Origin of the sequence: Pedobacter montanisoli (assembly GCF_022809115.1) — a bacterium.
GTDB classification, from domain to species: Bacteria; Bacteroidota; Bacteroidia; order Sphingobacteriales; family Sphingobacteriaceae; genus Pedobacter; species Pedobacter montanisoli.
This window is the reverse complement of the sequence record NZ_JALGBH010000002.1, coordinates 345,160-402,830: the sequence shown is the minus strand read 5'-3', so window position 1 is coordinate 402,830 and position 57,671 is coordinate 345,160. Positions and strand designations below refer to the sequence as shown.

General features: G+C 37.5%; 43 protein-coding genes and 2 tRNA genes (2 of these 45 only partly in view). 11 read left to right on the top strand and 34 right to left on the bottom strand.

Translation table 11 applies throughout. The features are described 5' to 3' along the window. From MMF97_RS09525 to MMF97_RS09495, 7 genes are all read right to left on the bottom strand, one after another. Positions 1-323: the 5' portion of a DUF3289 family protein gene (locus MMF97_RS09525; protein WP_243361871.1), read on the bottom strand. 1,699 nt of this gene lie to the left of the window's left edge; only the first 323 of its 2,022 coding nucleotides appear in the window; its start codon is at positions 321-323; its stop codon lies off the left edge, out of view. A 223-nt stretch (positions 324-546) separates the two neighbouring features. Then, positions 547-972 carry a DUF1801 domain-containing protein gene (locus MMF97_RS09520; RefSeq protein WP_243361869.1) on the bottom strand — a complete coding sequence of 142 codons (426 nt, stop codon included), beginning with the start codon at positions 970-972 and terminating at the stop codon, positions 547-549. A 6-nt stretch (positions 973-978) separates the two neighbouring features. Beyond that, positions 979-1,467, bottom strand: a complete 489-nt coding sequence (locus MMF97_RS09515; protein WP_243361866.1) for a GNAT family N-acetyltransferase — start codon at positions 1,465-1,467, stop codon at positions 979-981. A 130-nt stretch (positions 1,468-1,597) separates the two neighbouring features. Beyond that, positions 1,598-2,842: a Y-family DNA polymerase gene (locus MMF97_RS09510; RefSeq protein WP_243361864.1), complete on the bottom strand. Its 1,245-nt coding sequence runs from the start codon at positions 2,840-2,842 to the stop codon at positions 1,598-1,600. A 1-nt stretch (position 2,843) separates the two neighbouring features. Next, the gene (locus MMF97_RS09505) at positions 2,844-3,260 is read right to left on the bottom strand and encodes a LexA family protein (RefSeq protein ID WP_243361862.1); all 417 of its coding nucleotides are present in this window, start codon (positions 3,258-3,260) and stop codon (positions 2,844-2,846) included. 137 nt (positions 3,261-3,397) lie between these two features. Beyond that, positions 3,398-4,279: a tail fiber protein gene (locus MMF97_RS09500; protein ID WP_243361859.1), complete on the bottom strand. Its 882-nt coding sequence runs from the start codon at positions 4,277-4,279 to the stop codon at positions 3,398-3,400. 269 nt (positions 4,280-4,548) lie between these two features. Further along, positions 4,549-4,632: transfer RNA gene (locus MMF97_RS09495), tRNA-Leu, on the bottom strand. A gap of 707 nt (positions 4,633-5,339) precedes the next feature. Here MMF97_RS09495 and MMF97_RS09490 point away from each other — a divergent pair. After that, positions 5,340-5,987, top strand: a complete 648-nt coding sequence (locus MMF97_RS09490; RefSeq protein ID WP_243361857.1) for a DUF6266 family protein — start codon at positions 5,340-5,342, stop codon at positions 5,985-5,987. Positions 5,988-6,538: 551 nt separating this feature from the next. On the opposite strand, the gene MMF97_RS09485 is transcribed toward MMF97_RS09490, so the two are convergent. The 3 genes from MMF97_RS09485 to MMF97_RS09475 all read right to left on the bottom strand — a co-directional run bounded on the left by MMF97_RS09485 (position 6,539) and on the right by MMF97_RS09475 (position 10,836). Beyond that, positions 6,539-7,300: an MBL fold metallo-hydrolase gene (locus MMF97_RS09485; protein ID WP_243361855.1), complete on the bottom strand. Its 762-nt coding sequence runs from the start codon at positions 7,298-7,300 to the stop codon at positions 6,539-6,541. 261 nt (positions 7,301-7,561) lie between these two features. Further along, positions 7,562-8,215, bottom strand: coding sequence for a LolA family protein (locus tag MMF97_RS09480; protein WP_243361853.1), 654 nt, complete (start codon positions 8,213-8,215; stop codon positions 7,562-7,564). A gap of 23 nt (positions 8,216-8,238) precedes the next feature. Then, positions 8,239-10,836 (bottom strand): FtsK/SpoIIIE family DNA translocase, encoded by a 2,598-nt coding sequence (locus MMF97_RS09475; RefSeq protein WP_243361851.1) that lies wholly within the window; start codon positions 10,834-10,836, stop codon positions 8,239-8,241. Between the two features lie 589 nt (positions 10,837-11,425). On the opposite strand from MMF97_RS09475, the gene MMF97_RS09470 reads away from it, so the two are divergent. Then, the gene (locus MMF97_RS09470) at positions 11,426-12,082 is read left to right on the top strand and encodes an ankyrin repeat domain-containing protein (RefSeq protein WP_243361848.1); all 657 of its coding nucleotides are present in this window, start codon (positions 11,426-11,428) and stop codon (positions 12,080-12,082) included. A 490-nt stretch (positions 12,083-12,572) separates the two neighbouring features. On the opposite strand, the gene MMF97_RS09465 is transcribed toward MMF97_RS09470, so the two are convergent. The 4 genes from MMF97_RS09465 to pyrF are packed head-to-tail and all read right to left on the bottom strand — an operon-like array spanning position 12,573 to position 15,863. Further along, the gene (locus MMF97_RS09465) at positions 12,573-12,791 is read right to left on the bottom strand and encodes a PspC domain-containing protein (protein WP_243361847.1); all 219 of its coding nucleotides are present in this window, start codon (positions 12,789-12,791) and stop codon (positions 12,573-12,575) included. Position 12,792: 1 nt separating this feature from the next. Then, positions 12,793-14,073 carry a DUF2851 family protein gene (locus MMF97_RS09460; protein WP_243361845.1) on the bottom strand — a complete coding sequence of 427 codons (1,281 nt, stop codon included), beginning with the start codon at positions 14,071-14,073 and terminating at the stop codon, positions 12,793-12,795. A 51-nt stretch (positions 14,074-14,124) separates the two neighbouring features. After that, positions 14,125-15,036, bottom strand: coding sequence for a DMT family transporter (locus tag MMF97_RS09455; RefSeq protein WP_243361843.1), 912 nt, complete (start codon positions 15,034-15,036; stop codon positions 14,125-14,127). Then, positions 15,033-15,863 (bottom strand): orotidine-5'-phosphate decarboxylase, encoded by an 831-nt coding sequence (pyrF, locus tag MMF97_RS09450; RefSeq protein ID WP_243361841.1) that lies wholly within the window; start codon positions 15,861-15,863, stop codon positions 15,033-15,035. Before pyrF ends, MMF97_RS09455 begins: the two co-directional genes overlap by 4 nt. Positions 15,864-16,134: 271 nt before the next feature. On the opposite strand from pyrF, the gene rho reads away from it, so the two are divergent. Next, entirely contained in the window at positions 16,135-17,871 is a 1,737-nt protein-coding gene (rho, locus tag MMF97_RS09445) for a transcription termination factor Rho (protein WP_243361840.1), read from the top strand. A gap of 54 nt (positions 17,872-17,925) precedes the next feature. Further along, a complete protein-coding gene (pssA, locus tag MMF97_RS09440; RefSeq protein ID WP_243361838.1) occupies positions 17,926-18,609 on the top strand; it encodes a CDP-diacylglycerol--serine O-phosphatidyltransferase in 684 nt (227 codons plus the stop codon). A gap of 3 nt (positions 18,610-18,612) precedes the next feature. Here pssA and MMF97_RS09435 read toward each other — a convergent pair whose 3' ends face one another. Beyond that, positions 18,613-18,990, bottom strand: coding sequence for an Hpt domain-containing protein (locus tag MMF97_RS09435; protein WP_243361837.1), 378 nt, complete (start codon positions 18,988-18,990; stop codon positions 18,613-18,615). Between the two features lie 5 nt (positions 18,991-18,995). Continuing rightward, positions 18,996-19,487 (bottom strand): 2-amino-4-hydroxy-6-hydroxymethyldihydropteridine diphosphokinase, encoded by a 492-nt coding sequence (gene folK / locus MMF97_RS09430; protein ID WP_243361835.1) that lies wholly within the window; start codon positions 19,485-19,487, stop codon positions 18,996-18,998. Positions 19,488-19,606: 119 nt separating this feature from the next. Between folK and sppA the strand changes: the two genes are divergently transcribed. The 5 genes from sppA (at position 19,607) to MMF97_RS09405 (ending at position 25,332) form a co-directional block, all read left to right on the top strand. Further along, entirely contained in the window at positions 19,607-21,373 is a 1,767-nt protein-coding gene (gene sppA, locus MMF97_RS09425) for a signal peptide peptidase SppA (protein ID WP_243361833.1), read from the top strand. Positions 21,374-21,455: 82 nt separating this feature from the next. Further along, a complete protein-coding gene (locus MMF97_RS09420) occupies positions 21,456-23,132 on the top strand; it encodes a DNA polymerase/3'-5' exonuclease PolX (RefSeq protein WP_243361831.1) in 1,677 nt (558 codons plus the stop codon). 49 nt (positions 23,133-23,181) lie between these two features. Beyond that, positions 23,182-23,787 carry a DUF4254 domain-containing protein gene (locus tag MMF97_RS09415; protein ID WP_243361829.1) on the top strand — a complete coding sequence of 202 codons (606 nt, stop codon included), beginning with the start codon at positions 23,182-23,184 and terminating at the stop codon, positions 23,785-23,787. A gap of 20 nt (positions 23,788-23,807) precedes the next feature. Then, the gene (locus tag MMF97_RS09410) at positions 23,808-24,839 is read left to right on the top strand and encodes a glycosyltransferase family 9 protein (protein WP_243361827.1); all 1,032 of its coding nucleotides are present in this window, start codon (positions 23,808-23,810) and stop codon (positions 24,837-24,839) included. Next, positions 24,832-25,332: a SixA phosphatase family protein gene (locus tag MMF97_RS09405; RefSeq protein WP_243361825.1), complete on the top strand. Its 501-nt coding sequence runs from the start codon at positions 24,832-24,834 to the stop codon at positions 25,330-25,332. The genes MMF97_RS09410 and MMF97_RS09405 overlap by 8 nt, the downstream gene beginning before the upstream one ends. Positions 25,333-25,435: 103 nt before the next feature. Here the strand turns inward: MMF97_RS09405 and MMF97_RS09400 are convergent, their stop codons facing one another. From MMF97_RS09400 to MMF97_RS09320, 17 genes are all read right to left on the bottom strand, one after another. Then, positions 25,436-26,290: an AMP nucleosidase gene (locus MMF97_RS09400; RefSeq protein WP_243361823.1), complete on the bottom strand. Its 855-nt coding sequence runs from the start codon at positions 26,288-26,290 to the stop codon at positions 25,436-25,438. An 80-nt stretch (positions 26,291-26,370) separates the two neighbouring features. Further along, entirely contained in the window at positions 26,371-27,609 is a 1,239-nt protein-coding gene (gene clpX / locus MMF97_RS09395; RefSeq protein ID WP_243361821.1) for an ATP-dependent Clp protease ATP-binding subunit ClpX, read from the bottom strand. Positions 27,610-27,648: 39 nt separating this feature from the next. Then, a complete protein-coding gene (gene clpP / locus MMF97_RS09390) occupies positions 27,649-28,335 on the bottom strand; it encodes an ATP-dependent Clp endopeptidase proteolytic subunit ClpP (RefSeq protein ID WP_243361819.1) in 687 nt (228 codons plus the stop codon). A gap of 297 nt (positions 28,336-28,632) precedes the next feature. Continuing rightward, complete coding sequence (tig, locus tag MMF97_RS09385; RefSeq protein WP_243361817.1) at positions 28,633-29,979, bottom strand: trigger factor; 1,347 nt, start codon at positions 29,977-29,979, stop codon at positions 28,633-28,635. 141 nt (positions 29,980-30,120) lie between these two features. After that, positions 30,121-30,202, bottom strand: a tRNA-Leu gene (locus MMF97_RS09380). A 113-nt stretch (positions 30,203-30,315) separates the two neighbouring features. Then, complete coding sequence (locus MMF97_RS09375; protein WP_243361815.1) at positions 30,316-31,116, bottom strand: ABC transporter substrate-binding protein; 801 nt, start codon at positions 31,114-31,116, stop codon at positions 30,316-30,318. 336 nt (positions 31,117-31,452) lie between these two features. Then, positions 31,453-33,927: an ABC transporter permease gene (locus MMF97_RS09370; protein WP_243361813.1), complete on the bottom strand. Its 2,475-nt coding sequence runs from the start codon at positions 33,925-33,927 to the stop codon at positions 31,453-31,455. Between the two features lie 99 nt (positions 33,928-34,026). Further along, positions 34,027-36,444 (bottom strand): FtsX-like permease family protein, encoded by a 2,418-nt coding sequence (locus MMF97_RS09365; RefSeq protein ID WP_243361810.1) that lies wholly within the window; start codon positions 36,442-36,444, stop codon positions 34,027-34,029. Positions 36,445-36,515: 71 nt separating this feature from the next. After that, the gene (locus MMF97_RS09360) at positions 36,516-37,196 is read right to left on the bottom strand and encodes an ABC transporter ATP-binding protein (RefSeq protein WP_243361808.1); all 681 of its coding nucleotides are present in this window, start codon (positions 37,194-37,196) and stop codon (positions 36,516-36,518) included. Between the two features lie 113 nt (positions 37,197-37,309). Continuing rightward, positions 37,310-39,700 carry an ABC transporter permease gene (locus MMF97_RS09355; protein WP_243361806.1) on the bottom strand — a complete coding sequence of 797 codons (2,391 nt, stop codon included), beginning with the start codon at positions 39,698-39,700 and terminating at the stop codon, positions 37,310-37,312. Positions 39,701-39,787: 87 nt separating this feature from the next. After that, complete coding sequence (locus MMF97_RS09350) at positions 39,788-41,257, bottom strand: S41 family peptidase (protein WP_243361804.1); 1,470 nt, start codon at positions 41,255-41,257, stop codon at positions 39,788-39,790. 77 nt (positions 41,258-41,334) lie between these two features. Then, a complete protein-coding gene (locus MMF97_RS09345; RefSeq protein WP_243361802.1) occupies positions 41,335-43,704 on the bottom strand; it encodes an ABC transporter permease in 2,370 nt (789 codons plus the stop codon). A 103-nt stretch (positions 43,705-43,807) separates the two neighbouring features. Continuing rightward, a complete protein-coding gene (locus MMF97_RS09340) occupies positions 43,808-46,177 on the bottom strand; it encodes an ABC transporter permease (protein WP_243361800.1) in 2,370 nt (789 codons plus the stop codon). 148 nt (positions 46,178-46,325) lie between these two features. Continuing rightward, a complete protein-coding gene (locus tag MMF97_RS09335) occupies positions 46,326-48,689 on the bottom strand; it encodes an ABC transporter permease (protein ID WP_243361798.1) in 2,364 nt (787 codons plus the stop codon). A 169-nt stretch (positions 48,690-48,858) separates the two neighbouring features. Continuing rightward, positions 48,859-51,231, bottom strand: coding sequence for an ABC transporter permease (locus MMF97_RS09330; protein WP_243361795.1), 2,373 nt, complete (start codon positions 51,229-51,231; stop codon positions 48,859-48,861). Positions 51,232-51,309: 78 nt separating this feature from the next. Next, complete coding sequence (locus MMF97_RS09325; RefSeq protein WP_243361793.1) at positions 51,310-52,008, bottom strand: ABC transporter ATP-binding protein; 699 nt, start codon at positions 52,006-52,008, stop codon at positions 51,310-51,312. Between the two features lie 110 nt (positions 52,009-52,118). Then, positions 52,119-53,363 (bottom strand): efflux RND transporter periplasmic adaptor subunit, encoded by a 1,245-nt coding sequence (locus MMF97_RS09320; protein WP_243361792.1) that lies wholly within the window; start codon positions 53,361-53,363, stop codon positions 52,119-52,121. 162 nt (positions 53,364-53,525) lie between these two features. On the opposite strand from MMF97_RS09320, the gene MMF97_RS09315 reads away from it, so the two are divergent. Continuing rightward, entirely contained in the window at positions 53,526-54,896 is a 1,371-nt protein-coding gene (locus MMF97_RS09315) for a sigma-54-dependent transcriptional regulator (RefSeq protein ID WP_243361790.1), read from the top strand. Positions 54,897-54,951: 55 nt separating this feature from the next. Next, on the top strand, positions 54,952-56,310 hold the full coding sequence (locus MMF97_RS09310; protein ID WP_243361788.1) for a sensor histidine kinase: 1,359 nt from the start codon (positions 54,952-54,954) through the stop codon (positions 56,308-56,310). Positions 56,311-56,672: 362 nt separating this feature from the next. On the opposite strand, the gene MMF97_RS09305 is transcribed toward MMF97_RS09310, so the two are convergent. Continuing rightward, positions 56,673-57,671, bottom strand: partial view of a pyridoxal-phosphate dependent enzyme gene (locus MMF97_RS09305; protein WP_243361786.1) — the 3' portion only. The gene runs 363 nt beyond the window's last position; the window shows 999 of its 1,362 coding nt (coding positions 364-1,362); its start codon lies beyond the right edge, outside the window; its stop codon occupies positions 56,673-56,675.

Here is a 57,671-nt window from a genome sequence, read left to right as displayed (position 1 = left end):
CTGTCTGTATTGATCTGGAGGCCCTCATAAGTTTCGGGTGTATTGACGGCCATGGTTTTGGCCTTTGGGTTAGCTGTTGTGAGCATTTTGCCTACGCTGCCCAGAACATTAAGATCTGTTTTTGTTTTGAAAGCATTGAAGCTCACCTTCTCCATTTGCGGACCTTTCCGGTACTCCGCATTTCTTTTGACAAGTTCAGGATTACTGTGTTCTTTTCTGCTCTGGTCAAACAGGTCCTTTTTACAGGAGATGATGGCAAGTATTACAAGAAGGGCTAAAAAGAGGCTGCCTCTTTTTTGGCCCGAAAGCGTGAGTTTAGTCATTGAGGGTATTAGTTTAGTTTGGGTTACAACCTCAAGTTATCAATTAATCAAACTCCTACCAAATAAATCTTTTGTAGTTTTTACCCAAAAAATTGTAAAATATGCGAAATTTTAATGATTTGTATGTTTTTCGGGTCTTTTTTAGCCCAAAAAATAAGTGAATATGAGCGTAATTAAGACAGTTATGCTTTTTCAATAGAAAAAATAAGCATAAGAACAGATGTTAGGTGCTCTGCTTAACCCCATCAAGTATTGCCGCTTCAAGTACATCGATATGGATGTCTTTTAAGGTAGTGAACTTGATGCAATAGCTGGTTACACTCGCCTTACCTATGGTTTTACCGTAAGTTTCGGGTAAATACTTCTTATCATCAAGTCCCATTATATAAACTGATATTCCGGCTGTATTGCCACTCATACCTATTTGGTAAAACGCTTTGGTTTTTCCGTTAGCATATTTTACGGTTTGAAGCCCGTAGCCTATCTGTGGATTAGAAACCGTTTTGCCCTGATCATCTTTACCATCTAAAAACCAGAGCTTAGCTTTGGGCAATACCTGCAATATGCGTTGATGCAAGGTTTCTATTTCGGCTCGTTTGGGTTCGGGCTGACTGTTAATATAGGCTTTGATCTGTTCTTGTATATTCAATTGCTTCTAATGGTCAAGTTTGTAAATGAATTCTTCTATTTCTGTTTGCCTTGCATTTGCAAAACCTTTGTCTGAGCCAATCTTCACAAAACCACATTTTTCCAAGACTTTTTGCGAACCAAAATTGTCAAACGCAACCCGGCCAAAAATGGGTCTTGTGCTTTCAAGATCAAGAAATTTTTTAAGTGCCAGAGTTGCAATTCCCTGTCCCCAAAATTTCCTGTCCAGCCAATAAGTAATTTCCGTATCGCCCTCCATTACAAATTTTGCAATACTACCTACAATCGTATTGTCAAGCACAATGGTCTGATTGTTTACAGTTGGCTCGCTCAATAATTTCGTGTATTTTGTTAAATAAGCTGTTTTATCTGTAGGGTCTTTTGGCATAAAGGCCGCTAAAAAACCTGCTTCTTTATCAAGCTGAAACTGAAACAGCGTGTCCAGATCGGCAATTGTTGTTCTTCTCAATTTTAGGTTAGATGTGTTGGTTATCATTTTGTTTTGGTTACTGTTTTATTTTAAATAGCTCAATTAAAATTACAAAAAAACTTTCCTCAATAGGTAATGGCAGTACGTTTACATTTTATTTTCTAAGCTTTTCTACTGCACACGCGGTATTGTGTACTTAACCCACTTTTATAATCTCCTTCCAGTCGGTAGTATAATTAGGGCTTAGAAAATCCCTGCGCAGGTTCCATTTGGGGTTATGCCCTTCTGAGCATAGGCGCAATGCACCTGCTCCGTAATGGGTGTTCAACTTGTCCATCAGCGAACTGATGCGGTTGAGACGGTCGCCATCATAGGTATTGAATAAACTAAATTGCACTTCTTCTTCGGGAATTAGCCCAAAAGCCGATACTTCTACTTTTTGATAGCGATAGCCTTTAAGAAATATCTGCTCCAAGCCCCATAAAGTATGTTTAACCAGTTGGGGCGTATTATTGGCCGCTGTATGTACAGGAATGGTAATCTGCGGATAGACCTGTTTTTCCTTATCTGCAAAACGATTGGTAAGCAAGCGTACCGACAATACCGTACAGCATAGTTTTTCGCGACGGAGCTTTTGTGCCAACCGTGCGGTATAAGATGAGGTGGCTTCTTTCAGTTCTTCATAATCATCGGTTGTTCTGCCAAAACCCCTACTGGTGCTCAGTCCTTTTTTGGGGTCGCCTATCATCTTGATCGGTAAACAAGGTTGCCCCCATAACTCCCTCCACAGGCGTACGCCTACCACCGACATGTTTTTCTGTACCCAGTTAATGGGCAACTGCCTGAAATCTTTTGCCGTATTTACGCCTATTTTTTTGAGCCTCTGGGCATGCTTGTAACCTATGCCCCAAACTGCTTCTATAGGAAAGCCCGAAAGCGCTTTTTCAATTTGTTCAGGCCTTTGCAAAACCAGATGTCCCTGTGCTTTCTTGGCCAGTTTGTTGGCTACCTTTGCCAGTACCTTTGTGGGTCCTACCCCTATGGATATAGGAATGCCCGTGTTATGGATCACGGTATTGCGCAGGTTCTCGACATAGCCCTCAAGATGATCAAATCCTGTAAGACCTATAAAGCATTCATCAATGCTGTAAACTTCCATATTGGGCGAAAACCTGGCAATGTTGGTCATTACCCTTGCACTGATATCGCCATAGAGTTCATAGTGCGAACTAAAGACAGCCACCTTGTGGGCTTCAAGAAAAGGTTTCCATTGAAAATAAGGGGCGGTCATGGGTATGCCCAATTGTTTGGCCTCTTCGCTACGGGCAATTACACAGCCGTCGTTATTGCTCAGCACCACAATGGGCACCTGCCTGTACTGCGGTTTAAAAAGCCGCTCGCAGCTTGCATAAAAATTATTGCAATCAATTAACCCCACCATATCATCTTGTGGGCATGCAAACCCATGAAACAGTTCCAAAAATATCCAGCTGTCGGCCGCTCGTTTCAATACAGCTTTCAAAGCTGTTACTCATGCAAAGGTAGTTCCGTTCGTTGCGTCTGCACAGCTTCCTGATCAGCCACTCGCCATCCAAACAGCAAACGATAATTGAGCCGTGCATTACGGGCAGGGATTTATCTACCACGGCAATGGCTCCTTTTAAGATATGGAAAAAGCTCATCTGGTCATTATCTACCTTAAAGTAAAAAGTATTGGTAGGATCGCCAACAATCATATTGGCAACATGCAGCCTACGCTGTATATAATCTTCTGCCGGACTTACAAAGCCCGATGTTCTGCCCGGATCATCTAAGGTATCCAGTACCTCGTTGCGCAAAGGGTCTAAGGGTCTGATCATCTCTAAAAAATTAAGCTTCAAATTTGCTAAAAATATTAGCAATTCAAAATATTTTTTTATGAAAAAGACTAAAATGTTAGGTGCTGTAGAGCAGTATTCCTATAATGCACACGTGCACCAGCACGGATGATTTCCTATCAAAATTTTACTGCTGGCTGAGACTTATCCTTCTGAGCTTTCAATGCATTTAATTCCTCCTTAATCTCAATCAAGTAAAGGGTCAGCTCCTCGATTTTTTGAAGTAATTTTATATTCATTTCTCCCAATTCTAAGCCATTCCTTTTCATTTCATCGGCTGAAGCTATTTGCGGCAGGTGTTTGTTAGTTGAAATAAATGCTGCTACATCTGCAAGAGGAGTAAGTTTATAATCTTTTTGGAATACGAAATCTGCACCGGCAGCTATGCTTACTTTTACTTCTTGAGAGTGAATCTTACCAGCTACAGTAAGTTTTGAATCTGGCGTTGTTGTTCCTATACCTACGTTTCCATTCCCAGAATTATCAATTACAAATCTGACACTTCCATTTTGGGAGATAGAAAATCCTCCGTTATTCACATCTTTTATAAAAGGATTTATATCTATGTAGTTGCCCCCAGTAAATCCAGTATTAAGTCTAAATTGATTTACCCCTCCATCTGCTAGAAATATTTCCTGCTTAGCACCTGGAGTTGTCGTTCCAATACCCACATTCCCACTTGAACTAATAGTCATTTTCTTGGTATCTGCAGTCCAAAAATTTAATGCTGAACCATAATAATAGTTATCGCTTGTTAGAATCTTGTGTCCACTCAATCCTAATTCAAATGCATTATTTTCAGCCCAATTAGCTTTCATATAAGCCCAATAAAGGTTTGAGCTGGCGTTAGTTGATCTTATTTCTCCAACTACATCAAGTGCGCTTTGGGGATTTGTTGTCCCTATGCCAATATTCCCATTCTGTGGAAAAGGATATGTATTTTGTGCATATCCATAGATAGCAACCATCGTTGCCAGTGCTGTTGTAATAAGTTTTTTCATTGTGATATAATTAGGTTTATTATTCTTTCGTTGTTTTTCAAGTTTTTCAATACGTTTATTCTGTTGGTTGAAAAAGTTATGCTGTTTTGCAACAATATAAACTTAGCAGCAAGTTAAGATGATTTAAAACAAAAAAAAGAATGGTTGCCCGTCCTGAATTCTTAAAAGTGCCCCTCGCTGGCGTACGAGTGCCGCGTGTGCAAAACCATAGTGCTCAACAAAAAGTTGTAAAGCAACAAAGCCGAAGTTAAAATTAACTTCGGCTTTTGTACCCGGAAGCAGATTCGAACTGCCACGCTGTTGCCAGCGCCACCCCCTCAAGATGGTGCGTCTACCAATTTCGCCACCCGGGTATCTAATGCTGCAAAGATATCATTTGAATTGAAAAAATTGGTTTGTTAAATTATTTTTTCTATCAGTTTAGCTGCCATTTGAGGATAGTCCCTTAAATTCCTTAAGTAAATCTTGCTCTTCCTCTTAATATGCGCTCGCTGGCGCACGCGTGTCGCGTGTGCTTTTTTAGCTCAAGTCTTACAGCAACGGAATTAGTAAATACGATTTGGGCTTAGATAATAAATAAAATAAGTTTCCACAAACACAAGACTTGCACCAAATGAGGTTGTAGAAGATTATTTACGGTGGTTAAAAACTAAAATATGGTCTTTCGACAAGCTCAAGAAGACACCCATATTTTAGTTTTTCCCCTAACCCTCGATTGGTACACACAACTTGTGTGCAAAACCATAGCGCTCAACAAGAAGTTAGCAAACAAAACTGCAATATATAAATTAAGGTTAGCGCTCACAGTAAATCCTTAAATACCATCCAGCAAATTAAACGAAAGAAAATCTTCAAAAACATGCTGAACACAGCTTATCAGTGTTTTATATAAAAGTATGTATTGAGTTCGTTTTGACGGAGTTTAAACGAATTTATATCAGATTTTAGTCGGGCTTATGACAATTGTATCTGAATAAAACCCGTATAACAACTCTATTAAATAGCTTATTTACTTTTTAATCAGTAACTTAATATATGATAGGGGTAAAACACAAACATTATGGCTATTATCAAAAATGGAATAAATGGTGGGTTTACCGGAACGGTAGGTACGGTAAGCGGTTACTATCTGTATGGCAAATGGGTAATCAGGGCTAAGCGTACACCTTCTTTAAAGAACAAAATAGGCAGTGCCCGTCAAAACGTATGCAGATCTAAATTTAGCCTTATGCAACAGTTTCTTAAGCCTATTGTGGGTTTTGTGCAGATAGGTTTTAATATGGAATCTAAGAAGCGGATGATGAGTGCGCACAACGTAGCCAAATCTTACAACATGTTAAATGCGCAACAGGCCAATCGCGAAATAGATTATCCTAAAGTATGTTTAACCTATGGCAATTTGCCAGGCGCCATAGATGTGCAATTAATGGTAAACGATGTGGGTGTGCATTTTAGCTGGGCAAATAATATAGAAGGCAATTACGTAAGGGCGCATGATCAGGTTATGCTCATGCTTTATAATGTAGAGGATGGCATTGCCCGCTATGAAACCAGTGGAGCCAAAAGATCGAGGCAACAAGAAAGCGTTAAACTTACTGAATTAGATAAGGGAAAAACTTTTCATACCTGGATTTCTTTTATTGCTGAAGACAGACAAGCTATTGCCATGAGTACTTATTGTGGTAGTGTGGTTTTTAAACCTGAATAGATTAGATTATTCTGATGATTAACGTTATATTTTGCTGTCAAAGAAAGGGTTTCGACAATCCCGATCGCTATCGAGACAGCCTGACACCTAGGTACTTAAATCAATATTAACCACATTTCGACAAGCTCAATGTGACAAGGATAGTATCTAAATAGAGCTCATGCCAATTCCCCAACGTCATGCTAACCATGAAGAAGTAGCTACACCGAAATAGATAAGTAGCGCATATTAACCTATTTAATTGAGGTTTTAGATTTTTAGTTTTGCAACATGTCAAAGCCCTAGTAAAGCCCATTAAATTCACTCAAAAACCGACCTTGGTCTTTGCGGAGGTAGAACAATTGCGCTAGCATTAACTTTAAAGCAAAGAGCGCAGTCGGCGACTTTTCCTCCATTTTGGTCGTTCAAAAAAGCGAAGCGTTTCTTGAGAACCGTTGAAAAAATAGAAAAAACGAAAAAATGGAGTGCCTATGCTCGACATAGCTTATACCGATTTATCGGTAAGGGCAGAAAAGACTGAGGAATGTACCTATGGTATTGATTATCCATTTTTAACATTCAAAAGAAAGCCCGTCATAAGCCAATCTAATGTTGGCAGGGAGTTCTTTTTCTATTGCTGTGTGCAAACCCATGTTATGACTGATGTGCGTAAGATAGGTCATGTCTGCCCCTATTTTCTGGGCCATGCTTACGGCCTCATCCAGGGTAAAATGAGAGATATGCGAATCTTTCTGCAAAGCATTTAGTACGACTATTTTAGAGCCTTTGATCTTTTCGATCTCTGCATCTTCAATGGTTTTGGCATCGGTAATGTAAGTAAAGTCGCCTAACCTAAACCCTAATATCGGGAGCTTGTAATGCATCACCTCTATGGGAATAATTTTATTTACACCCACATAAAAAGGGTCTTTATCTATGGTATGCAGGTTAATTTGCGGGATACCGGGATAAATCGTATCTGAAAAGATATAAGAGAATTCTCTTTTTAAAGCCTGCTGTACCCGATGGGTAGCATAAACATCAATAACTTTTTTGCGCAGGTAATTGAACGGCCTGATGTCGTCTAGCCCTGCTACATGGTCTTTATGTTCATGCGTAAACAAAATCGCATCCAGATCGGTAACTTTGGCTCTGAGCATCTGGTACCTGAAATCAGGACCACTGTCAATAACCATACGCTTATCCTTAGTTTCAATCAGCACAGATACCCTTAGCCTTTTGTCTAATTTATTTTCAGACCTGCATATCTCACAATCGCACCCGATTACCGGAACGCCCTGTGATGTACCTGTGCCTAAAAAAGTAACTTTCAAAATGCTTATTTATCTAAATGAACCATAAAAAGGATTTCTACCAATATTGCTTTTTACCTGAAGCAAGCAACAATATTATAAAATTATAAACAAATAAAAAATGGAAGCCTCAAAAGTCTTGAAATTCATCATTCTGAACTTCCCGATTGAATTCGGGACAAGTTGTTTCAGAATCTGAAACATTTTGTAATACCTTTACAAGAAGACCCTGAAAATAAATTCAGGGTGACGACCTACTTTTAAGGCAGCTCTTTTCTTGTTTTATCGTAGATCAACTACTTCAACGCCTTTGTATTTTTTGGCATCGAAGGTAAACATATCATTTGATATGGGCTTGTTCAATTCAGATGAACTTACGTTATAGGTATAACGCACCCCGCTTTTCTCAAACATTTCTGCTTTTGCAATATCGTTGCTTTTTTTAATGTACAATTTGATCTTAAAGATCTTAGCATCATTTTTCTCTGGTGTTAGCTCAATGGTAGATAAATTACCTGATTTTGATTTGGTATCACCAGCATAAATGTACTTAAATCCTTTTTCGTAAATGGTAAACAATTTGGAAGGGTTAATCGCATCGCTGCTTGGATCAACATTTGAAACCTGAACCTCGTTAGATGATTTAATGTAAGTCCATTGTGTTTTACCATCGCTCATGATCTGCTGATCGCCCAGATCTACCTTAAATTTATTGGTACCCGGTATAGCATACAGCACACCGTTTTTTACATCCATTACTTTACCATTTGCCGCATTCAATGTTAAAGAGAAATTGGCTTTTATTGATTTTAGTGAACGGTATTTCTGACTAACCTTAGTTAAAATGGCATTTGCTGCCGGATCTTTTTGTGCAAAAACATTTATACTTAAGCAACTGATAGCTATAAAAGTAAGAGCAGTTATTATTCTTTTCATGTTGTGTTTTTTCGTGTTAAAAATTACTTATTGTTAAGGTTGTTCAAGAATTGTTCCAAAGCATACAGATCTGGGATTAAAACTTCCCTGGCTTTACTCCCTTCAAAAGGACCAACCACACCTGCAGCTTCTAGCTGATCTATGATTCTGCCCGCACGGTTGTAACCTAATTTCATTTTACGCTGTATCAAAGAAGTAGAGCCTTGCTGGTGGTTTACAATCAGTTGCGCCGCTTCTTCAAACAATGGATCCCGGTCATCAGGATCAAATTCTTTCATGGATCCTTCGCTGCTTTCGTCTATGTATTCAGGTAACAGATAGGCATCCGGATAACCTCTCTGCTGACCTATAAACTCAGAAATACGATCAACTTCTGGCGTGTCAACAAAAGCACATTGTAGCCTGATCAGGTCGCTACCGCTGGCGAGGAGCATATCTCCTCTTCCTATTAACTGATCTGCACCACCTGTATCTAAAATGGTACGCGAATCGATCTTACTCAATACCCTAAATGCCAGCCTGGCAGGGAAATTGGCCTTGATTGTACCCGTAATTACGTTTACAGAAGGTCTTTGTGTAGCCAGTACCAAATGGATACCGATAGCACGTGCCAACTGAGCTAAACGTGCAATAGGTGTTTCAACCTCTTTACCTGCAGTCATGATCAGATCGGCAAACTCATCTACCACTAAAACTATGTAAGGCAGAAAACGGTGTCCGTTATTAGGGTTTAGCTTACGCTTAATAAATTTATCATTATACTCTCTTAAATTTCTTACCTGTGCATCTTTTAACAGATCATAGCGCTGATCCATTTCTATACACAAAGAATTCAAGGTATTGATTACTTTTTTGGTATCGGTAATAATGGCATCGTCGCCGCCCGGTAGTTTTGCTAAAAAGTGGCGTTCTATTTTATTGAACAGAGTTAATTCTACTTTTTTAGGATCTACCAGTACAAATTTTAACTGCGAAGGGTGTTTTTTGTACAGTAAAGAAACCAGGATAGAGTTGATCCCCACCGATTTACCTTGTCCGGTTGCACCTGCTACCAGCAAATGGGGCATCTTAGCTAAATCGGCAATATAGACTTCATTGCTAATGGTTTTACCCAAAGCAATAGGCAAATCCATGTTATTCTGCTGAAATTTCTCTGTAGCCAATACGCTTCGCATCGCTACCATTTCAGGATGTGAATTGGGTACTTCTATACCAATGGTTCCTTTACCCGGCATAGGTGCTATAATACGGATACCTAAAGCAGCCAGACTAAGTGCAATGTCATCTTCCAGATTTTTAATCTTAGAAATACGCACACCGGGCGCCGGTATAATCTCATATAAAGTTACAGTAGGACCAATAGTTGCCTTAATCTTATCAATTTCAATATTGTAATGGTTAAGGGTTTCTACAATCTTGTTCTTATTGGCCTCCAGTTCGTCTGCATTTACAGAGATCTTATTGGATCCGTAGTTTTCTAACAGGTCTAAATGCGGATATTTATAGTTAGATAAATCTAAGGTAGGGTCATAATTGCCAAACTGCTCTACCAGTTCATTAGCCTTTACTTCTTCTTCTGTTTTTTCTACCGTAAAAGCTGGATCAGGATTAGGTTGCACCACCTCCATGTTTCCAACTTCTACTACCGGTTTAACGGGGGCTACCGAAGTTACATCTGGTGTTAAGATTACGTTAGCGGCCAAAGGTGTCGCTACCACAGGGGGCAGTTCTTCTGTTTCCTGTTTCTGATCAAAACGGTTTGGTGTTAAAACAATGTTCTGATCTTGTTTCTGCTTGTTCGCCCCATAACGATCGTTCAGGCTAAACTCAACAGGCTCAGATTTTTCTTCTTCAAATAAAGAGACATTTTCAGGTACCTCGGGTTCAAAACCAGGAGATAAAGGTTCTGGTTTAGGTTCTCTATGCGGTAATTTAAAGTCTATATTATAAGCAATAATGAGAATGGTAAGTCCTAAAAAGATCAACAAACCACCAACACCCGCCTGCCCTATCTGGGCTGTAAGCAATTTGTTAGACCAGTAGCCAAACTCTCCTTCTAAAAAATGTGGGGTTTTGGCAAAAAAAGCATGTCCGAAACCAAAAGCCAGCGAAATAAACAAGAGGAAAAAAAAGCTGTAACCCAATGTTTTTTCTACTGCAAAAATCTTTACTTTAAAAAGCAATCTGTATCCTATCACAAAGAAAACCAGCACAAACAGGAAAGAAGCCACACCAAACCATTTATAAATAAACTGGTGCGACAACAGGGCTCCTATTTTACCCAGCCAGTTTTGTACAATCGGATCGGTAACACCGCTGGTTTTTAATTCTTCTGCTGTTTTAAACAGATTGCTCCATCCGCCATTGGCATCTATTACATAGCTCTGGTCTTCCTGCCAGGTAAATAAATAGGATGTAAAAGCAATTAAAAAGTATAAAGAAATAATGATAAAAAGCAGGCCTATGATCTTTACAAACCTTCCATCGGCCAGATCAAAACGCGGCAAAATTTCGCCACGTGTTTTTGGCGCCTTGCCAGGTTTGCTTTTATCGCTGTTTTTAGGCGATTCGGAATTTTGCTTAAAAGAATTGGCTCTAAATTGATTTCCTCTTAACGACATCGTAAAGATTAAAAATTAATAATCAACAAATATAACAAAGATATGCTGGTTTGTTTATGCTGTTTTGCTAATTAAGATGAGTTCAGGTTATTACTGTTCTCAAATTTGTTTAAGTGATGAGCTCGCCACCACGGGCTCTTACTTTTTTACTTTCACGATAGCTCAAGCCTACGTAGAGCCTCTCCGTTCTGCTAAAACCGGCTTTGGCTGATGCGGATAGCAACATTTTGCTCTTTTACTGCCTTTAAAAGCATCAGGCGCAGCCGTGGCTTTTATTTATTAGTATATATTATTTTATCGGCATAAATGAGCTCACTTTGTTCGGTTTTCCATACTTTTCAGCTACAGGAAAAGTATGTCTGCGAAGCGACAGGAACAAGAGCATAACAATTCCTAAATCCATATTTTATCTTAAATCCACATTAATTAACCCATATATCTTATACCAACAAATTAATAAAAAATGAATGAAAATAGTTCATAAGCAAAAATCAATATGCCTGTTTTTTTGTTTTCACATCAATTTTGTTTTTAATATTCCTTTTTTATTTCGTTATTTTACTTTAGAACCAAAACCACGAACCAAGAAATGGGTACTTCTCCTCTGGAAAGCTTAATTGAAAACGGGCAAACCGAAGATATTATTGCGTTATTAAGCCAAACGCCAGAACTTGCAGTAAAGGAAACCTCTCATCATACTTCGCCCTTAATGCTGGCCTGCTATTACAAAAAAACAGATATAGCTTTAGTCATTGCAGAGTTTATGCCTCATTTAAGTTTGTTTGATGCTTGTGCCATCGGCAAGTTTGATGATGTTACGCTATTGGTATTTAAAAATCCTGAACTGATCAATGCTTATTCTGTAGATGGTTTTACACCGCTTGGTTTGGCCTGCTATTTTGACCACGAAGAAATCGCGAAATTCTTATTGCTTAAAGGTGCAGATGTAAATCTGGCCAGTAAAAATGGTTACCATGTTTTCCCTTTACACTCGGCCGTAAACAACAACAATTATGGCTTAGCTGCAGCTTTATTAAATGCAGGTGCTTATCCTAATGTATGCCAGAAATCGGGTATTGCGCCCTTACATTTTGCCGCACAGCATGGTAATATTGAAATGATTATTGCCTTATTGGAAAAAGGTGCAGAAGTGAGTCTGCGTACCGATGATGGTAAACTCCCCGCTGATCTGGCTGCCGAAAAAGGTTTTAAAGAGATTGCAGAGATTTTAATGGATGATGATTAGTTGAGAGTCCGGAAGACGGAAGTTGAGAGTCCGGAAGTCCGATGTCCGAAGTTGGAAGTCCAAAGTGGAAAGTTGGGAGTCCGAAGTCCGAAAGACGAAAAACCAATGACTAATGACCAATCAACTCATACCTTGCACCCAATGGCCTTATTGGATTCCGCCGCAGCGCATGGTAAAACTTTTGCACCACCCTACAAATCAACATAAAACAAGAAATTAGTCAGCCCCAGAGTAGGGCTTTGCGTAAAGGCGGGCATACTGATTTCGCCCTGAAGTTTTACCCCTGTGATGCAAGGAAGGCAATACAGCCTTGATTCTTTGGTACTTTCTCATCAAGGAGAAAGGACTAGCCCAACGGCAATGAGTGAAAAACATATTAATTATGAAGTTGGAGATTGAAAGAGAAGGTCAGAAGACCGAAGTCTGATGTCAGAAGACAAGAGCCCGAAGTCCGAAAGATGGTAAACCAACGATTAACCAACTAACCAATCTATTCCCAAATCTTCAACCTGATCCGTTTCATATAACGCCTGATATCCAATACAATGGCCGCCAGGATATAGAACAAAATAGGGAAACCGACAGCTAGAAAGGAAGAGTAAATAAAGAAAAGACGTACTTTAGCTGTACTCATATTCAATTTGCCGGCTAAGTATTCTGATACGCCAAAACTCCCTTTTTCAAAAAAAGTAACGATACGTTGGAACATTTTAATGCTTTAGTATTTTAATTCCGATACCACAATTTAAGCATTTTTTTTCATTGCAGTAATTTTTTTTCAATTGCAATATCGCTTGCGAATGGTACGCGTTCTTAACGTTCACTTTTGCATTTGCGTACAATTTAATCACCGCATTTTTTTCGGCACTTATATTTTCGAGCAGTTTCAATGCCCTGGTCTGGTAATTCTGCAATTGCATGGCCCTGCTATAAGCAAAAAGAAAAACGCTTACCGTGTTAATTAAAAGAATATGGATACTTTCTCTACCCAATTGCAGTTCTGCTTTTTGGGTCTCTTTATTAAAATGATAATGCGTGCTCCAGAATGGATTTACAGGCAAATTTTCAAAGAGCTCAATCAGTTCACGGTGATTTTTAGCAGCCAGCACCTTAGAGAACAAATGATTAGATTTAATCACCAAAGCAGCAAATTGTGCCAACCTTAAAGTTGGAAAATTTTGCGGGCGCATGCGCATAAACTTCCATACAGAGGGTTCTATAGGATTTAACTGGTACTTTTGCCTTAAATAATCATATTCTTTTTTTAAAGCATTTGGATATTCATCTTTAAACGATTGCTGTAAAAAACCTGCTTGTCCAAACAGCAAAGCCTCAATCTGAAAAGGTTGATTTTTATGTTTGGCAAAAATTTGCTGAGGCAAACTTTGTGCTAGCATTTCCATAGGTATGGCATTTACTTTAAAGCCAAAGTTCTTGGCAAGAAACTGATAAAAGGTTTCATCCCAGTTTCCTTTCAGGTTTTGCAGTTTATGAAATACCTCTTCTGATTTGGCAATTAAACGCTCAACTAAAGTTCTGGATAAAAAACCTTCTATTACATAAGAATCAATCTTGCCTATTTGTGGTTGACAAGGGAAATCGCTCATGTTTCCCAGCAAAGCCTCATACCTTAACAATAAGCCTGGCTCTATAAGTTGATGCAGTTCAAGTGTTGGGATCAGTGTACCATCTGTACGTTTTACGGGTTGATCATCAAAATAAACCACGTGCAAAATTACGTTGTCGTATGCCTTATCTAAATAATGCTTATGCTCGTACCAATCTGAAGATTTGATGTGAATTTCTATATTTCCCGCCCAGGTGGTTTCGCCAATGATCAATTTGGCATTGAGGAAATCGGGCCCGGCATTTTTATTAAGCGTACCACATTGCAGTATGCGCAAAGATTGTTTGCAGCAGGTTTGCAAGCTTTCGGTAGCGTATAGCCTAAATTGCCATACAAAGTGCAAAAAATCTTCTGAGAGCTTCATAGCTGAATTTAGCAAATATTTCTCGTTTCAAGAAGTTTTGCTAAAACTTGCTTAGTCAGTTGCTTTTAAAACTTCTCGTTTTTTGTAATTGACAATAAACACACCCAATATGATCAGCACCGTAGCAATCAGCAGATCAACAGTAATCTTTTCATCTAAGATCAGCCAACCCAAAAATATGGCAATAACTGTATTAAAATAAGAAAGAATAGACACCTGTATAGCACTTACTCTTTTTAGCGCATAGTTGTAGCAGAAATAGCCTACTATAGAACCAAAAACACCTAAATAGGCTACTGCTGCCATGCTTGCACCAGTCCATTTATGCGGTTCGATCTCTTTAGAAAATACAAAAGCAAAAATCAATTGTACCACTGCCGAAAACAGAAATTGGTAAAAAAGATCTAAATAGATGTTCTGACTTTTATGGGCATATTTCTTAGCATAAATGGTACCACAAGCCCAACCTAAAATAGCTAAGGCAAGAAAAAATATCCCTATTTTATAACTCGGCTCCAAGAGTGCGGTAAAGCCATCTCTAAAAATAAAGGCCACACCGCTAAAACCAACGCCAACACCTATAAAACCTTTTAAACTAGGTTTTTGCAAGCCTACAAGAATACTGCCCAAAAACACCACAATTGGCGATAAGGCATTGAGCAGAGAGGTTAAGCCACTGGGTATGGTTTGCTCCGCTACCGTTGTAAGCCCATTGGCCATTACAATCATTAAACTGGATAAAATAACCTGTCGGCCTAAATGCCCCCATCCTATCCATTTCAATTCCTTTTTATACAATAAAATGCTCAGCAATATACCCGAAGCCAATAATTGGCGTAAACCTGCCACAAACCAAGGTGGTATGGTATGTACGGCCACACGAATGCCCAGATAGGTAGTGCCCCACACTATAGCTACCGCAAAAAGCGCAACAATTAGTTTCAGATCTTTTCCTTCGCTCATATTAAATTGGCTGCTTTTAAGATCTGTTCCATTTCTTGTTGCAGTTCTAAAGCTGCAGCATGGGCTTTTTCGGCAAAATCTTCGCCGTTACTTGCATAAATAATATTTCTGGCCGAGTTTACCAGCAAGCCGCAATGCTTGTTCAAACCATATTCACAAACGGCACTTAAACTGCCGCCCTGTGCCCCAACACCCGGAACCAATAAGAAATGATCTGGGGCCAGACTGCGTATATGCTTAAATTCATCGGCTTTGGTTGCACCCACTACATACATCAATTGGTTAACATCTGCCCATTGTTGCGAGCTTAAGATCACCTGCTCGTATAGCTTTTTATCTTCAAGTTGTTTTACCTGAAAATCTTCACTACCCTGATTTGAAGTTAAAGCCAATAATATGACCCATTTATCGGGATGGTTTAAAAACGGTGATACCGAGTCTTTACCCATATAAGGTGCTACGGTAATGGAATCAAAGCTCATATCAGAGCTTTCGCAATTAAAAAAGGCCTCTGCATACATGGCCGATGTATTACCGATATCGCCTCTTTTTGCATCGGCAATGGTAAAGATATGTTCGGGGAAATGTTGCCAGGTCTTCACCAGCGTGTTCCATCCTTTTACACCTCGGCTTTCGTAGAAAGCCGTATTGGGTTTATAGGCAACACACAGATCATGCGTAGCATCAATAATCTGCTTATTGAACTCAAATACAGGATCTTCGTATTTTAACAAATGCTTAGGCAATTTATCCATTACCGGATCAAGCCCTATACATAAAAACGATTTCTTTTGTTGGATCTGTTCAAAAAGCTGTGCTATGTTCATGTGTATCTGCTTTAAAATTTGTGCAAAGATGCCAATTTTACAGCGGTTTTTTGTATCTTTAATGCATCATTAAATTTAATTTTTAAATATTTTTTATTTTTTTCTTGCAGTTTTTGTTACAATTGCATACAATTGTGCCATAATTCCTTAATGTTTATCTGAATATCTACAGAAAAATCTTATCAAAACTGTTTCTTGAAATGTTTTAAAATTCATTTTTCGGTTGTATAATTTTGATAAACCCTAAAAAAAATTTCTCTACAAAATATAAATGTTTAATAAAACAGAACTATCAGAAAAACTTATCGCCGAGTTGCGTGAGTTAGCAAAGTTAAGTGGTATTGAAAACGCAGGAGACTTGCGTAAAAACGAGCTCATAGAAGAAATCCTTAAAAAACAGGAATCTGCTCCTGAACCAGCTCAAAGTGCCCCTGTTACACCAGTTGCCATAGAAGATAAACCGGTTAAAAAAAGGGCAAGAATATCAAAAGACACTAAAGAAGCCAAAGAAACTGAGGCCGAACAAAAAACAGATACTAAAGCTAAAAGACCTACTCTTTTTGACGAAGATCAGCTAAGCCATGCTGAACCTGTTACTGAATTTGATCCGATTACACTTGCAATGGGCGAAAATCCTGAAAAACTGGAAAGCATTGCTGATAAATTGAACAAATCAAAAAGAGAGCGCATACCGGCTGATAAAAATATCGTCAGACAGCATAATGAAGAAATCATTATCCTTGATGAAAACGTGGTTAAAGAAAACAAGCCGCAGCATAGCGAAAAAAGAGAAGAAGCCAAATCTAACAAAAGCAATAACCCAAATCAGAGTGGTAATGCCAACAGCAGTGCTAATCATAAACATAATGAGAACAGTTATTCTAACTTAGATTTTGAAAATACCATTACCAATGAAGGGGTTTTAGAAATTATGCCCGATGGTTATGGCTTTCTTCGTTCTGCCGATTACAATTACCTGTCTTCTCCGGATGATATTTATGTATCGCAATCGCAGATCAAACTTTTTGGTTTAAAAACTGGTGATACGGTAAATGGAAGCATACGCCCACCAAAAGAAGGCGAAAAGTATTTTCCTTTGGTAAAAGTGATCAGCATTAACGGAAGAGTTCCTGCTGATGTTCGCGATCGCGTTCCTTTTGATTACCTTACCCCTCTTTTCCCAACAGAAAAGTTGAACTTGTTTACTGATTTCAATAATTATTCTACCCGTATTATGGATCTTTTTACCCCTATTGGTAAAGGTCAGCGTGGTTTAATTGTTGCACAGCCTAAAACAGGTAAAACCAATTTACTGAAAGAAGTAGCAAACGCTATTGCGAAAAACCATCCTGAGGTTTATCTGATCATCCTTTTAATTGATGAGCGACCTGAAGAGGTAACAGATATGGCCCGTAGCGTAAGAGCAGAGGTAATTTCTTCTACTTTTGATGAGCCTGCAGAGCGCCATGTAAAAATTGCCAATATTGTACTTGAAAAATCTAAACGCTTGGTTGAATGCGGACATGATGTAGTCATCTTGTTAGATTCAATTACCCGTTTAGCACGTGCTTATAATACAACTGCTCCGGCATCAGGTAAAATCTTATCAGGTGGTGTTGATGCCAACGCTTTACATAAGCCTAAACGATTTTTTGGAGCTGCACGTAACATAGAAAAAGGCGGATCTTTAACCATCTTAGCTACAGCCTTAACCGAAACCGGTTCTAAAATGGATGAGGTTATTTTTGAAGAGTTTAAAGGTACCGGTAACATGGAGCTTCAGTTAGATAGAAAACTTTCTAACAAACGTATATTCCCTGCTATTGATATTACCGCATCGAGTACACGTAGAGATGATCTGTTACTGGATAGAGAAACCTTGCAACGTACATGGGTACTGCGCAATCACCTGGCCGATATGAACAGTCAGGAAGCTATGGAACTTGTACAAGCCCAGATCAAAGGCACCAAAACCAACGAAGAGTTTTTATTGGGCATGAATGGTTAAAAATTTTATGGTTGATGCTTTTGCATCACATAGAATTTAAAGCAAACAGCATAAATGAAAAAACATATTCCAAACGCCATCACCTGTGCAAACCTTTTTTCGGGATGCATAGGTGTGGTTTTTGCTTTTAACGGCGATTTTAAAACCGCCACCCTTTTTGTAATCCTATCGGGTATTTTTGATTTTTTTGACGGAATGAGCGCCAGGGCGTTAAACGTTAAAAGTACCATTGGTAAAGAGCTTGATTCTTTGGCCGATATGGTGAGCTTTGGTTTCTTACCCGGCGTAATCATGTTTCAGTTACTCAAATTAAGCGATGCACCCCATGCTTACCTACCCTATTTAGGTTTTTTAATTACGGTATTCTCTGCCCTACGTTTAGCTAAGTTCAATATTGATGAAAGACAAACGGTAGATTTTATAGGCCTAAATACACCTATGAATACCCTGTTTATCGTTTCATTGCCATACGTAGCACAACAGTTTCCACAGCTCATTAGCAACTGGCTTGTGCTAACCGCCATTACATTGGTATGCAGCTACCTGTTGGTAAGCGAAATCAGGATATTTTCTTTAAAATTTAATGGCTTAAGCTGGGCTGAAAACAAGATCAAGTTTATTTTTCTGATCATTTCGGCTGCTTTATTGGTGTGCTTGCAGTTTGCAGCCTTCCCGTTAATATTGGTAATTTATATCGGTTTATCTTTTGTACACTTTAAAGGTAAAGCTATACAATAGGCATTAAATACGCTGTTTTAACTGTTCTTTGGCCTTATCTACCTGGTTAAACAATTGTTTCATTTCGTCAAAAACCTCATTAGCTAAATTGGGTAAGGTATCTATTTCCTTTAATTCTTTAGCATTACGTTCAATCAGCTGCATACAATCTCTCAGGTCTTCCCTACCCACATAAAAAAAGGTAGGTTTAATTTTATGTGCAAAATTAGAAACGGCAGTCCAGTTTTGTGCATCAAGAGCAGCTCTTAGTTCTGCCATATATTGTGGTATTTGTAGTTCTAATGTATCTAACATTTCTAACATGAAATCGGGGCTGTCTCCTGAAAGTTCTTTCAGATAAGACAAATCCAGATCATTTTGACTTTTAGATAGATCGATCATACGGTTTATTTCTTTTTTACTTCTAAGGAATCTGTAGTTTGAGCTAATATAGTGCAAATGTTTGATTTTAAAACAGGATGCATAAAATTTTCTGCAATTTCATTGAGGGGCATCAGCACAAACTTACGCTTCTGCATTTCGGGGTGCGGTATTTTAAGATCCGCTTCATTAACAATCAGATCGCCATAAAATATAATGTCTATATCTATGCTGCGCTCGCCCCATTTCTCCTTTCTTATCCTTCCCAATTCTTTCTCTATCTCCAGGATCTGTTGCAATGTTTGGGCAGGTGATAATTTTGTGTTCACCTTTACCGCCTGATTGTAAAAATCAGGCTGATCTTCTTTACCCCAGGCCTGTGTTTCATAAATGCCCGATATGGCCTTTACAGCACCCACACGTTCTTTAATGAGCTGTATGGCCTTGTTTAAATTTTCTGCTTTGTTACCTAAATTGGTTCCCAATAATAAATACACTTCTGTTGTGTCTGCACGCATTTTTGTAGCCTGTATATAAAAAAATATGTACCTTATAAAAATTTACTTTATCGGCCTGCTTAACCTTAGCATAACACAAAGCATTTTATATCTTTACAAAATAAATATTTACAGAGCACATGAAAGAATTTTTCAAATATGTTTTCGCAACCGTAGTAGGGATTATTATCTCTTCGGTGGTTTTATTTGTGTTGTTTTTTGTTGTAATTGTAGGCTTTCTGGCCTCTTTAGGAACAGAAAAAGTAAAAACCGTAAAAGCCAATTCTGTACTGGTGCTCAATTTAGACCAGCCTATTACAGAGCGCACCAAGGATAACAGCCTTTCGGGACTTCCTTTTGTGGGCGACGGAGAACGCACCATTGGCTTTGCCGATGTGATCAGGGCTTTGAAAAAGGCCAAGACCGATGACAATATTGATGCCGTTTATATTAATGTAAGCTCTCCTAATGCAGGTATGGCTTCTATGCTTGAGGTAAGAAACGCCATCATCGATTTTAAGGAAAGTGAAAAACCGGTTATCGCCTATAGCGAGGTTTATACACAAGGTGCTTATTATTTAGCTTCGGTAGCCAATAAAGTGTATTTAAACCCACAAGGTTCTTTAGAATTTAAAGGTTTCAGCTCGCAGATTACCTTCATTAAAGGTGCATTGGAAAAATTAGGTATAGAAGCACAAATTATAAGAGTTGGTAATTATAAAAGTGCTGTTGAACCGCTTATTAACGATAAAATGAGCGACTACAACCGTCAACAGGTTACCGCTTATGTAAATGGTTTATACCAGACTTATTTATCAGGCATAGCCGAAAGCAGAAAAATTAGTGTAGACAGCTTATCTGATATAGCCAATAATTACAAGATCAGATTGGCAGATGATGCTGTAAAATATAAAATGGTTGATGCTTTAAAATATAAGGATGAAGTTATAACCGAGCTAAAAGCAATAACCAGTAAAGGTAAAAAGGAAGATATTTCGACCATTTCAATTAACGATTATATCAGAAACCTGACCACTTCAAACATTACTTCTGACAAGCGCATAGCCATCATTTATGCCAACGGTGATATTGTAGATGGCGAAGGCAGTGCAGATCAGATCGGTTCAGAGCGTATCTCAAGAGCCATTAGAAAAGCCCGTTTAGACGATAAAGTAAAAGCTATTGTTTTGCGTGTAAATTCAGGTGGTGGTAGCGCTTTAGCTTCTGAGGTAATCTGGCGTGAGGTAGAACTCAGCAAAAAAGTAAAACCGGTTATTTCATCATTTGGCGATGTGGCCGCATCTGGAGGCTATTATATTGGTTGTGCCGCCGATAGTATTTTTGTACAACCGAATACTTTAACAGGCTCTATCGGGGTTTTTGGTGTAATTCCTAACTTTCAAAACCTGCTGAACAATAAACTGGGAATTACCTTTGATGGCGTTAAAACCGGGGAATATGCCGATATCATGAGTACCAACAGACCCATGACCGCAGGCGAAAGGTTCATTATACAAAATGGTGTTAACCACGTTTACGATACTTTTATTACCCGTGTAGCTAATGGAAGAAAGAAAACCAAGGCACAGGTTGACAGCATTGGCGGTGGCCATGTTTGGGTTGGAACCGATGCCGTTAAAATAGGTTTGGCCGATCGTTTGGCCGGATTTAAAGAAGCGATTGCCGCAGCCGCTAAAAAAGCTAAAATAAGTGATTACAAATTGGTTGAATATCCCGAAAAAACAGATCCTTTAAAAGAGCTGATACAAAACGCCAAAGACAATGTAAGCACTTACTACGCGAAAAAGGAATTCGGGGATAACTATATGCTTTACCAACAGATGAAAAAAGCTGTACAGATGAACGGCATTCAAACTAAAATAGATTACGACATCAACATCAGATAGTTTAAAAATGATGAGTGTTTAAAAACATGACAGAAACTTTGTTTCCTGCCATATTTTTTCATTCTCATTCAATTGATAAAACATGGAAAACAAAGCCATAGCACGTGCTCTACGGTTATTATCGCAATTAATGGAATTGCATGATGAAAATCCGTTTAAAGTTAAATCTGTAGCCAATGCGGCATTTAAAGTAGATAAATTACCCTTTGCCATTGCAGGCAAAAGCGCCGCAGAAATTGAAAAGATTGACGGCATAGGTAAAAGTACAGCTGCCAAGATCATGGAACTGTTAGCGGCACAGACCATGCAGGAACTTGAAAGCCTGTTGGCACAAACACCTGTTGGCATTGTTGAAATGCTAGGCATCAAAGGTATAGGGCCAAAAAAGATAGGTATTATATGGCATGAGCTGGGCATAGAAAATATAGGTGAGCTTTATTATGCCTGCAATGAAAACCGTTTGATAGAAGCCAAGGGTTTTGGCCTTAAAACTCAGGAAGAGATCAAGAAGATCATTGAGTTTAAAATGGCTGCCAATGGCAAATTCCTGTATGCACAGGTTGAAAGTTATGCCGATCAGCTTTTTGAAAATCTGGCTTTATGGCTAAAAGATATAGATCATGATTCTTTATTGGGTTTGGCTGGCGATTTCAGGCGTAAATGTGAGATTATTGAAAAACTTGAACTGATCATTGGCAGTGCGCATATCAAAACCATCTTTGATAACATAGCCAGTTTTGAAGCACTATCTTTTAATCCGGATCAAGACAAGTTTATTACCCAAACTGAAAGCGGCCTGCGTATAGAACTAACCGTAGTTGAAAAACAGGATTTCTATCTGGAGTATTTTAAACTTACGGGAAATGAAAAGCACGTTGCCGATGTTTTAAAATTAGCTGGCGAAGCTAGCTATACAAGCGAAACTGAAATCTACCAAAAAGCAGGTTTAGCCTTTGTAGAGCCCGAATTACGCGAAGGACTTGATGAGATCGAACTGGCTAAAATTAACCAATTGCCTCAACTGATCAACTATGAGGATCTAAAAGGCAGTTTACACAACCACTCCACCTGGAGCGATGGCGTACACACATTAGAAGAAATGGCTGTTTTCGGCAAAGAACAGCTTAACCTGCAATATTTAGGCATTTGCGACCACTCAAGATCGGCATTTTATGCCAACGGTTTAAGTGAGCAACGGGTAATGGAACAACACCTGCAAATTGATCAGCTTAACCAGAAATTAGCACCCTTTAAGATATTTAAAGGCATAGAGAGCGATATTTTATATGATGGCTCTTTAGATTACAGTGATGATATTTTAAAAACTTTTGATTTTGTGGTAGCCTCTGTACACAGCCAGTTAAAAATGGATGAGCAAAAAGCCACACAACGATTGATCACAGCTATTGAAAATCCTTATACTACTATTTTAGGGCACCCTACCGGACGCTTACTGCTTAGTAGAAAAGGCTATGATGTAGATTTTAAAAAAGTGATAGATGCCTGTGCAGCAAATAATGTAGTGATTGAGATCAATGCCAATCCTTTACGCTTGGATTTAGACTGGCGTTGGCACCGTTATGCATTGGAAAAAGGCGTGCTGCTTTCTGTTAATCCTGATGCGCACCGTAAAGAAGGTTTCAATGATATGCATTTTGGTATTTATGTAGCCCGAAAAGGAGGCTTAATGGCTGCAAAATGTTTAAATGCCTTTACGCTTGAAGAAATCAGCGATTTCTTTCATAAAAAGCACCCTTAATCTATAAAATGTTTATCCTGCTTACCAAAAATAAAAATACCTTTGTTACATGATTAGTGAATTAGCCAATAAGGTTTTTAACCAAGCCATTACAGATTACCACCAATTTGACGAGATTGATCATCCTGTTGAAAACCCTTATACAAAAGACAGTTTAGAGCATCTTTTTTATGCCAAGAACTGGATTGATACTGCACAGTGGCACATGGAAGATGTCGTAAGAAATCCAGATATAGAACCTAGCGAAGGCCTGTACTGGAAAAGAAGGATTGATGCGCAAAATCAGTTGAGAACGGATATGGTAGAATATATAGACAGCTATTTTTTACATAAATACCAGCATATACAACCTTCAGCAGATGCAACAGTAAATACAGAAAGTCCGGCCTGGGCTTTAGACCGCTTATCTATATTGGCTTTAAAAATCTATCATATGCAGGAAGAAGTGAACAGACCCACTGCAGATGAAGCACACAAAATTCAATGTCAATTAAAATTAGATGTGTTATTGGCACAGCGCACAGACCTATCTAATAGTATAAATGAGCTTTTAACAGATATTGAAGCAGGAAAGAAATACATGAAGGTTTACAAGCAAATGAAAATGTACAATGACCCTACTTTAAACCCTGTGCTGTATAATAAAAATTCTTAAGTAACCGTATTGGACTAAACATGCCGACAAAAAAAATCATCGTTCTGCGTTTTTCGGCTATGGGCGATGTGGCCATGGTAGCTTCGGTATTGAAAGAACTGGTTGAACAGAACGCGGATATCGAAATTGTGATGGTTAGCAGAAAAGCCTTTGCGCCTTTTTTCAATACGATTGATCGCTTAAGTTTCCATACCATAGATCCTAAAGGGGAGCACAAAGGTTTTTGGGGTCTTTACAAGCTGTTTAAAGCGCTTAGACATTACCAACCTTATGCAATAGCAGATTTACATGATAACATCAGAAGTCGCGTTATATCTGCTTTTTTTAGGTTATCAGGAACTAAAATCAAACGCATAGATAAAGGCCGGGCAGAAAAAAAGGCTTTAACCCGTAAGCACCACAAACAATTGGTACAGTTAAAACCAACTGTAGAGCGTTATGCCTATGTTTTTAGGGCGTTGCACTTTAAGATCAAGCTAAGCCATCAATTACAAAGACAGCAAACGCCTATTCCTGCAAATGCCAAACCTTGGTTTGATGCACCGGGAGTTAAACGAATAGGTATTGCCCCTTTTGCACAACATATTTACAAGGTTTATCCCTTAGTGCAAATGGAAGAAGTAATTGCAGGCTTAAACAAGCTTGGGTATGAAATCTTCATTTTTGGAGGTGGCAAAAAAGAAGCAGAAACTGCTTTGCAATGGGAACAGAAATTTGAGCAGGTGCACAATACCATCGGCTTATTTTCGCTAACAGAAGAATTAAACCTGATTGCACATCTAGATGTGATGCTGAGTATGGATTCTTCAGGTATGCACATGGCTTCGTTAATGGGCATTCCCGTTGTTTCAATATGGGGTCCTACTCACCCTTATGCAGGCTTTTTAGGCTATGGACAATCTATTAACGACTGCATACAGATAGACCATCCAAACCGACCAAATTCTATTTATGGAAACAAACCCTGCCTGTGTGGCGTTAAAGCATGTATAGACCTGATTGAACCAGAAGTTGTTATTCAGAAAATTAAAAGCAAATTAGAAAATGGCTAAACAACTTTTTATCATAAGACATGGCAAATCTGATTGGGGAAACCATGGCCTTAAAGATTTTGACCGTCCGTTAAATGCACGAGGGCACAGAAACGCACCTGAAATGGTACAAAGACTGGTTTCCAAATCAATTGTAGCTCAGTTGGTGGTAAGCAGTCCGGCATTAAGAGCATTAACTACCGCTAAATATTTTGCTGCTGGCTGGAATATAGTGCCAGATCAGTTGCAAACTAATCTTTCTATTTACGAAGCGCAAACAAAAACCCTATTAAAGATCATTAACGGATTTGACAATCAATATGATCGCATTGCCCTATTTGGTCATAATCCGGGTTTTACAGATCTGCTCAATTATCTTACCAATATGCATATTGGCAATATACCAACCTGTGGGGTGGCAGTTATCGAGTTTCCTTTTGATGAATGGGAATTGGTAAGCGGCGGAACAGGAAAGCTCCTGTTATTTGATTATCCTAAAAGTAATCAGGATTAGTATTCCCGAGTTTTGGAAAAACCTAAGTTCATAACCTTACAGTTAAAACTTAGATTCTTCGCTCTCTTTATATTTTATAAAGTACACTCAGAAAACATTAACACTAGAACTTTAAGTGTTTAACGGTTAAACCGTCATTGATGAGTTGCATTAAAGAATCTATACCTATTCTTAAATGCGTTTCTACATAGTTTGCAGTTACCGAAGTATCGCTTTCAGCAGTTTTTACACCTTCTGGTATCATGGGTTGGTCTGAAACCAAAAGCAAAGCACCTGTAGGGATTTTATTTGCAAATCCTGTGGTAAAAATAGTTGCTGTTTCCATATCTACAGCCATAGCACGTAAGCTCTTTAAGTATTTTTTAAAGTCTTTATCATGCTCCCATACCCTGCGGTTAGTGGTGTAACATGTTCCTGTCCAGTAATCGCGAGAATGATCTCTGATGGTAGTTGAAATTGCTTTTTGCAAAGCGAAAGCCGGTAGAGCCGGAACCTCAGCAGGTAAATAGTCATTAGAAGTACCTTCGCCTCTTATGGCTGCAATCGGTAAGATCAGGTCTCCTATCTGGTTCTTTTTCTTTAAACCTCCGCATTTACCTAAAAACAATACTGCTTTTGGATGTATAGCGGTTAGAAGATCCATCATTGTTGCAGCCAGTGGGCTTCCCATACCAAAATTGATAATGGTTATACCATTAGCAGTAACACTCTGCATCGGTTTATCTAATCCGTAAATAGGTGCGTTATCATGCCACTCAGAGAACAATGAAACGTATTTGCTGAAATTGGTCAGCAAGATATAGTTACCAAATTCTTCGAGCGTTCTGCCTGTGTAACGAGGCAGCCAGTTACGTACAATTTCTTCTTTAGATTTTAAACCTTTCTTTACCGGAGTTTCTACTTCATGTGTTGCTTTGTTGTCTTTGTTTTGTTTCTTTACGTCTTTTTCTTCGTTCATGTTTTAATACTCCTTTCTTTAAAGTTAATATAAATTGTTCAATACAAAAAATCCCGATCAGGTCGGGATTTTCTTTATTTTTATGCGGCTTTAAGTTTCTTGAAATCTGCTTTTTCAAATTTCTCTTTTGCATAAGCCAAGCTAATCTCCAGATCTTTCACATCGCCTTCTGATGGCACTTCAAACATGGCATCTAACATAATGGCCTCACATATTGATCGTAAACCACGGGCGCCAAGTTTATATTCCATCGCTTTATCTACAATGAAATCTAAAACTTCTTCATCAAAGCTCAGTTTCACGCCTTCGTAATCAAACAGCTTTACATACTGGCGTATCAATGAATTTTTAGGTTCTGTAAGGATATTGCGCAATGCTGTTTTATCCAAAGGATTTAAGTGAGTTAATACGGGCACACGTCCAATCAACTCTGGAATTAATCCAAAAGATTTTAAATCCTGAGGTGTAATGTATTTGTACAGGTTTTTAAGGTCCAGATCTTTATCGTCTTTTTTAACCTTATAACCTACGGCTGTTGTACGTAAACGGTTGGCAATTTTACGTTCTATCCCATCAAAAGCTCCACCACAGATAAATAAAATATTATTGGTGTTTACCGCAATCATTTTCTGATCCGGGTGTTTACGACCGCCCTGTGGTGGTACATTCACAATGGTTCCTTCTAATATTTTAAGTAAGGCCTGCTGAACGCCTTCCCCGCTTACATCTCTCGTAATAGACGGGTTATCTGTTTTGCGGGCTACTTTATCTACCTCATCTATGTAAACAATGCCTCGCTCTGCCGATACCACATCGTAATCTGCAGCTTGTAATAAACGGGTAAGGATACTTTCAACGTCTTCACCCACATATCCGGCTTCTGTTAAAACCGTTGCATCCACAATACAGAATGGCACATGTAGAATTTTAGCAATGGTTTTAGCCAAAAGGGTTTTTCCTGTTCCGGTTTCGCCCACCAGCATGATATTAGATTTTTCTATCTCTATACCATCTTTATCTACTTTTTGGCCTAGTCTTTTAAAGTGATTGTAAACCGCAACCGAAAGTACTTTTTTCGCATCGTCTTGACCAATTACATACTGATCTAAATGAGCTTTGATTTCTGCAGGTTTTAACAACACCATTGGTGAGTCGTAACCTTTTCCTTTTTTATTACCTAATTCCTGCGCCAATAAAATACTGGCCTGGCCTACGCATTTATCACATATAAAAGCATCTAAACCTTCTATTAGCATTAATGTCTCGTTCTTTGGGGTATTGCAAAAAGAACAATGTGAATCTCTTCCCTGTCTGGCCATATGATTATTTTAACTATATAACGCTTTTATTCAGCATTCTTATTTATTCGATCCTAAAACTTCATCTATCATACCAAACGTTTTGGCTTCTTCAGATGTCATCCAGTAATCGCGGTCTGATGATTTCTCTACCCAGTCGTAATTTTGTCCTGAGTGCTGAGCAATGATATCATACAATTCTTTTTTCAGTTTCAACATCTCACGTAAGTTGATTTCCATATCTGATGCTACACCCTGTGCACCTCCAGATGGCTGGTGAATCATTACTCTTGAGTGTTGTAATGCTGCACGTTTACCCTTTGCACCTGCTACCAACAGCACTGCTCCCATTGATGCGGCCATACCTGTACAGATGGTTGCCACATCTGGTGAAATGTATTGCATAGTATCATAAATACCTAAACCGGCATATACTGAACCACCTGGTGAGTTGATGTAGATTTGTATATCGCGATGTGCATCTACCGATTGCAGGAACAGCAATTGTGCCTGTATGATATTTGCATTCTGGTCATATACGGCATCTCCTAAGAAAATAATGCGATCCATCATTAAACGTGAGAAAACGTCCATCTGTGCAACGTTTAACTGGCGTTCTTCTATGATATATGGTGTCATTGACTTAGGTGAATTATTGGTAGCACCAATAAATCTGTCAACGTTTAATCCGTTTATGCGGTGATGCTTAACAGCATATTTTCTAAATTCGTCTTTGTTAATTTCCATTGTGCTTGCATTTAGATTTTAGACGCGATGATACGTCATTTACAATTTTAATAAATACTTTTCTAGCTTTCGTAATTTCTATGCCAATTTATCCAAATATTTATAATTAAAGTTATTTTGACATTTGAATTAAATCATTGCAAGCCCTAAAGCGTGTGCTTTTATATTTTATACGCTAAGAGCAGCCTTTTGAGCTGCTCTTAACATTTATTTTATTTTTCTGACAAAGGGTCAGGGTGAAACTAACATATTGTCTGAAACTATTCTCTAAAATCAACTGTGTTGAACTTTTTCGGATTAATTCAATTCAGCAAATTTTTTGAAGGTAATTTCTTTATCGTTTAAAGTAATCACAGATTTAATGTGGTCAAAAACTTTAGCAGCTTTAACTTCTTCAAAAATTCTGTTTACATTATCTTTTTCCTGTAAGAAATTGGTGGTGTATTGCGCCAACTGATCTTCAGGTAAAGCTTGCGGGCTGTACATTCTAAACTGTGCATCTAAGCGTTGTTTAGCAGTTTCAAAAACGTCTTTGTACTCTATTTTGATATCGTTGTCTTTAACGATTTTATTTTCGATCAAAGTCCATTTTAAGTTCTTAGCAAAGTCATTGTAACCTTCTGCTAGTTCTGCATCAGATAATTTTTCGTTGGTAGCTTTTAACCATTTACGTAAAAACTCATCTGGTAACTGCATTTTTGTTTGCTCAGAATATTGTGTGTAAATGTCATTTTGCAATTTACGCTCAGCATCTTGTTTAAACATGGCCTCGATCTCTTCTTTGATCTTGGTTTTAAAGCCTTCTTCATCAGTTACCACTCCAGCTCCAAACAATTTATCAAAAAACTCCTGGTTAAGGTCTGCTTCTTCTAAACGGTTAACATTTTTAACAGTAACTTTAAATTTAGATTTTACTGCTGCTGCCTGCTCATCGGTAATGTTTAATAATTTAGCAATTGCTGCTGCATCATTACCATAAGCTTTTTGTACATCTAATTCAATTACATCGTCTTTTTTAGCGCCGATTAATGATTTTAAAATCTTTTTATCACTTACAAGGTCTGTACGAACAGAACCTGTGCTTGTAATACCACCTTCTAATACAGAACCGTCTTCTGCCAGCTCAGCTAAATCAGCATAAAGTACATCTCCTTCTGCAGCTACATCAGGGTTAGTCATTTTACCATAGCTTTTGCGGATGTTTGTGATACGTTCTGCTAAAGTTTCTTCGTCTGCCGTTACATTATACTGTGTAAATTTATCTTTTGAGGTAATATCGATATCTACTGCAGGTGCAAGTCCTATTTCGTATGCAAATTCAAAAGTATCGTTACCATCCCAGTTAAAATCTTTCTCATCTTCTACTTTTGGCAGCGGCTGACCTAAGATTTCAACGTTGTTATCTGTTAAATATTTACCGATATTTTCATTTAACATGTTGTTGATTTCTTCAACAAGAATGCTTTTTCCATACATTCTTTTAATGTGACCTACTGGTACCATTCCTTTACGGAAACCTGGTAGGTTAGCTTTTTTTGCCTGCTCTTTTAAAGCTTTATCTACTCTTGGCGTGTAATCTTCAGGTGCGATAGCAATTTTTACTACTGCATTTAAATCATCAATTTTCTCCTGTGTGATGTTCATTTTATTCAATTAGAGTTGAGTATTGAGATATGAGATTTGAGGTGATAAAGTTAAGCCCAAACGCACATCGATATAAATTATTTAAAATGTCTTTTTAAAATAAAACCGTCCCGACATAAAATCGGGACGGTTTACCTTTTGTGCGGAAGAAGGGACTCGAACCCCCACGCCGTGAAGCGCCAGATCCTAAGTCTGGTGCGGCTACCAATTACGCCACTTCCGCAGTTAGGATTTATTTCGGATTGCAAAGATAGTGTTTTGCTTTAATTTTCAAAAATAAATTGAAATTATTTTCACCCTAAATTCCTTCTTTTTTGAGCTTATATCTGCAAAGCGCTAATTCTTAATCTCTTGCAAAAAATCAAAAAAATACTGCACCGATTTTACCAGTCTGCTACCATACCATGAAAACATCTCTCCATCTACCAGTATGACCTTTGTATGGGGTAATTCTACGGCAAGTTCATCAATATGTTGTTGTTTGAAAGGATAAGGTTCTGATGACAAAAAAATCATTTGTGGCGCAAGAGTTTTGATCTCATCTATACTCAGCTCAGGGTAACGTTGTTCTTTAACAGCATTTATAAGACCGATTTTAGTTAATATATCATCAATAAAGGTATGCTTACCGGCAGCCATATAAGGATTTCTCCAGATAAGATAAAGCGTATTTAAAGAAATAGCATATTGAGCCGCCAGACCTTGCAGATCTGTAAATCCATTTTTGATGAGATAGTTTAAATAAGATGCTTCGGGTTGACGATTTACCAACTCTCCTATTTCGGTAATTGTAGTTAAGGCATCTTCAAGTGTATAGATATCACTCATCCATACCGGAAATTCATGCATTAACTGTTCTATATCTTCTCTGGTATTTTCTTCTTTATTCCCTATGATCAAATCGGGTTTTAATGCCCTGATTTCATCTATTTTAAGCTTTTTGGTTCCGCCTACTTTTGGTGTGGAGGCAAATTTTTCAATAGGATGGATACAGAATTTGGTAATCCCCACAACTTCATCATTTAATCCCAGATCGAATAAGAGCTCTGTTTGCGAAGGTACCAGAGAAACAATACGTTTGGGTGGATAGTTAATGTTTATGGCATGACCCAGCTGATCTGTAAAGCTCTTTTGCATATACAAAAATAGGCATTATATTGCTTTTAGCTATCCAAACCACATAGAAACATAGATTTTATACATTTATAACATTTTGTACTTTGTTTCTATGTGGTTTTAATTAATCATATTTCGACAAGCTCAATATGACAAGGACAAGCTCAATATGACAAGGACAAGTTCAATATGACAAGGACAGGCTCAGGATGAACATGGAGAAAGCGGCGTCACGCAAATAAAAGACTATGGTACTTTTAAGGCTCAAATGTCAGGCTGAGCTTGTCGAAGCCTATTACATTTCGACAACTTGTCCCGATGCTTCGACAAGCTCAATGGGACAATTATTACTAACTATTACTCGTACTTAAGCATCTTAACCGGATCGGCTTTTACAGCTCTGATACTTTGCATACTCACAATAGCGATAGCCAATAAGACCGAAACCAGATTTACACTCAGGAAAAGCATAAAAGGCATTTCAATGCGATACACAAAAATCCTGAACCAGCTATCCATATAGATATAAGCGAGCACATCGGCAATGATATTAGCCATGAGAACGAGCTTTACCAAATCTTTATTCAGTAATTTGAGTAACGAGCCTGTAGAGGCGCCCAATACTCTTCTTACGGCGATTTCTTTAAGCCTTATTTTTGCGCTGTAAGCAGCGATGCTCAATAAACCGAACAGCGATACCAACAGCGTTAAAGAACCAAATAAAAAGATCAGTCTGCCCGATACTTCATAGCTTAAATTCATTTTCGCCGCTACTTCATCTATAAAATTGATATTTGGTTCATCTCCTGGTTCTATTTGTCTCCAAGTTTTCTTGATATCGCTAATGGTTTCAGTTATGTTATGACCGTTTATTCTGATAAGAACATTCTGACGCCAATGAAATTTAAAATCATTGGCCATATAAATAGTAGGATTGATTTTACTTTCGAAACCATACACCTGTATATCTTTTACCACGCCTATTACATTAAACTGTTTAAGCTCATCATTCACGTAAATTCCGAGCTGCTGGTCCAAACGATCAGATAAGCTCAATTTATTGTAAAGCGTTTGGTTAATGATTACACTATTGAGGGTATCTGTACTCATTTTTTGAGCTGAAAAATCTCTTCCGGCTATAATTTTTCCTTTTACAACCGATAAATAGTTAGGATCTGTGTATTTAGCATCTACTTTCTGTTTAATGCCTTTAAATTCGATATCATCTTCAAAGCCTGAATCGTTAATCGGCATGTCAACAGACCTTGAAACGTCTTCCACGCCTTTAATGGTCAACAATCTTTGCTTGATGCTTTCAAATTCATTAGGATTAAGATTTCTATGCTTGAAATCTGCAATACCTAGATTTACCAAGAGTTTGGGTTCTATACCTAAATCCTTATTTTTCATGTATTGCAATTGGGCATAAACCACCAAAAAACTAATGGCCAACGATGCGGCAATAGCAAACTGCGAAACGATCAGCACTTTTCTGAAAGCGCCAATTTTTTTGGATGTACTAAGATTGCCTTTAAGCACTTTAACCGGTGCATAACCAGATAAAATTAACGCAGGATATAAACCGGCTATAATAATTACACCTGCTAACAGCAATAAAGACTGCTGCAATACTTTTAAGGTATTGTAACCATCAAAAAATTTGAGGTTATCATTAATCATCAGGTTTACAGATGGCATAAAGAGTTCTACCAACATCAATGCAATTAAAAACGCACCTATACATTGAACTGCCGTTTCTAATAGAAACTGTTTGGTGAGGTCTGCCCTGAAACATCCTAAAACCTTTTTAACACCCACTTCTTTAGCCCTGCTCTGGGCTAAAACCAAAGCCATGTTGGTATAGTTTACGCACGAAATAAAAATTAGAAATCCGGCTAAGGTTGCCAGTATATAAATACTCTTTTGCTTTGGATTGTCTGATGAATAATATGAAGTAAGGTTGATATCAGGAACGGATTCTATAATTACTTTATGATTGGTAATACCCTCTTCTTTCTTTAAGATTTCTTTAGCTTCTTCTATACTCGGATTAAATGCAGCACTGCTGTTCTTACTTGCCAGTTTGGCTCTTTCTATAAGGTATTGATTATTTATTTTTTCAAATAACTGTTTATGATCTGCATTTTTGCGTAAAGTAAATAAGGTAGAAAATGAGGTTCCCAACAACTGATCGCCATATACTTTCTCATCTAACTTTGTAATGACATCAAATTTAAAGACCGATGGTTGCTTTTGGTCATCCCACACCGCTTTAACCACCAGATTTTCATCCTTAAAATTAAATCCTCCTTTTCTTATCAAAGTTTTACCTATGGGATCTTCATCGCCGAAATACTTTTTGGCACAACTTAAGCTTATGGCAACTGCATTAGGGGCTGTATTAAATCCAATTATGCTTCCTTTTACAGGTGTAAGCGGATAAACTTTCAAAAAATTACTATCTACCGTTACGGTTACTGACCTTTCGGCAGGCTTTGAGATATCTTCTGTTCCGTATAAATATCGTCTGCTTTCTAAATGGCCTACAGATACGTTTTCTACTTCGTGAAACTGTTCATTCAGCATTTTAGCAAACAACCTTTTGATTTTTGGCCCTTTGCTTTCAGCTCCATTCTGAACTTCTTCCCTGCCTACCCTGTAAGTGCGGTACAGTTTTTCGTTCCATTTATCATAACTCGTTTCCCTGTTTACATAGGTTAAAATCATCATAAAGCCCGCCAAACCTAATGATAGCCCTAATATATTTATGGCTGTATAAGCCTTATTTTTCCATAGGTTGCGTAACGCTATTTTTAAATTTAGTTTAAACATAATTATTGGCTGGTGGTCTATTGGTCATTAATTTGATTAGACATTATTTACATTTAGACAAGCTCAATGTAACATGATAATAGATCTTTTTGATAACTCTTACTCATATTTTAAGGCATTAACCGGATTATTAACTGCTGCCTTACGTGCCTGCATACTCGTAGTTAAGATAGCCACCAATACAGATGAAACCGTTGCGATAACAAAAGGCCATATTGGCATATCAATACGATAAGCGAAGCCTGTCAACCATTGCCTGGTTAAAATATAAGCTACAGGCCAGCTGATTACATTTGCGGTTATAACCAGAATAAGGAAAGAACGGTTTAGCATATTGATGAGCTGCAGATCTGAAGCGCCCAATATTTTTCTGATGGCAATTTCTTTGGTACGTCTTTGCGCCATAAATGCAGATAAAGCAAATAAGCCCAGTAATGAAAGCGCAACCGATATAACACTAAACAATAGCATAATCTGCATAATACGTTCTCCACTTTGCAGCTCTTTTTTAAAGGCAGCTTCAAGACTGGTGTATTGCATCGGGAAATTAGGATACAATTTACTCCATTCTTTCTCTATAGCCTGTATTACAGCTTTATTCTGCGAAGTATTGAATTTAACCAAAAGATTATTGGTGCTTGATGTGCCTCCTAACTCAGTTACTTTATAAACGGTTGGTAATACGGCTTTGTCAAAACTCTCATTGTTGTAATCTTTAATTACTCCTACAATCTGAAAAGTATTTTGAAATTCATCTTTTCCGCTCTTATAAAATTTACCAACCACATCATTACCCAGCAGTTTTGCAGCAGCCTCGTTTAAAACTGCCGTATTTACAGTATCTTGTTTGTATTGAGAACCAAAGATCCTCCCCTTTACAACTTCTACACCCAAAGCAGGCAAGGTTTCCATGCTTACGGTAACCGTATTCAAATTATATTCCTGGTTATTGTATTTTATTTCATGTGGCACATTAAAGCTATTACCCATAACCTGTGTGGTTGTGCCCACATATTGTACGCCTGGTATATGCTTAATCCTTTCTACAAAGTTATCTTCATAATTGGTTGCAATATTAATCAGTTTGCTACGATCAAAACCTAAATCTTTATGGGCAATGTATTCATTTTGAAGATGTATAACTCCTATACCAATTATGAATGTAACGGCAATTACAAATTGAAGGATCACCAGCGCATTTCTTAACGCAATACCTTTAAAACTGGTTTCATAATTGCCTTTAAGTACCTTTACAGGATTGAAGCCAGAAATAATCCAGGCCGGATAAAAGCCTGCCAAAAGCGTAATGAGCAAGAACAGTCCAAACAACTGGAGCAACAAAGTACCCAAATGATTGTTATACCAGAAAGACAGATTGATATCGAACTGGCGGTTAAAAGATGGCAAAAGTATCTCTACCAGAACTACCGCAATAAGTGTAGCGACGAAACTCTGTATAGCCGCTTCATTTAAAAACTGACGAACAAGCTGCTGCTTATACACACCTAAGACTTTTTTTACGCCTACTTCTTTAGCTCTCTGTACAGACTGGGCTGTTGAAAGGTTTACAAAGTTGATGATAGAAATGAGCAACAAAAACAGGGATATTGCGATAAGTGGTTTGATTTTTTCGAGCCAGGTAGAATTAACCGTAGGGTTAATATGCACCTCTGTCATAGGAACCGCTTTTAGCCCAGGGTTGTAACCGTTTTTATAAAAATCTTCGAATTTAATTTCACGCTTTGCAAAATTGGCTTTCTTAAATGTGATATAAGTACTTAACAGCGTCTTGTTTAAATTAGTGGTATCTAACTTTTGGGTTGCCAATGCATAAACCTGACAATAATTGGTAGATTGCGGCCGATCAGGATCTACCTCTCTCCTTCCAGTATGTGTCATGGCATTAAAGGCTACAGTTTCAGGAGTTTCTGTATCCTTTACAACACCTGTAATGGTCATCGGTTTTGCTTCATCTCCTCTCCAGGCCAACACGCTGATTTGTTTGCCCAAAACCTGGTCTGTACCAAATAACTTTTTAGCGAAACTTTGTTTTACTACTACTGTAAACGGTTTGCTCAATGCTGTTTTTTCGTCTCCATACAAAAATTCATAAGGAAAAACCTTAAAGAACATTGAATCGGCATTTTTGATGTCACTTACAAGAATAGGCTCTTTATTCTCTATTTTAATAGAATAAGAATTGCCCCAACCGTTATCAATTTTTGTAACAGCCGAGAACTGAGGTATTTTTTCTTTGAGCAGATTACCTATCCTCGAATCGGTTATATGCTGCCATCTAGGTTTATTATCAGGCGTGAAGAAATCATGCCTTTCACGGATCTGGTAAACCTGTTTAAGCTGTGGATCCCAGGTATCGTAACTTTTTTCATTATTGATAAAAAGAAGCAATAAAATAAATGCCGTTAAGCCTAAAGCCAAACCGCCAATATTAATGGCTGTATAGGTTTTATTTTTCCATAGATTGCGTAGGGCTATTTTCAGGTTTATCTTAAACATATGCTTGTTTGGTTATGGGTTAACAGAAAGGTCATTTAATGTTTTTTAGTTCTCAAATTGCTTCACGTCAATTATCCGATTTTCAAATCTTCTTTGATCACTCCGTCTTCAATAGTTATGATTCTGTTTCCATATCCTGCATTTTTCTCAGAATGGGTAACCTGTACTATTGTTATACCGTCTTCTCTATTCAATTTTTTAAAGAGTTCCATAATCTCCTCTGCCTGCACAGACTGCAAATTGCCTGTAGGTTCATCTGCCAGTATAATGGCCGGCTGTGCTGCCAAAGCTCTGGCTATACCTACTAACTGTTGTTGTCCGCCCGAAAGTTGATTAGGAAACAGATCTTTCTTAGCCACGATATTAAATCTATCTAAAAGATCGGCTATGCGGCTTTTACGTTCTCCACTGCTCACGTTCTTATACAGCAAGGGTGCTTCGATATTTTCATACACCGTCATCTCATCTATAAGGTGATAAGCCTGAAAAACAAAGCCTATATGGTTACGGTATAATTCTATTTTCTTACGCTCGCCCAAATGGGTCACATCTTCTTCATTAAAAAAATAACTGCCGTATGTGGGTTCTTCCAACATACCCATGATATTCAATAAGGTAGATTTTCCTGCTCCTGATGGCCCCATAATGGATACAAATTCTCCTTTATTGATCTGGGTGGTAACGTGTCGCAAAACATAGTTTTTAACTCCTTTGTTAGCGTAGTATTTTTCTATATTTTCCAGTTTTATCATATTGTTATTGTTATTCGTTGATTGGTTGATTGGTTGTTGGTTTGTTGGTTAGGCTTGTTTGATGCTTATCTTTCGGTCTTTCGACTCTTAACTCTCTACTTCTGAATTCATTATTATTCATATTTAAGGGCATCAATGGCATTGGCTTTAGCTGCTCTTAACGAGCGCATCGATACTGTAATCAAAGTGATGATTAAAGAAATGCACATGGCAATAACAAAAGGCCATATACTCACATTGATACGATAGGTAAAGCCATTGAGCCATTTCGACACAAATACATAAGCCAAAGGCCAGGCCACCAGATTTGCAATGAAAACCATAAGCAGAAATGAACCATTTAGCATTTTAACCAGCTCAAATGTAGAAGCACCTAACACTCTCCTAATAGCCACTTCTTTGGTTCGTTGTGCAGCCACAAAAGAAATCAACCCAAATAAACCTATGAATGAGATGAAAATAATTACCCCTGCAAACACTTTAAATAAAGTACCCATAATTTTTTCGCTCTCGTAATAACTGTTAATCTCATCATCCATAAATGAAGAACTATATACATATTCAGGAAATACATTATTCCATATTTTCTGGATATCTGCCATACCCTGCATAATCTGCTTACTATCAAGCTTAACAGCCATGGTATAATAGCCTTTTTTATAGGTACTGATGGCTATTGGTGAAATACCATCGCGCAGGCTATTATTATTAAAATCTTTAACCACACCCACAATTTGTCCTGATCTGCCGCTAATGTTCAGCTTTTTACCTACAGCTTCCTGCGGGTTAGGTACATTTAATCGTTTCAGTAAGGTTTCATTTACCACATATTCTCTTATGGTATCACTTTTACTGAAAGCTCTGCCGGCTACAAAATCCAGCCCAAATGTTTTAAAGTAATTTTCGTCGCCAACTTTAGTATTAACCTGGAAATCGGCATCTTTTGAGCTGTTATAAGAGAAATTGCTTTCATTATTATTAGATGATGAAGGTGCAGACATACACAAAGTCAGATTTTTTACTCCCGGCACTTGCATAATACGCGATTTTAATACGTCAAATCTTGTTCTGCTGATACTATCATTAGGAATATCTACCAACGCAATGGCCGAAGGATTAAAGCCTATAGGCCGCTCTCTGATGTATTTCATCTGATTGATGATAAACAAAGTGCCGATAATAAGTACCACAGTAAGGGCAAACTGTACCACCACAAGCACTTTTCTCAGTCCTAAACCACCCGTATTGGCTTTTACTTTGTTTTTAATAGCTAAAGCCGGGCTAAAACCCGACATCACCAATGCAGGATAAAAACCAGACAAACAAGCTACCACAACCGTTAAGGCTACCATAAATAAAAAGATAGACGGATATTGAAAGATATTGAAAGCCATATCGATGTTGAACAGGTTGCGCATGCCCGGTAAAGCAGCTTCTGTTAACACACAGGCAAATAGCAAAGCAATAAGGGTTAAAGAAAAAGTTTCTGTAAGGAATTGCACGATCAATTGCTTGCGCATACTTCCCATTACCTTTCTTACGCCTATTTCTTTTGAACGACTGATCGATTGAGCTGTAGCCAGATTGATAAAGTTGATACAAGCTGTAAGCATAAGAAACGCTCCTATTACCATTAGGCCATATATTTCTTTCATAGGCATGGTATTACCTGCAAAATTTCCATATTCAGGATCGTAATGGATCTGGCTTAAAGCCTGAAAATGATGTCCCTCTTTACCCGGGCCCTTATCTGTATAATATTTATTTACAAACTGAGCCATTGGGGCGCTTAGGCTATTGATATCTACACCTTTCTTTAGCAAAACATAACATTCTGAAGATGAAGAGCAAGAACCCCATCTATCCATATTTTTGTTCTTATAATTTTTATACGAAAGAACAATTCTTATAGGGAATGAGCTGTTTTTAGGTAGGTCGTCAATTACCCCAATTACCTTGTAGTTTTCATTATTCTGGTAGTTAAATGATTTGCCAACTGCGTTTTTCCAGTCACCAAAAAATCGGGTAGCTGTTTCTTTAGTTAGAATGGTTGTATTTGGATTTTTCAGTTCATCTGCCTGCCCGGCTAACCACTTGAAATCGAAAATATCAAAAAACTCTGGCTCTATATAAAATGTACGCTCTTGTGTTTTTAATTTTTCATTGCCTTTAGCATCATTTATTTTGACAATACCAAATGCCTGCTGTATAGCTGAAACCTTTTCGAGTTGTGCCGAAAAATCATTGCGCAAAGCAGGTGCTAATGGCAGTGGGACACCCTGTGAAGAAAAATTATTACCATCAGCATAATTCCAGGTAGAAACTACACGATAAATCTGGTCTTCATTTTTGTAGCCTTTATCATAGCTCATCTGGTAATTGATAAACATGAAAATGAGGATACAACAGGCCATTCCTATAGAAAGACCCAAAATATTAATAATGGTATAGGTCTTGTTTTTCCAAAGATTGCGTAAGGCTATTTTTAAGTTCAGTTTAAACATTTTTGGTCTGGTTTTGTTGGTTCGTTGGTCGTTGGTTCGTTGGTTCGTTGGTCGTTCAATCCAACTAGGTCTTATCTCAAATGAGTACTATTTATTATTCAGTACCCCGCTTACAAATTCTACCCATTTGTATTTAGGAATAGATTCATCTATATAAAAATCGGGCTGTATGCCTATTTCATCTATCGGGAAATCAGGTATTCTTTTGCTTCTGCTTAACGAATAACCCAGTTCAAATTCTTTGCATGGTGAGGGTACAAAATACATGTTTGAGATATCGAGCACGCCGTGAGTTGTGGTACCAAAAAGTTTTACTTTTTTACTTTGTTTGGCTGCTAACAGAAACTGTTCATCTGTGCTTCCATTATTTTTATTGATAATGATGCCTACATTTTTAGGGTATTCATGTATAGTATCCAGCTTTTCTTCTGAAACGGGATATTTATTTAAGGACATAAAGGTTCCTAAGTGTTTTTCAAGTGTATCGTATGCTTTTTTTGCCCATTTTTTATCATCTTCATCAAAACCATACTCAGGTTTACTGATAAAATCGAGCATACGTTGGTTATTCAGTTTTGTTGAGTAATATTCTACTCCTACTGTTCTTATGGGGTTGGTGTAAATAAAAGGAATGATTTCTCCAAAACTCGAATCGCTACCGCCTGTACCGTAACGGATATCCAGTATCAGATTTTCTGTTTTTAAAATGGTTGCTCTGTGTAAGTTCAATACACTGTCTATATCTTTTTTACTGCTTACGTTAAACGACGGGATTCTGATATAAACGGTCTTATCATCCAGTTTCTCCATAAAAGGTTTTCTGGCCTCTATTATTCTCGAATAGGCTTTAATATCTTTATCCTCTTCTAACTTGGGATATACTCTTTTTAAGGCAGTATTTCCCAATTGCAATGTATTCTTACCAAAAGGTTCAACCTTATCTGATTCTACCGCACTATGATCACGCATATAAAAAGTAGAGTAAAGCTTATTGTTCTTATGGGTAACTTTAAGTTTTACTTGATCTTTTTTCCATGTATCAGCACCTGATTCGATGATAAATCCGATATAATCATTCTTTACTTTCTTGATTCCTATTTTATAAGGTTCGGTAACCCATATGCCTTCCAGATCCTGTTCTTTTTTATTAGCCAGATATTTTTCAAATTCAGGCAGATTAACCTTCAGCGTTTCCCAATTATCATAATTTGCCGAGCTGGTTGCAACTGCAGTTGTATTGGTATTATTATTTGAATTTTGGTTTGTTAACCTAATGGCAATATGCCCCGAACGGAAAAACTCCAACCATTCATAAAGTATAGGTGCACATTCGTTCAGCGTTTTAGCTGTTTTAATCTTCTCTAAAATTCTTTTGTTATGATCTTCGTATGCCTGTTTGCCTTTAACACTTAAAGCATACTTAAACCCGGCATCGTTCTCTTCAAACGTTTTCTTTACCCAATTGAAATTTTCTTCACAGTTACAGCTTTGCGCATAACCGTTAAAAAATCCCAATCCAATCATCAGTAAGGTTAGTATTAAAAATTTATGTTTCATTGTCTGTTCGTTTGTTATTGTTCGTTTGTCGTTTGTTTTAGGCTTCGGACTTCCGTCTTCAGACTTCACATCTTTATCTATTCATATTTCAAGGCGTCAACCGGTTTAGCTTTCACACTTTTTGAAGCTTGTATGCTCACAGTAAGCAAAGACAAACCCATAGTAATCAAAGCACTCAATACAAATGGAGTTACAGGCATATCTGCTCTGTAAGCAAAGGTTTCGAGCCATTTTTTGGTTAGCAAATAAGCTAAAGGCCAGCCCAGTAAATTGGCGATAAGCACAATAACAAAGAATGAGCTGTTTAACAGTTTTAAAATCTGTAAATCGGTAGCACCTAAAACTTTACGTACCGCAATTTCTTTATTGCGTGCATTGGTTACATATTTAGCAAAGGCAAACAAACCCAATACAGCTATAAATACGGTAAGCATAGCGGCTACAAAAAATATGGCCTGCAATTGTTCTTGTTTTTTAAACAAACGACCATACAATTCATCCAAAAACTGGTAACGGAAATGATCTCCATCTAACTTGTTAATAGACGACCATTGTCTTTTTAAGCCTTCTAATGCAGCAGACATCTGCTGGGCTTCTATCTTAATCAGGATTTCGAGTTTAGCATTACCGCAAGGATTGTTTAAGCTATAAATAGTAGGTTCTACCGCATTTTCAAATCCTTCTGATTTAAAATCTTTGATTACGCCTACAATCTTATAATCCATACTGCAACCTCTTATGGTTTTACCAATCGGATTTACCAAACCATATTTAGCAACGGCACTTTCGTTAAGAATAGCTGAGTTTACAGTATCTGATTTAAATGCCCTGTTAAAAAATCTGCCTTCTTTTAACGAAATACCTAAAGTTTCAAAGTAATCAAAATCAACATCCAAGAAACCAAGTGTTTCTTTCTTACCTTCGGCTGTATAACCATTCTTGCCCAACTTTGAACCATCAGGAATGGCATTTGCAACAGTTACCGATTTTACACCTGGTATTTGCATGATCTTTTCGCGAACGGGTTCAAAAACCTTAGGATCTGTGAAAAATGCCATGTTTTTTACAGCTACCACTTGCTCGGCTTTAAATCCTACATCTTGCGTTCGCATATATTTAAGCTGCGAATTAATAATAAACAGACCTACAATAAAGATAACTGCTACCGCAAACTGAAATACGAGCAAGCTGTTTTTAAGCCAGTAACTTTGTCTGCTGGTCTGAAAGTTACCTTTTAATACCAGAGCTGGTCTGAAACCCGAGAGAACCAACGCAGGATAGATACCGGCAATAAGAGTAATACCCATAATTATAGCTGGTAATTGCCAGAAAATAGCGGTATTGTTATGCCATATGTTAAGGTTGATTTCAAATAAGCTGTTAAATGCCGGCAGGATCAGTTCGGCCAATATAAGTGCCACCCCTCCGGCCACAATACATTGTATCAGTATTTCTGTGATGAACTGAAATACAAGCTGGTAACGGAAAACGCCCATTACTTTTTTTACACCTACTTCTTTAGCTCTTTTAGCTGCCTGTGCAATACTTAGGTTGGTAAAATTGATACAGGCTATAACTAACATCAATAAGCCCAGTACCGATATGGCCAGCACTACTTTATAGTTTGTATCTGTACCAGCTGTAGGTCTTAAATGCAAATTTTTCAAAGGATCAAGAAAAACATTAACGCTATTGATCTCTTTCCAATCTGGTTCGCCAAAAGCCTTTGCCGTATTGGCACGATACATTTTCTCTATTTTTTTAGTGAGTAAGGCAATATCTGTCCCAGGTTTTACCTGTATATAAGTGAAGTAATTGTTGTAACCATAATTTTCGCCTTTGCCCAGTTCTTTAACAACTGTCAGTACATCAAAATCTATATTTGAATGTGCATCTGTTTGGATAACACCGCTTATTTTTCCGGTATGTCCTGCAGATTTGCTTCCGAGCGAAACCATTTCAGGCTTATCATCTTTTTTACCCGGAAACAAGGTTTCCATATAAGGTTTATTGAGGTAAAAAATAAACTCATCGCCAGCCGGTTGCGTAAGACCATGTTCAGGTTTTATATTCAGGATCTTAGCTGCTTCGTACTCTATAAAAATGTGTTTCTTAGCAAATACGGTATTGGCATCTTTATTTATCGCAAATTCAAAGAAATTGTGCTTAATGGTTCCGGCCGCTTCAACTTCCGGAAAATTTGCTTTGATCTCTTTGCTTAATGATGGCGGAGTAAAATTTGTCTGGAAAGCAGATGATTTACGTCCAACTAAATAAATATGATTATAATTGGGATTGTCCTTATCAAAAGTAGTTTCATAAGTAACATAAATCATAAGGATCAGGAAAGCAGCCAATGCAATGGCAAGGCCTCCAATATTTATGGCAGTAATACTTTTGTTTCTCCAAAGATTACGTAATGCTATTTTTAAATTGAGTTTAAACATTTTTTTTGTGGTTTATGGTGTTTTACTCGATGTTTATTATTCGTCTTTCATTGGTCATTATTCGTTTTTTGTTTGTTTTAGGCTTTAGACTTCCGTCTTCAGGCTATTCATATTTCAGAGCATCAACAGGTTTAGCTTTCACAGCTTTATTGGTTTGTATGCTTACCGTAATAATGGTTAATAAAACAGTTACCACTGCACTTAACATAAAAGGCAAAACGGGCATATCAATTCGATAAGCAAAAGTTGAAAGCCATTTTTTGGTTAAAACATAGGCAAGTGGCCAGGATATTAAATTGGCAATTAATACCATAACAAAGAATGAAGAATTAATTAATTTCATAATCTGAAAGTTACTTGCACCTAATATTTTGCGAAGTGCTATTTCTTTGATTCTAACATTAGTGATATATTTTACGAAGGCAAAGAGTCCTAAAATGGCAATAAAAATAGTTAGCAGCGCTGCCGCAAAAAAGACCGTTTGCAATTGCTCTTGCTTTTTAAAAAGCTTACCATACATTTCATCCAGAAACAGATATCTGAAATCTTCACCATCTTGCTTATTAATATCAGACCATTGTGCTTTCAATGTAGCTAATGCACCAGCCATCATCTTCTGTTCAATTTTTAGCATGATTTGCATTTTGTTCCCTCCGCATGGTTCTTTAATGGTATAAATAGTAGGTTGAACAATATTTTCAAAACCTTGTGTTTTAAAATCTTTAACAACCCCAACAATTTTATAATCTATATTGCAACCTCTTATAGTTTGTCCGATTGGATTTTTTATACCATATTTAACCATGGCGCTTTCATTTATTACAGCAGAGTTTGCAGTATCTGTTTTAAATTCACGAGAAAAAAAACGCCCTTTTTTTAGCTTAATATCCAAAGTCTCGAAGTAATCAAAATCTACGCCCACAAAATCAATATTGGCTTTTATACCATTGGCCACGTAACTATTTACTCCATTTTGACCACTTGGTACAAAAGTGGCTACGGTTGCTGATTTTATACCCGGAATTTTTAGAATTTTTTCTCTAACTGGTTCAAATTTTAAAGGATCGTTAAAAATGGAAATGTTTTTAATATAAACCACTTCATCTGCTGTAAAACCTAAATCCTGACTTCGCATATACTTTAATTGCGAATTGATAATAAGTAAACTTATCATGAAAACAACAGCAATACTGAACTGAAAAACTATCAAACTATTACGCAACACATAACTTTGTTTGCTAGTAGAAAAATTACCTTTTAAAACCAATATAGGTTTAAACCCAGATAAAATTATTGCCGGATAAATACCTGCAATAAGTGTAATTACAGATAAAATTAGTGGTAGTTGCCAAAACAAATCGTTACCCAAATGCCAAATCGATAATTGTACTTGAAACAGTGTATTGAAGCTTGGTAACACCAATTCTGCTAAAATTAAAGCCAAAATGATAGCAGCAAAACATTGCATAAAAATCTCAATAAGAAATTGTGTGATCAATTGGAAACGAAAAGCTCCCATAACTTTTTTAACACCAACTTCTTTGGCACGCTTAGTGGCTTGTGCAATACTCAGGTTAGTAAAATTAATGCAGGCTATTAGCAAAATCAACAAGCCCAAAACTGAAATCGCAATGAGTATTTTATATGGAGTGTTATTACCAGCTTTTGGCTTTAAATGCAAACTCGATAGTGGATCTAAAAATGTAGAAATGCCTTTTAGTTCATCCTTACTTCCCCCTACTTTATTTTTTAGTAATTCTGCTCTATAGAGATCAGTGATTTTTCGTTCTAAACTTAATACATTAACGCCAGGTTTTAGCTGTAGATAAATGGTATAATCGTTCATGTCATAGTTATCACGATTACCTAATTTATTGCTAATAGAAACACCATCGAAATTAAAGTTAGAATGAGGATCATTTTTTATTGACCCAGCTATTATTCCGGTTATCCCTAAATTACTTGCTCCAAATCCAACTATCTCCGGTTTATTATCCTTTTTATCAGGAAAGAGTATTTTCATGCTTTCATTACTTAAATAATTAAGTCTTTCTGCATCTCCAGATGGTTTTACAAGACCGCCACTGGGGTTGATGTTGAGAATTTTGGCCGCATTGCAATCAACAGTGAGAATTTTACTCGTAAAAAGTGTATTTCCCCCATTTTTAATTGTCAACTCAAAAGAGCTACCCTTAACAAGGCCAACTCTATCTACTTCAGGAAAATTTTGTTTGATAGCTACTGCAAATGGCGCAGGGGCATAATCAGTTTTAAATTCTGGATAATTTATTCCAACAATATAAACATGATCATAATTCGGATTTTCCTTATCAAAACTAGTTTCATAAGTAAAATATAACATGACCAAAACAAAGGCTGCCAAAGCAATAGCTAATCCACCAATATTTATGGCTGTAATCCCTTTATTTTTCCAAAGGTTACGCAAGGCTATTTTTAAATTGAGTTTAAACATTTTTGTGGTTATGTGTTTTTTACTCGTTTTTTATCGGTCGTTTTTCGTCTTTCGTTGATTGTTATTCGCTTATCGTTGGTTGTCTTTTCGGACTCCCGACCTTTAATTTTTGGCTTCGGACTTCCGTCTCCAGACTTTACATCTTTATCTATTCATATTTTAGCGCATCTACCGGATTTGATTTAGCCACTTTTACCGACTGGATACTTACCGTAAGGATGGCCACAAGAATAGAAAGACTGATGGCGATCAGGAAAGGAATAACCGATAAACTAACATGGTACTCAAAACCGATAAGCCATTTATTAATAATGATATAGGCCAGTGGAAAAGCCACCGCATTAGCAATAATTACCAGAACAATAAACTCCTTATTTAACAAAGTAAGAATGTTGCCTGTACTTGCGCCCAGTACTTTACGGATACTGATTTCTTTTTTACGCTGTGTAGCCATATACAGAGCCAGACCTAATAAACCTAAACAAGAGATAAATATGGCCAAGCCGCCAAACCAGTTGGCCAGTGTTCCTAACAGTTTCTCATCATTCAGTTTACTCTCAAATTTTTCGCTCACAAACTTGATTTCAGCTGGATATGCTGGATTAACTTCTTTAATGATGTTTTTTATTTTTTCTACCGAGTTTGTAGCATTATTTTCAGGGTTAAGTCTTACAATAATTGTATTAGCCGCACTTGGGTTTTGCATTACGACTAAGGGCATAGGTTTTTTATACGGGCTGCCCATTACATAATCGTTAAGTACCCCTATTATTTTGTATTTGTCATCGCCCCAAGAAACGATTTGCCCAACAGGTTTTTCCATTCCCATTGTTTTAACCATGGCTTCGTTTACCATAACACTTGCCGTATCTTTAAATTCTTTGGCAAAGTCTCTACCTTGCAAAAGGCTCATGCCTGTGGTTTTGGTAAAATCTAAATTGGTAAACCTAAAATTTACCAACACAATGTCTTTTTCATTTTTGCCAGGCCAGCTAAAACCATAGGTATTGTTACCCGATCCGGTTAAAGAAGTGCTGTATTCTGTAAAATCGGTTATTGCGCCCGATTTAATCAACAAGTCTTTTAAAACCTTGCGCTTGCCCTCATTGTCTAACTCTCCCTCTGCTTTTATTTCTAGCAAGTTTACGCTGTTATAACCTATAGGTTTGTTTTTGATATAAGTTAACTGCTGGTAAATTACCACCGTACATATAATTAAACAGGCAGAAAAAGCAAACTGAAACACCACCAAAAACTTACGTACAGAGAGTGATCCGCTACCGCCAAGCTTAAAACCTTTAAGTACTTTAACAGGTTCAAAAGACGATAAATAAAATGCTGGATAGCTTCCTGAAACTATTCCGGTAATTAATGCCAAGCCTATAAAAACTGTCCAGAAATAAACATCTGTATAATTGATTTTAAGTGTAATGCCCAACAAATTGTTAAAATAAGGTAAGCTGACTTCTATCAACACAAATGCTACCAATGTACTGAACAGGGCAATTAGAACCGATTCTAACATAAACTGCCCAACAAGATTTCCCCTAGTAGATCCTATGGCCTTGCGCACCCCAACTTCTCTCGCTCTTTTCTCTGATTTTGCCGTTGAAAGATTCATAAAATTGATACAGGCGATCAGCAAGATGCTAAATGCCAAGATCAGGAATATTCTAAGGTTATCTATTTTACCACCAACAGAAACTCCGTTTTCAAATTTGCTGTACAGATGCCATTTTTTTAAAGGGAACATCATGGCTTCGTTGTTCGTTTCTGGATTACTGGCCTTTATCATTCCTTTTAGATGATTATTAGCCGTATTAAAGAACTTATTATCCTTTAATTGGATAAACAACATGCAATAATTATTGCCCCATCCGCTGTTTTTTACCCATGGATTTATTTTTTCGTACAATGCCCACGAAGTGATCATATCGGCACTGATGGATGAGTTTTTAGGTAAATCTTGGATAACTGCTTCTACTTTAAGAGGTTCTTTATTATCGTATTTGATCACTTTACCAATAGGATCTTCTGTATTAAAAAGAATTTTGGCAAGCGTTTCGGTAAGAACAACTCCATCAGGGTTTTTTAACAGATCTTTTGGATTGCCTTTAAGTACCTTATAATCAAAGATCTTTAAAAAGTCTGGATCGGCAGAAACAACTTCTTTCTTAATATTGTTGTTATTATATGAAAGAAGAGTTTCTTCTGGATAGGCTACACGGGTAACCGCAGCTACGCCGTTAACTTTTTCTCTAACTTCTTTTTCCATTACTCCTGAAACGGCCACAAAACTAAACGTTTGCGTAGGCGTTTTCTGGTTGTTATAGACTACATAGGTCTTGTCGTAATTGGTAAATTGCTTGTCATAGCTCCATTCATAAGCTACATAAAGCAGCAATATCATACAACTGGCTAAACCAATGGCCAAACCGCCAATATTGATCAGTGAAAAACCTTTATTTTTCCAAAGGTTACGTAAAGCTATTTTTAAATTCAGTTTAAACATGTGTGTGTTTGTTTATTCGTTTTTCCGTTGTTCGTTTGTCGTTTATTTCGTTGTTCGCTTGTCGTTGTTTGCTTGTCATTTATTTGTTCGTTGGTCGTCTTTCAGTCTTCTGACTTCTGACTTCTGACTTCTGTCTCCGGACTTCTGTCTCCGGACTTCCGTCTTCAAACTACTCGTATTTCAAAGCATCAACCGGGTTGGCCTTGGCCGATTTAAAAGCCTGAAAACTAATAGTGATCAATGCTAAAGACAGGGTTCCGAATGCAGCAACCGGTACAATCCACCAACTGATTTCTGTATGGAACTCAAACTGGCTTAACCATTTGTTCATGGCGTAGTAACTCAATGGTACGGCTATAACCACAGCAACCAAAATCATTTTTACAAACGAAACGGATAAAAGCTGCATCAGGTTAGCTACTGATGCACCCAGTACTTTACGCACTCCAAACTCTTTGGTACGTTGTTCTGCGCTGTAAGCCACCAGACCAAATAAACCTAAACAGGAAACGAAAATGGCCAGTCCGCCAAAAAGGTTAGCCAAAATGCCTAAGGTTTTTTCGGCATTGTATTTTTCTGCATATACATTGTTAAGGAAATTGATCTCAACCGGATAGGCAGGATTTAGTGATTTTGCGATCTGACTAATGGTATTGATGTTATCGGCCAAAGTACGTGTTTCGTTTAAACGCATCGTAATAGTGCCTCTACGGTTTGGATCTAAAAACACAACCATTGGGTTATTGGCTTTATAAGGCGAATCCCATACGTAGTCATCAAAAACCCCTATAATATTAAGTTTACTACCAAAAACGGTAATCGTTTTACCCAGCGGATCTTTGTAACCAAATGTTTTCACTGCTGAAGCACTTACCAGAACACCCAGCGAATCTGAAGCGAACTGTTCTGAAAAATCTCTTCCTTCTAACAGTTTAATGCCATTGGTTTTAAGGAAATCATAAGAAGTAGCAACCTGATTAAACATTACCCTGTTTTCAGGCTGTGTCATGCCTTCCCATTTGATATCCAAAAAATTAGCTCCATGATGCGAAAGACTTACCGACGACTGGAACATAGAAGTAACAGCTCCAGATTTCAACAGTTCACTTTTTAAGACATCATATTTGGTTTTAAGTTCTCCGTCTTGAGGCATTTCTACCAAAGCGTTGATATTAAAACCCACAGGTCTGTTTTTTACATATTGTATCTGACGGTAAATAACCAAGGTTGAAATGATCAGAATGATAGCAAAACAAAACTGAGCTACTACCAAAACCTGTCTTAAGCTGATTTTAGCCCACCCGCTACCTCTAATTTTGCGTTTAAGGTTCTGAATTGGGTTAAAAGCCGATAGATAAAAAGCGGGATAGCTTCCTGCTATTAAACCGGTTATAAACACAATACCTAAAATGCCTACCCAATTTAAAGCATTAAAATAGTGCATACTTAACTTAATGTTCAGTAAGCCGTTAAAAGTTGGCAAACTAACCTCTAGCAATACAATTGCAATAATTACCGCAACAAAAGCCATCAGCATTGACTCGGTTAAGAATTGCGTAATTAACGAAACCCGGTTTGCACCTATTGTTTTCTTTATTCCTACTTCTTTTGCCCGTTTTTCTGATTTGGCAGTAGCCATGTTCATGAAATTGATACAGGCAATTAATAAAATGCCAAAAGCAAGCCCCATAAATAACCTGATCTGCTCAATAGCACCCCCAACACTTTTGCCGTTTTCAAACTTACTGTATAAATGTAGCTTGCTTAAAGGAAATAAAGACTGCGATTGAAAGCTATCTCTGGTATTTTTTCTGATGACCTCTTTAATTTTTTGGTTAACCAACTCCGCATCAGTACCCGGTTTTAATCTAACCAAAGTAACATAGCTATAACTCTCCCAATTGAGCGTTTGTGCCATTGGATCGAGCGTACCCAACAATGACCAGGGCATGAGATAATCAAATTTATTTGAGCTATTATCTGGCTGGTCTTTAATTACTGCCGTAACGTTTAAATCCAGTTTATCCTGAAAACGAACAGTTTTATTCAATACATCTGTGGTACCAAACAATATTTTTGCCGTGCTTGCTGTAAGCACCACTGAGTTTAGATCTTTCAGTGCAGTTTCAGGATTACCCTGAATAAATGTATAATCATACATTTTAAAAATATCAGACTCGGCAAATTTTGAATTACGTTTAAAGGAATTGGTTCCGTTAGCTATCAGGCTCTTCCTGCCATAATCCATGCGGCTCATATACTCAATTTCAGGAATATCCTGTTTAATAGCGGGGCCAAATGCACTTACAGAGCCTTCAAAAGTTCCTGCTATTTTCCCGTCATCGCCGGGTATATTAGTCATTGTAGTATAAACGTCTGCCGAATTTTTGGCCTGCTTGTCAAAATTCCACTCATAGCTTACATATAGCAGCAACATTAAGCAGGCAGCCAAACCTATGGCCAGGCCGGTAATGTTTATGAAAGAAGCAGTTTTGTTCTTCCATAAGTTACGCAAAGCGATTTTGAGGTTTAGTTTGAACATGTGTGTTGTTTGTTTATTCGTTGTTCGTCTGTCGTTGTTCGTTGTTAGCTTTGGGCTTTAAGCTTTCTACTTCAAACTTTAGATCAGTTCTTCTGTTTTACCTTTATTTAGTTTTTCAGAAATTACATGACCATCTTTAAGGTTGATGATCCTGTCTGAGAAGCTGGCATCGTGGCTTGAGTGGGTTACCATTACAATAGTTGTTCCCTGCTCATTCAACTCGCATAGTAATTCCATTACCTCGTTACCATGGCTACTGTCTAAGTTACCAGTAGGCTCATCGGCTAAAATCAGTTTAGGTTTAGTTACAAGCGCTCTTGCTACAGCTACACGTTGTTGCTGTCCGCCTGATAATTGTTGAGGAAAATGCCCTTTACGGTTAACAATATTCATACGTTCAATGATCTCGTTCACCAACTTTTTACGCTCAGAAGCAGCTACTTTATTGTAGATCAATGGCAGTTCAATGTTCTCAAATACACTCAATTCATCAATAAGGTTAAAGTTCTGGAATACAAAGCCCATGTTTCTTTTTCTGAAATTAGAACGCTCCTTATCATTTAAGGTAAGCAACTCGGTATCTATAAACTTGTAGCTTCCTTTTTCGGGTTTATCCAATAAACCCATAACATTTAATAAAGTAGATTTACCGCATCCAGAAGGGCCCATAATGGAAACAAATTCACCTTCTCTAATTTTGAAATTAATACCATTCAACGCAGTGGTTTCAATTTCTTCGGTTTTGTATATCTTTTCCAGATTCTCTATTGTGATCATATTTTAAGGTTTTTAATTTCATTTATTCAAGGTATAATAAGTTGGCGCCCTGTTCAACGCACCTGATTCAGGGCTTAACCAACCTAAAATTATCCTTTGGTTTATTTGGTTTATTTAGTGATTTCTAACATATCGTACTGGTTAAACAAATCGTAAGATGAGGTTACCACGTTCTCTCCTTTTTGCAAGCCTTCAAGAACTTCATAATACAGGTAATTTTTACGTCCTATCTTTACGTTACGTTTGGTTGCTTTTCCATCTTTTTCTACAAATACCCAGTTGCCTCCGGTACTTTGGAAAAATTGCCCCTGTGATAATAACAACGATTTACTATTATCTGAAAGTGTTAATTTGGTTTGCATAGACAAACCTCTTCTCAGGTTCTCAGGCGCTTTGCCATCAAATACCATTTCTACCTGAAACTGACCGGCTGTTACTTCTGGTATAACTTTGTTTACTTTTAATTTGTAAGTCTGTCCGTCAAACTCGCAATGTGCACTTTGTCCTTCTTTAACACGGTTGATATAATACTCATCCACACCAGCCTGTAGTTTATAACCTTGCAGAACATCAATTTTACCCAACATCTCGTTAGCTGAATAAGATTTACCAATTACCGGATCATAAGACGACAATCTTCCTGATACCGGAGCTTTAATGGTCATGTTCTCTATATTTTGTCTGATCAGTTCTAAACTTTCATTCATACGACCTATAGAGCTTTCGATCTGCTGCAACTGCATTCCACGACTTTGGTTCTCTTGTTTAATGGCTTGCTGCAAAAGTGATTTACGTCCTTTATAATAATCGTAATCTTGCGATGACATGGTAAATTCTTCTCTGGTAATTACCTTGCGTTCAAATAAGATACTATCTGCTTTAAATTTACGGGTAGCCGAACGCAGCTTGTTATCGATATCCATCATATCTTGCAACATAACACGTTGGTTCTGCTCTAGGTCTAAGCGTACTTTACGCAATTGGTTAATTTGTTCGGTTATACTGGTTTCGCTAGAGGTATAACTTGCCAAAGCGTTAGGATTTGCTATTCTTAATAAAGGTGTACCCTCTTTTACAAATGATCCGTTTTCAGTAAAGATTTGTGCTACTGTTCCACCTTCGCTTGAGCTTACAATTACAGAAGTTAAAGGCACAACACTGGCATTAAGCAGCACCACATCTTCAAAATCTCCATATTCTACTTTACTCAATGTAATCTTATCAGCTTCGACCCTGTAAACCTTGTTTAATGATAAGCGATATCCGTAAGCAACCAATGCAATAAAAACAATAGCTGCAACCATGATGATAATGGTTTTGCGGTTAAATTTTTTCTTCTCTATTACTTTGTCCATGAATTTTTTAAACGTTACCTGCATTTTGCCAAGTTTATGCCAATACACACAAAAAATAGTAAACAACTGTAAATCAGAAACATAAATACAATTATCAAAAATAAGGTGTCCGTTATTGAACATTTACTGTGCAGCAACGTACACTTCCATTATTTTTGTAGCATGATAGAGAGTAATATTCTTGTAATTGATGACGATGACGACATTTTACTGAGTGCCAAGCTTTTTTTAAAACTGCATTTCAGGAATGTGATCACCTGTAAATCTCCCAAAGAAATCAATGTATTGTTAAGTACCAACGATATAGACCTCATCTTACTGGACATGAATTATCAGAAAGGAGCCAGCGATGGCCGTGAAGGGCTTTACTGGCTTGAACATATTCTTTCTATCGACAAAGATTATGTAGTAATATTGATGACTGCCTTTGGAAGTGTTGAACTGGCTATACAAGCCATTAAAAAAGGAGCAACAGACTTTATTCTTAAACCCTGGGAAAACGATAAACTGTTTGCCACGCTGTCTGCCGCATCAAAACTTACCCAGTCTAAAAAGAAAGTTAAAAAACTCGAAAGGATACAAAGTTCTCTTCATACTGATATTGCCCGCAAATTTGAAAATATAATAGGCGACAGTACCGATATCCAGCTTTTGCAAAAGAATTTGCTTAAAGTTGCCCCTACCGATGCCAATGTGCTGATCCTCGGGGAAAATGGAACAGGAAAACAGGTATATGCCTATGAGATCCATAAAAAATCATTGCGCAATCAGCAGATTTTTATGCATGTTGATCTGGGTTCGTTAAATGAGAACTTATTTGAAAGCGAATTGTTCGGTTATGCCAAAGGCGCATTTACCGATGCCAAAGAAGACCGCCCCGGAAGATTTGAAATGGCCGAAGGTGGTACTATATTTTTAGATGAAATCGGTAACCTATCCTTAACCCTGCAAACCAAATTGCTTTCGGTATTACAAAATAGAACAGTAACCCGCTTGGGCGAAAGCAAAGAAAGACCTATTAATGTAAGGCTGATCGCAGCTACCAATATGCCTTTAAATGAAATGGTAGCCAAAGGAACATTCAGACAGGATTTACTGTTTCGTATCAATACAGTAGAATTGCTGTTACCAGCTTTAAGAAAAAGAGGAGACGATATACAGGTACTTGCTAAACATTTTATTGATGTTTTTAGCAATAAATACCATAAGCCCGCCAAATCTTTAACCTTACAAGCCAAAAAGGCCTTACAGGAATACAGCTGGCCTGGCAACGTAAGAGAATTGCAACATGTTATTGAGCGTGCCACCATCATGTCTGAAAATTTTGAGATTACGGAAGATGACCTGCAATTATCACCTCATAAATTTAATCACCAGCAGGCCGTACCTATGGATTTACCTTTGGAAGAAATGGAAAAAGCTATGGTAGCCAAAGCTATAGAAAAACACAAAGGCAATATATCGCGTGCTGCAGCAGAATTAGGCTTAACCAGAGCTGCACTCTACAGACGTATCGAGAAATTTGGCTTATAATTTTGTCACTTGTAACTTTAAACAAAATTTAACAGAGAAAGAATCATTTAACTATATGTTCTACCAGCGTTTTACTTTCAGACTTATTGTTAAGCTTTTATTCATCAATCTGCTGGCAATTGTCTTATTTTTCTTAATCCGTGAAACGCAATTATGGTTTACCATTATAGGTATAGGCCTTGTGCTGATCATTGCCATTATTTCTTTATATTATTATATCAATCAGATCAAAGAAGATATCCGCCGCTTTACACTGGCGGTTAAAACCAAAGATCATACCTTAAATTTTAGGAATAAAGCTACCCGAGGTAGTTTTCCGGAATTATATGAATCTTTTAATGAGATTATTGATGTACACAAAAATGTTCAGTTAGAACAGGATGCCATAGCTCTGCTCATTAAAACCATATTGGAACAGGTTCCGGTTGGTGTAGTGGTTTTAAAAACACAAACTAGCGATTGGGAAAAGGCACAGATTGCCTTTTTTAACCTGGCTGCAAGTAATTTATTAGGTGTACCTTCTTACAGTTACTGGCATCGGTTTAAACAACATTTGCCCCATTTTGCGGTAGAAATTGAAAAAATAGCACAAGGGGGCAAGAGATTTTTAGAGCTTAAGATCCATGAAAAAATTGTGCAGTTATCTATAGAAGTTATTCCTTTAAATCTATATGGCGCTGATTACAAAATCATTTCTTTTAAAAATATCAAAGATGAGATTGAGCAGAAAGAAACCGAAGCCTGGAATCGTTTGGTGGGTGTGATTTCTCACGAAATCTTAAATTCAATTACCCCAATCAGCTCTTTATCTGATACTGCCAACCAGATGATTACGCATAAAGATCATTTAAATGAGGAAGAATTAACTGATCTTAAATCAGCTTTACAAACCATTAAAAAGAGATCAGAAGGTTTATTGCAATTTGTGAATGATTACAGGCTTATAGCCGAATTGCCTACGCCTAACCGGGAAGCGATTACCCTGAGCGAGATTTTAAATCATATCAAAACACTGATGCTGCCTATGGTTAAATCTAAGGGCATTGTTTTCGATGTAAAAAACACTTCATCTAAAATTACGTTGATGATAGATTTTAAACTGATTGAACAAGCTTTGATTAATCTGATCACCAATAGCATTTATGCATTGGAAGAAACAGAGCATCCATGCATAGAGGTCAATTATCATCTTGCAGACAATAAGATACACCTGAATGTTACAGATAACGGCCGTGGCATTGAGCCGGAGAAAATTGATAAACTCTTTGTGCCTTTTTACACTACGAGAAAGAATGGTTCTGGTATTGGATTAACCATTACACGTAACATCATGAAAATGCACAATGGCAATATAGAAGTGGTTTCTGAACCATATAAACACACCACTTTTTCTTTGATTTTCAATTACCAGTAGTTCTGTATAACTGGTTAATTGTTGAAATTGGTTAATTGGTTAATTGAAATTACATTAAGATAGACCCTGAAATAAATTCAGGGTGACGCCGCTATTATCGTCATGCTGAACTGGTTTCAGCATCTTAAAAAGTAGTCACTCAAAGGTCACCTTAATATGCTGACTTGGAGCAAAGCCATAAAGTAAAACGAGTTCAGCATGACGTATAGGTTCAGCATGACGGTAAGTAAAGGTCAACAACAGTGTCACGCTGTCCCGATAGCTATCGGGATTGTCGAAGCCTACATTTCGACAACTTGTTCCGAATTAAATCGGGAGGTTCAATGTGACAAGGACAGGCTCAATGTGACAATAGACTTTAATTAACCCTTAATGGCATTGATAATATCATATTGAGTAATGATATCAAAACGTCCGTCTGGTAGTTCAACTAAAACAGCGCTGTTCTCTTTGTTGATCAATGATGATATTTTATCAATAGAGGTGTTCAGATCCACAAAAGGAAATGAAGAAGTCATGATACTCTCAACAGGTGCCGATTTAAGGCTTGGATTTTCCAGTAGTGCTTTTAAAATATCTCCCTCGGCCAGTTTACCCACAAACATACCTTTCTGCGTAACCGGAATTTGAGAAATATTTAACGTGTTCATGGTATTAATTGCCTCAGAAATTGTTTTCTCACAATCGATACTTATAATTTCTGAGCTTTCTTTCTTAGCCAGAATTGTACTTGCCGTAAGTTTTTCATCTTTTAAAAACCCTCTTTCGCGTAACCAATCTTCATTATACATCTTACCCATATAACGGCTTCCGTGGTCATGGAAAATCACAACTACTACATCTTCGGGTTTTAACTGGTCTTTTAACTGCAATAAACCTGCTATTGCCGCTCCAGCTGAATTTCCTACAAAAATCCCTTCCTGTCTGCAAATTTCACGGGTCATTAAGGCGGCATCTTTATCTGTTACTTTTTCAAATAAATCAATGGTATCAAAATCCACATTTGCAGGTAAAAAGTCTTCGCCAATACCTTCGGTTATATAGGGATAGACCTCATTTTTATCAAAAATACCCGTCTCTTTATATTTCTTAAATACCGAGCCATAGGTATCTATACCCCATACTTGTATATTCGGATTTTTCTCTTTTAAGTATTTACCTGTACCCGAAATGGTTCCACCAGTACCTACACCAACTAAAAGATGGGTAATCTTGCCCTCAGTCTGCTCCCATATCTCTGGTCCTGTCTGCTCATAATGCGCCTGAGAATTGCTCAGGTTATCGTATTGGTTAGGCTTCCATGAATTTGGCACTTCGCGTTCTAACCTTGAAGAAACTGAATAATATGAACGCGGATCTTC

Coding starts and splice junctions, on each gene's coding strand:
- MMF97_RS09400 (WP_243361823.1), bottom strand. CDS start 26,290: ATGAACGAAGAAAAAGACGTAAAGAAACAAAACAAAGACAACAAAGCA.
- tig (WP_243361817.1), bottom strand. CDS start 29,979: ATGAACATCACACAGGAGAAAATTGATGATTTAAATGCAGTAGTAAAA.
- MMF97_RS09335 (WP_243361798.1), bottom strand. CDS start 48,689: ATGTTTAAACTGAATTTAAAAATAGCTTTACGTAACCTTTGGAAAAAT.
- MMF97_RS09505 (WP_243361862.1), bottom strand. CDS start 3,260: ATGATCAGACCCTTAGACCCTTTGCGCAACGAGGTACTGGATACCTTA.
- folK (WP_243361835.1), bottom strand. CDS start 19,487: ATGCGTGCAGACACAACAGAAGTGTATTTATTATTGGGAACCAATTTA.
- MMF97_RS09465 (WP_243361847.1), bottom strand. CDS start 12,791: ATGTTCCAACGTATCGTTACTTTTTTTGAAAAAGGGAGTTTTGGCGTA.
- MMF97_RS09315 (WP_243361790.1), top strand. CDS start 53,526: ATGATAGAGAGTAATATTCTTGTAATTGATGACGATGACGACATTTTA.
- MMF97_RS09325 (WP_243361793.1), bottom strand. CDS start 52,008: ATGATCACAATAGAGAATCTGGAAAAGATATACAAAACCGAAGAAATT.
- rho (WP_243361840.1), top strand. CDS start 16,135: ATGTTTAATAAAACAGAACTATCAGAAAAACTTATCGCCGAGTTGCGT.
- clpP (WP_243361819.1), bottom strand. CDS start 28,335: ATGGAAATTAACAAAGACGAATTTAGAAAATATGCTGTTAAGCATCAC.
- pyrF (WP_243361841.1), bottom strand. CDS start 15,863: ATGAACATAGCACAGCTTTTTGAACAGATCCAACAAAAGAAATCGTTT.
- MMF97_RS09340 (WP_243361800.1), bottom strand. CDS start 46,177: ATGTTTAAACTCAATTTAAAAATAGCCTTGCGTAACCTTTGGAAAAAT.
- MMF97_RS09375 (WP_243361815.1), bottom strand. CDS start 31,116: ATGCAAAAGAGCTTTACAGATCAGCTGGGTCATGCCATAAACATTAAC.
- clpX (WP_243361821.1), bottom strand. CDS start 27,609: ATGGCCAGACAGGGAAGAGATTCACATTGTTCTTTTTGCAATACCCCA.
- MMF97_RS09360 (WP_243361808.1), bottom strand. CDS start 37,196: ATGATAAAACTGGAAAATATAGAAAAATACTACGCTAACAAAGGAGTT.
- MMF97_RS09470 (WP_243361848.1), top strand. CDS start 11,426: ATGGGTACTTCTCCTCTGGAAAGCTTAATTGAAAACGGGCAAACCGAA.
- MMF97_RS09455 (WP_243361843.1), bottom strand. CDS start 15,036: ATGAGCGAAGGAAAAGATCTGAAACTAATTGTTGCGCTTTTTGCGGTA.
- MMF97_RS09350 (WP_243361804.1), bottom strand. CDS start 41,257: ATGAAACATAAATTTTTAATACTAACCTTACTGATGATTGGATTGGGA.
- MMF97_RS09510 (WP_243361864.1), bottom strand. CDS start 2,842: ATGGTGGGGTTAATTGATTGCAATAATTTTTATGCAAGCTGCGAGCGG.
- MMF97_RS09345 (WP_243361802.1), bottom strand. CDS start 43,704: ATGTTTAAACTCAATTTAAAAATAGCATTACGTAATCTTTGGAGAAAC.
- MMF97_RS09415 (WP_243361829.1), top strand. CDS start 23,182: ATGATTAGTGAATTAGCCAATAAGGTTTTTAACCAAGCCATTACAGAT.
- sppA (WP_243361833.1), top strand. CDS start 19,607: ATGAAAGAATTTTTCAAATATGTTTTCGCAACCGTAGTAGGGATTATT.
- MMF97_RS09475 (WP_243361851.1), bottom strand. CDS start 10,836: ATGTCGTTAAGAGGAAATCAATTTAGAGCCAATTCTTTTAAGCAAAAT.
- MMF97_RS09310 (WP_243361788.1), top strand. CDS start 54,952: ATGTTCTACCAGCGTTTTACTTTCAGACTTATTGTTAAGCTTTTATTC.
- MMF97_RS09515 (WP_243361866.1), bottom strand. CDS start 1,467: ATGATAACCAACACATCTAACCTAAAATTGAGAAGAACAACAATTGCC.
- MMF97_RS09500 (WP_243361859.1), bottom strand. CDS start 4,279: ATGAAAAAACTTATTACAACAGCACTGGCAACGATGGTTGCTATCTAT.
- pssA (WP_243361838.1), top strand. CDS start 17,926: ATGAAAAAACATATTCCAAACGCCATCACCTGTGCAAACCTTTTTTCG.
- MMF97_RS09370 (WP_243361813.1), bottom strand. CDS start 33,927: ATGTTTAAACTAAATTTAAAAATAGCGTTACGCAACCTATGGAAAAAT.
- MMF97_RS09365 (WP_243361810.1), bottom strand. CDS start 36,444: ATGTTTAAGATAAACCTGAAAATAGCCCTACGCAATCTATGGAAAAAT.
- MMF97_RS09420 (WP_243361831.1), top strand. CDS start 21,456: ATGGAAAACAAAGCCATAGCACGTGCTCTACGGTTATTATCGCAATTA.
- MMF97_RS09460 (WP_243361845.1), bottom strand. CDS start 14,073: ATGAAGCTCTCAGAAGATTTTTTGCACTTTGTATGGCAATTTAGGCTA.
- MMF97_RS09490 (WP_243361857.1), top strand. CDS start 5,340: ATGGCTATTATCAAAAATGGAATAAATGGTGGGTTTACCGGAACGGTA.
- MMF97_RS09410 (WP_243361827.1), top strand. CDS start 23,808: ATGCCGACAAAAAAAATCATCGTTCTGCGTTTTTCGGCTATGGGCGAT.
- MMF97_RS09435 (WP_243361837.1), bottom strand. CDS start 18,990: ATGATCGATCTATCTAAAAGTCAAAATGATCTGGATTTGTCTTATCTG.
- MMF97_RS09355 (WP_243361806.1), bottom strand. CDS start 39,700: ATGTTTAAACTGAACTTAAAAATAGCCTTACGCAATCTTTGGAAAAAC.
- MMF97_RS09405 (WP_243361825.1), top strand. CDS start 24,832: ATGGCTAAACAACTTTTTATCATAAGACATGGCAAATCTGATTGGGGA.
- MMF97_RS09320 (WP_243361792.1), bottom strand. CDS start 53,363: ATGGACAAAGTAATAGAGAAGAAAAAATTTAACCGCAAAACCATTATC.
- MMF97_RS09480 (WP_243361853.1), bottom strand. CDS start 8,215: ATGAAAAGAATAATAACTGCTCTTACTTTTATAGCTATCAGTTGCTTA.
- MMF97_RS09330 (WP_243361795.1), bottom strand. CDS start 51,231: ATGTTCAAACTAAACCTCAAAATCGCTTTGCGTAACTTATGGAAGAAC.